This is a genomic window from Streptomyces sp. NPDC044003 (genome assembly GCF_056435185.1).
In genome coordinates this window covers 1-54,551 of record NZ_JBWKFA010000016.1, presented here as the reverse complement: position 1 = coordinate 54,551, position 54,551 = coordinate 1, and the positions used below count along the sequence as shown (strand labels likewise).

At 71.2% G+C, this 54,551-nt stretch carries 53 protein-coding genes; 20 read left to right on the top strand and 33 right to left on the bottom strand.

Annotation, left to right across the window (positions count from 1 at the left end; translation table 11 throughout):
- Together AC07AW_RS37940 and AC07AW_RS37935 are read right to left on the bottom strand one after the other, a co-directional pair.
- On the bottom strand, nucleotides 1-1,201 hold a 1,201-nt coding region (locus AC07AW_RS37940), incomplete at its 3' end, for an NlpC/P60 family protein (protein ID WP_478820005.1).
- A 47-nt stretch (nucleotides 1,202-1,248) separates the two neighbouring features.
- On the bottom strand, nucleotides 1,249-2,127 hold the full coding sequence (locus AC07AW_RS37935) for a hypothetical protein (protein WP_478820004.1): 879 nt from the start codon (nucleotides 2,125-2,127) through the stop codon (nucleotides 1,249-1,251).
- A 351-nt stretch (nucleotides 2,128-2,478) separates the two neighbouring features.
- On the opposite strand from AC07AW_RS37935, the gene AC07AW_RS37930 reads away from it, so the two are divergent.
- Together AC07AW_RS37930 and AC07AW_RS37925 are read left to right on the top strand one after the other, a co-directional pair.
- Nucleotides 2,479-4,542, top strand: coding sequence for a hypothetical protein (locus AC07AW_RS37930; protein WP_478820003.1), 2,064 nt, complete (start codon nucleotides 2,479-2,481; stop codon nucleotides 4,540-4,542).
- A 4-nt stretch (nucleotides 4,543-4,546) separates the two neighbouring features.
- On the top strand, nucleotides 4,547-6,094 hold the full coding sequence (locus AC07AW_RS37925) for an ABC transporter substrate-binding protein (RefSeq protein ID WP_478820002.1): 1,548 nt from the start codon (nucleotides 4,547-4,549) through the stop codon (nucleotides 6,092-6,094).
- Between the two features lie 4 nt (nucleotides 6,095-6,098).
- Here AC07AW_RS37925 and AC07AW_RS37920 read toward each other — a convergent pair whose 3' ends face one another.
- The 8 genes from AC07AW_RS37920 to hemL all read right to left on the bottom strand — a co-directional run bounded on the left by AC07AW_RS37920 (nucleotide 6,099) and on the right by hemL (nucleotide 14,421).
- Nucleotides 6,099-6,632 (bottom strand): SRPBCC domain-containing protein, encoded by a 534-nt coding sequence (locus AC07AW_RS37920; protein WP_478820001.1) that lies wholly within the window; start codon nucleotides 6,630-6,632, stop codon nucleotides 6,099-6,101.
- Nucleotides 6,633-6,680: 48 nt separating this feature from the next.
- On the bottom strand, nucleotides 6,681-7,718 hold the full coding sequence (gene ccsB, locus AC07AW_RS37915; RefSeq protein ID WP_478820069.1) for a c-type cytochrome biogenesis protein CcsB: 1,038 nt from the start codon (nucleotides 7,716-7,718) through the stop codon (nucleotides 6,681-6,683).
- Between the two features lie 38 nt (nucleotides 7,719-7,756).
- On the bottom strand, nucleotides 7,757-9,457 hold the full coding sequence (gene resB, locus AC07AW_RS37910; RefSeq protein WP_478820000.1) for a cytochrome c biogenesis protein ResB: 1,701 nt from the start codon (nucleotides 9,455-9,457) through the stop codon (nucleotides 7,757-7,759).
- Between the two features lie 5 nt (nucleotides 9,458-9,462).
- The gene (locus AC07AW_RS37905; RefSeq protein WP_478819999.1) at nucleotides 9,463-10,200 is read right to left on the bottom strand and encodes a cytochrome c biogenesis CcdA family protein; all 738 of its coding nucleotides are present in this window, start codon (nucleotides 10,198-10,200) and stop codon (nucleotides 9,463-9,465) included.
- A 4-nt stretch (nucleotides 10,201-10,204) separates the two neighbouring features.
- Complete coding sequence (locus AC07AW_RS37900) at nucleotides 10,205-10,822, bottom strand: TlpA family protein disulfide reductase (protein ID WP_478819998.1); 618 nt, start codon at nucleotides 10,820-10,822, stop codon at nucleotides 10,205-10,207.
- 77 nt (nucleotides 10,823-10,899) lie between these two features.
- Nucleotides 10,900-12,171 (bottom strand): polysaccharide deacetylase family protein, encoded by a 1,272-nt coding sequence (locus tag AC07AW_RS37895; protein ID WP_478820068.1) that lies wholly within the window; start codon nucleotides 12,169-12,171, stop codon nucleotides 10,900-10,902.
- A 214-nt stretch (nucleotides 12,172-12,385) separates the two neighbouring features.
- Nucleotides 12,386-13,078, bottom strand: a complete 693-nt coding sequence (locus AC07AW_RS37890) for a histidine phosphatase family protein (RefSeq protein ID WP_478819997.1) — start codon at nucleotides 13,076-13,078, stop codon at nucleotides 12,386-12,388.
- Nucleotides 13,075-14,421, bottom strand: a complete 1,347-nt coding sequence (hemL, locus tag AC07AW_RS37885; protein ID WP_478820067.1) for a glutamate-1-semialdehyde 2,1-aminomutase — start codon at nucleotides 14,419-14,421, stop codon at nucleotides 13,075-13,077. The genes AC07AW_RS37890 and hemL overlap by 4 nt, the downstream gene beginning before the upstream one ends.
- A 231-nt stretch (nucleotides 14,422-14,652) precedes the next feature.
- Here hemL and AC07AW_RS37880 point away from each other — a divergent pair, with 231 nt between their 5' ends.
- Nucleotides 14,653-15,255, top strand: a complete 603-nt coding sequence (locus AC07AW_RS37880) for a hypothetical protein (RefSeq protein WP_351189003.1) — start codon at nucleotides 14,653-14,655, stop codon at nucleotides 15,253-15,255.
- A gap of 16 nt (nucleotides 15,256-15,271) precedes the next feature.
- On the opposite strand, the gene AC07AW_RS37875 is transcribed toward AC07AW_RS37880, so the two are convergent.
- Nucleotides 15,272-17,314 carry an APC family permease gene (locus tag AC07AW_RS37875; protein WP_478819996.1) on the bottom strand — a complete coding sequence of 681 codons (2,043 nt, stop codon included), beginning with the start codon at nucleotides 17,312-17,314 and terminating at the stop codon, nucleotides 15,272-15,274.
- Between the two features lie 82 nt (nucleotides 17,315-17,396).
- On the opposite strand from AC07AW_RS37875, the gene AC07AW_RS37870 reads away from it, so the two are divergent.
- Nucleotides 17,397-17,807, top strand: a complete 411-nt coding sequence (locus tag AC07AW_RS37870; protein ID WP_478820066.1) for a MerR family transcriptional regulator — start codon at nucleotides 17,397-17,399, stop codon at nucleotides 17,805-17,807.
- A gap of 158 nt (nucleotides 17,808-17,965) precedes the next feature.
- On the opposite strand, the gene AC07AW_RS37865 is transcribed toward AC07AW_RS37870, so the two are convergent.
- Nucleotides 17,966-18,802 (bottom strand): substrate-binding domain-containing protein, encoded by an 837-nt coding sequence (locus AC07AW_RS37865; protein WP_478819995.1) that lies wholly within the window; start codon nucleotides 18,800-18,802, stop codon nucleotides 17,966-17,968.
- Nucleotides 18,803-19,057: 255 nt separating this feature from the next.
- On the opposite strand from AC07AW_RS37865, the gene AC07AW_RS37860 reads away from it, so the two are divergent.
- Together AC07AW_RS37860 and AC07AW_RS37855 are read left to right on the top strand one after the other, a co-directional pair.
- Complete coding sequence (locus AC07AW_RS37860; RefSeq protein ID WP_478819994.1) at nucleotides 19,058-19,306, top strand: hypothetical protein; 249 nt, start codon at nucleotides 19,058-19,060, stop codon at nucleotides 19,304-19,306.
- A 52-nt stretch (nucleotides 19,307-19,358) separates the two neighbouring features.
- Entirely contained in the window at nucleotides 19,359-19,874 is a 516-nt protein-coding gene (locus AC07AW_RS37855; protein WP_478819993.1) for a GNAT family N-acetyltransferase, read from the top strand.
- On the opposite strand, the gene AC07AW_RS37850 is transcribed toward AC07AW_RS37855, so the two are convergent.
- Nucleotides 19,871-20,317 carry an N-acetyltransferase family protein gene (locus AC07AW_RS37850; RefSeq protein WP_478819992.1) on the bottom strand — a complete coding sequence of 149 codons (447 nt, stop codon included), beginning with the start codon at nucleotides 20,315-20,317 and terminating at the stop codon, nucleotides 19,871-19,873. The genes AC07AW_RS37855 and AC07AW_RS37850 overlap by 4 nt on opposite strands.
- Nucleotides 20,318-20,427: 110 nt before the next feature.
- On the opposite strand from AC07AW_RS37850, the gene AC07AW_RS37845 reads away from it, so the two are divergent.
- A complete protein-coding gene (locus tag AC07AW_RS37845) occupies nucleotides 20,428-21,279 on the top strand; it encodes an NmrA family NAD(P)-binding protein (RefSeq protein ID WP_478819991.1) in 852 nt (283 codons plus the stop codon).
- A 56-nt stretch (nucleotides 21,280-21,335) separates the two neighbouring features.
- Entirely contained in the window at nucleotides 21,336-22,076 is a 741-nt protein-coding gene (locus tag AC07AW_RS37840) for a Mut7-C RNAse domain-containing protein (protein WP_478819990.1), read from the top strand.
- Between the two features lie 114 nt (nucleotides 22,077-22,190).
- Here the strand turns inward: AC07AW_RS37840 and AC07AW_RS37835 are convergent, their stop codons facing one another.
- Together AC07AW_RS37835 and AC07AW_RS37830 are read right to left on the bottom strand one after the other, a co-directional pair.
- A complete protein-coding gene (locus AC07AW_RS37835) occupies nucleotides 22,191-22,676 on the bottom strand; it encodes a MarR family winged helix-turn-helix transcriptional regulator (RefSeq protein WP_478819989.1) in 486 nt (161 codons plus the stop codon).
- A 53-nt stretch (nucleotides 22,677-22,729) separates the two neighbouring features.
- The gene (locus AC07AW_RS37830; protein WP_478819988.1) at nucleotides 22,730-23,290 is read right to left on the bottom strand and encodes a TetR/AcrR family transcriptional regulator; all 561 of its coding nucleotides are present in this window, start codon (nucleotides 23,288-23,290) and stop codon (nucleotides 22,730-22,732) included.
- Nucleotides 23,291-23,418: 128 nt separating this feature from the next.
- Here AC07AW_RS37830 and AC07AW_RS37825 point away from each other — a divergent pair, with 128 nt between their 5' ends.
- Nucleotides 23,419-24,840: an FAD-dependent oxidoreductase gene (locus AC07AW_RS37825; protein ID WP_478819987.1), complete on the top strand. Its 1,422-nt coding sequence runs from the start codon at nucleotides 23,419-23,421 to the stop codon at nucleotides 24,838-24,840.
- A 5-nt stretch (nucleotides 24,841-24,845) separates the two neighbouring features.
- On the opposite strand, the gene AC07AW_RS37820 is transcribed toward AC07AW_RS37825, so the two are convergent.
- Complete coding sequence (locus tag AC07AW_RS37820; protein ID WP_478819986.1) at nucleotides 24,846-25,262, bottom strand: hypothetical protein; 417 nt, start codon at nucleotides 25,260-25,262, stop codon at nucleotides 24,846-24,848.
- A gap of 141 nt (nucleotides 25,263-25,403) precedes the next feature.
- Between AC07AW_RS37820 and AC07AW_RS37815 the strand changes: the two genes are divergently transcribed.
- The 3 genes from AC07AW_RS37815 (at nucleotide 25,404) to AC07AW_RS37805 (ending at nucleotide 27,402) form a co-directional block, all read left to right on the top strand.
- Complete coding sequence (locus AC07AW_RS37815; protein WP_478819985.1) at nucleotides 25,404-25,739, top strand: YnfA family protein; 336 nt, start codon at nucleotides 25,404-25,406, stop codon at nucleotides 25,737-25,739.
- A gap of 65 nt (nucleotides 25,740-25,804) precedes the next feature.
- Nucleotides 25,805-26,569, top strand: a complete 765-nt coding sequence (locus AC07AW_RS37810) for an SDR family NAD(P)-dependent oxidoreductase (RefSeq protein WP_392157686.1) — start codon at nucleotides 25,805-25,807, stop codon at nucleotides 26,567-26,569.
- Nucleotides 26,570-26,616: 47 nt separating this feature from the next.
- Complete coding sequence (locus AC07AW_RS37805; protein WP_478819984.1) at nucleotides 26,617-27,402, top strand: hypothetical protein; 786 nt, start codon at nucleotides 26,617-26,619, stop codon at nucleotides 27,400-27,402.
- Between the two features lie 64 nt (nucleotides 27,403-27,466).
- On the opposite strand, the gene AC07AW_RS37800 is transcribed toward AC07AW_RS37805, so the two are convergent.
- Nucleotides 27,467-28,660, bottom strand: a complete 1,194-nt coding sequence (locus tag AC07AW_RS37800) for an RtcB family protein (RefSeq protein ID WP_478820065.1) — start codon at nucleotides 28,658-28,660, stop codon at nucleotides 27,467-27,469.
- A 174-nt stretch (nucleotides 28,661-28,834) separates the two neighbouring features.
- Between AC07AW_RS37800 and AC07AW_RS37795 the strand changes: the two genes are divergently transcribed.
- The 3 genes from AC07AW_RS37795 (at nucleotide 28,835) to AC07AW_RS37785 (ending at nucleotide 31,958) form a co-directional block, all read left to right on the top strand.
- On the top strand, nucleotides 28,835-29,704 hold the full coding sequence (locus AC07AW_RS37795) for a DUF3558 domain-containing protein (protein WP_478819983.1): 870 nt from the start codon (nucleotides 28,835-28,837) through the stop codon (nucleotides 29,702-29,704).
- 79 nt (nucleotides 29,705-29,783) lie between these two features.
- Nucleotides 29,784-30,527 (top strand): DUF3558 domain-containing protein, encoded by a 744-nt coding sequence (locus AC07AW_RS37790; protein ID WP_478819982.1) that lies wholly within the window; start codon nucleotides 29,784-29,786, stop codon nucleotides 30,525-30,527.
- Between the two features lie 120 nt (nucleotides 30,528-30,647).
- Nucleotides 30,648-31,958 carry a DUF2637 domain-containing protein gene (locus AC07AW_RS37785; RefSeq protein WP_478819981.1) on the top strand — a complete coding sequence of 437 codons (1,311 nt, stop codon included), beginning with the start codon at nucleotides 30,648-30,650 and terminating at the stop codon, nucleotides 31,956-31,958.
- 260 nt (nucleotides 31,959-32,218) lie between these two features.
- Here the strand turns inward: AC07AW_RS37785 and lysS are convergent, their stop codons facing one another.
- The gene (gene lysS, locus AC07AW_RS37780) at nucleotides 32,219-33,940 is read right to left on the bottom strand and encodes a lysine--tRNA ligase (RefSeq protein WP_478819980.1); all 1,722 of its coding nucleotides are present in this window, start codon (nucleotides 33,938-33,940) and stop codon (nucleotides 32,219-32,221) included.
- Nucleotides 33,941-34,114: 174 nt separating this feature from the next.
- Between lysS and argS the strand changes: the two genes are divergently transcribed.
- A complete protein-coding gene (argS, locus tag AC07AW_RS37775; RefSeq protein ID WP_478819979.1) occupies nucleotides 34,115-35,875 on the top strand; it encodes an arginine--tRNA ligase in 1,761 nt (586 codons plus the stop codon).
- A gap of 51 nt (nucleotides 35,876-35,926) precedes the next feature.
- On the opposite strand, the gene AC07AW_RS37770 is transcribed toward argS, so the two are convergent.
- Nucleotides 35,927-36,196 carry a DUF1876 domain-containing protein gene (locus AC07AW_RS37770; RefSeq protein ID WP_116165466.1) on the bottom strand — a complete coding sequence of 90 codons (270 nt, stop codon included), beginning with the start codon at nucleotides 36,194-36,196 and terminating at the stop codon, nucleotides 35,927-35,929.
- 116 nt (nucleotides 36,197-36,312) lie between these two features.
- Here AC07AW_RS37770 and AC07AW_RS37765 point away from each other — a divergent pair, with 116 nt between their 5' ends.
- The gene (locus tag AC07AW_RS37765) at nucleotides 36,313-37,173 is read left to right on the top strand and encodes a DUF4253 domain-containing protein (RefSeq protein WP_478819978.1); all 861 of its coding nucleotides are present in this window, start codon (nucleotides 36,313-36,315) and stop codon (nucleotides 37,171-37,173) included.
- On the opposite strand, the gene hemB is transcribed toward AC07AW_RS37765, so the two are convergent.
- From hemB to AC07AW_RS37735, 6 genes are all read right to left on the bottom strand, one after another.
- Nucleotides 37,170-38,171 (bottom strand): porphobilinogen synthase, encoded by a 1,002-nt coding sequence (gene hemB, locus AC07AW_RS37760; protein ID WP_478819977.1) that lies wholly within the window; start codon nucleotides 38,169-38,171, stop codon nucleotides 37,170-37,172. The genes AC07AW_RS37765 and hemB overlap by 4 nt on opposite strands.
- Nucleotides 38,172-38,326: 155 nt before the next feature.
- Nucleotides 38,327-39,997, bottom strand: coding sequence for a bifunctional uroporphyrinogen-III C-methyltransferase/uroporphyrinogen-III synthase (locus AC07AW_RS37755; protein WP_478819976.1), 1,671 nt, complete (start codon nucleotides 39,995-39,997; stop codon nucleotides 38,327-38,329).
- Nucleotides 39,994-40,980, bottom strand: coding sequence for a hydroxymethylbilane synthase (hemC, locus tag AC07AW_RS37750; protein WP_478819975.1), 987 nt, complete (start codon nucleotides 40,978-40,980; stop codon nucleotides 39,994-39,996). Before hemC ends, AC07AW_RS37755 begins: the two co-directional genes overlap by 4 nt.
- Nucleotides 40,977-42,332: a glutamyl-tRNA reductase gene (locus AC07AW_RS37745; RefSeq protein WP_478819974.1), complete on the bottom strand. Its 1,356-nt coding sequence runs from the start codon at nucleotides 42,330-42,332 to the stop codon at nucleotides 40,977-40,979. Before AC07AW_RS37745 ends, hemC begins: the two co-directional genes overlap by 4 nt.
- On the bottom strand, nucleotides 42,329-43,135 hold the full coding sequence (locus AC07AW_RS37740) for a redox-sensing transcriptional repressor Rex (protein WP_478819973.1): 807 nt from the start codon (nucleotides 43,133-43,135) through the stop codon (nucleotides 42,329-42,331). The genes AC07AW_RS37745 and AC07AW_RS37740 overlap by 4 nt, the downstream gene beginning before the upstream one ends.
- Nucleotides 43,136-43,407: 272 nt before the next feature.
- A complete protein-coding gene (locus tag AC07AW_RS37735) occupies nucleotides 43,408-43,704 on the bottom strand; it encodes a glutaredoxin family protein (RefSeq protein ID WP_478819972.1) in 297 nt (98 codons plus the stop codon).
- A gap of 94 nt (nucleotides 43,705-43,798) precedes the next feature.
- On the opposite strand from AC07AW_RS37735, the gene AC07AW_RS37730 reads away from it, so the two are divergent.
- The 3 genes from AC07AW_RS37730 to AC07AW_RS37720 all read left to right on the top strand — a co-directional run bounded on the left by AC07AW_RS37730 (nucleotide 43,799) and on the right by AC07AW_RS37720 (nucleotide 47,498).
- A complete protein-coding gene (locus tag AC07AW_RS37730; protein ID WP_478819971.1) occupies nucleotides 43,799-44,746 on the top strand; it encodes an HAD family hydrolase in 948 nt (315 codons plus the stop codon).
- A gap of 420 nt (nucleotides 44,747-45,166) precedes the next feature.
- Entirely contained in the window at nucleotides 45,167-45,958 is a 792-nt protein-coding gene (locus AC07AW_RS37725) for an ECF subfamily RNA polymerase sigma factor, BldN family (protein WP_351188926.1), read from the top strand.
- 298 nt (nucleotides 45,959-46,256) lie between these two features.
- Complete coding sequence (locus tag AC07AW_RS37720) at nucleotides 46,257-47,498, top strand: DUF5667 domain-containing protein (RefSeq protein WP_478819970.1); 1,242 nt, start codon at nucleotides 46,257-46,259, stop codon at nucleotides 47,496-47,498.
- 87 nt (nucleotides 47,499-47,585) lie between these two features.
- On the opposite strand, the gene AC07AW_RS37715 is transcribed toward AC07AW_RS37720, so the two are convergent.
- The 8 genes from AC07AW_RS37715 to AC07AW_RS37680 form a co-directional block, all read right to left on the bottom strand.
- Nucleotides 47,586-48,647, bottom strand: coding sequence for a lysophospholipid acyltransferase family protein (locus AC07AW_RS37715; RefSeq protein WP_478819969.1), 1,062 nt, complete (start codon nucleotides 48,645-48,647; stop codon nucleotides 47,586-47,588).
- A 15-nt stretch (nucleotides 48,648-48,662) separates the two neighbouring features.
- Entirely contained in the window at nucleotides 48,663-49,763 is a 1,101-nt protein-coding gene (locus AC07AW_RS37710) for an NAD-dependent epimerase/dehydratase family protein (protein WP_478819968.1), read from the bottom strand.
- 138 nt (nucleotides 49,764-49,901) lie between these two features.
- Nucleotides 49,902-50,000, bottom strand: coding sequence for a 30S ribosomal protein bS22 (locus tag AC07AW_RS37705; protein WP_003948845.1), 99 nt, complete (start codon nucleotides 49,998-50,000; stop codon nucleotides 49,902-49,904).
- Between the two features lie 163 nt (nucleotides 50,001-50,163).
- Nucleotides 50,164-50,373, bottom strand: a complete 210-nt coding sequence (locus tag AC07AW_RS37700) for a helix-turn-helix domain-containing protein (protein ID WP_015034391.1) — start codon at nucleotides 50,371-50,373, stop codon at nucleotides 50,164-50,166.
- Nucleotides 50,374-50,500: 127 nt separating this feature from the next.
- On the bottom strand, nucleotides 50,501-51,316 hold the full coding sequence (locus tag AC07AW_RS37695) for a phosphatase (RefSeq protein ID WP_478819967.1): 816 nt from the start codon (nucleotides 51,314-51,316) through the stop codon (nucleotides 50,501-50,503).
- A gap of 94 nt (nucleotides 51,317-51,410) precedes the next feature.
- Nucleotides 51,411-52,586 carry an acetoin utilization protein AcuC gene (locus tag AC07AW_RS37690; protein WP_478819966.1) on the bottom strand — a complete coding sequence of 392 codons (1,176 nt, stop codon included), beginning with the start codon at nucleotides 52,584-52,586 and terminating at the stop codon, nucleotides 51,411-51,413.
- Complete coding sequence (locus tag AC07AW_RS37685) at nucleotides 52,555-53,754, bottom strand: MFS transporter (RefSeq protein WP_478819965.1); 1,200 nt, start codon at nucleotides 53,752-53,754, stop codon at nucleotides 52,555-52,557. Before AC07AW_RS37685 ends, AC07AW_RS37690 begins: the two co-directional genes overlap by 32 nt.
- Before the next feature lie 43 nt (nucleotides 53,755-53,797).
- Nucleotides 53,798-54,445, bottom strand: a complete 648-nt coding sequence (locus AC07AW_RS37680; protein ID WP_478819964.1) for an HAD family hydrolase — start codon at nucleotides 54,443-54,445, stop codon at nucleotides 53,798-53,800.
- Nucleotides 54,446-54,551: the final 106 nt, after the last annotated feature.

Here is a 54,551-nt window from a genome sequence, read left to right as displayed (position 1 = left end):
TGTTGATCGAGAAGACGTGGCTGCTCGGCATCCACACCGCGACCGTGTCCTTGCCGTCGCCGTCGAAGTCGCCCACGACCGGCTTGTGGCCGAAGGTCCCGTAGACGAACTCGAAGTCGTTGCCGCCCGCGCTGGTGGCGTTGCGCAGGTAGACCTTGCGGGTGGCGGGGTCGTACATGCCGATGCCGTCCGCCCCGACGCCGTCCCAGTCGCCGGCCAGCGGGATCATGCCGTCGTCGCCGTAGACGAAGGACTTGTCCGCCACACCGCTGGTGTTGGAGTTCTTCAGGTAGAAGGTGTGGTTCGAGGGGCGCCACACGCCGACGGTGACCGTGCCGTTGCCGTCCCAGTCGCCCATGACCGGGATGTCGCCGATGCTGCCGAAGTTGACCTCGTAGCTGTTGCCGCCGGCGTTGGCCGAGTTGCGCAGGTAGAACATGTGGTTCGAGGGGTCGTACATGCCGACGCCGTCGGTGCCGATGCCGTCCCAGTCGCCGGAGAGCGGGACCATGCCCGTGGCGCCGAAGACGAAGTCACCCGCGTCGTTGCCGCCCGCGTTCGCGGCGTTGCGCAGGTGGAAGTAGTGGTTGGACGGGTCCCACATGCCGATGCCGTCGGTGCCGCCGTCGATGGCCTTCTTGTAACGGAGCGCCTTGTAGTCGCCGTTGGGGTGGCCGTCGATGGTGGAGGCGTTGATGGACATGCCGGTGATGTGCTTCACCGGGGTCGAGCCGAAGCTGTAGTACGAGAACGTGGTGTGCGCGGCGTCGTCCCACTTGTCGAAGAGGATGACGTGGTCGTAGTAGCTGTTGAGGACGTCACCGGCCTTCAGCTGACTGCGGGAGATCTCGTACGTGTCGGCGCTGTCGCCGATGCCGACGGTGTTGAGGCTGGTGGTCAGGTGCCAGGCCATCGACACGTAGCCGGAGCAGTCCGTGCGGTAGTACTTGCCGTCGGAGTCGGGGTACGAGCCGCCCTGGTTGTACGTGAGGTTCTTGCCGAGCCAGTACTTGGCGCGCTCGATGATCTCGCTTCTGGTGATGTAGCCACCGGCCGTCGAGGACGAGACCGTGGCGGCCGCGAGGGTCGTGGTCATGGCGGGCGCGGCGGCCTGGGCGGGGGTCGCGACGGCGGCGGTGCCGGCGAGACCGGCGACGGCGAGGGTGGCGGCGGCGCGGACGACGGAACGCTGGATGGACATGGCTGTCTCCTGTGAGGTGGGTGAAGAGGGGGCTGATCCGCTCGGGATCACTTGTCGAGCTGTGCGCCGAGGGTCCGCAGGACGGCGGTGTCGCCTCGGAAGTCGTAGGACGGGGCGGCGGACGCGGAGGCCACCTCGTCGTAGTGGAGGAGCGCGAGGACGTTGCCCCGCTGGACGGCGTAGACGTGGTTCGCCTGGTCGCCGGGGGAGGACAGGCCCTGGACGCCGGTCCAGCGGCGCTGCCAGGAGGTGCCGTTCTCGGTGGTGGCGGTCTGCCGGACGGTGGCGTCCTGGGGCAGGTCGTACTTCTTCTGGAGCTCCCGGCTGGTCGCCTGGCAGTCCTTCATGGCCCCGACGGTCGTGCGGTACGCGGCGGCGGCCGTGGCCTCGTCGGGGAAGGTGAGGGTGTCCTGGACGGCGATGATGTCGCGGGTCGAGCCGAGGAAGCCCTGCTGGTGCCAGGCGGTGGCCTGCGTGAGGCTGACGCACTCGTTGAGCTGGAAGGTGCCGCCGAGGGGGAGGGCCTTGACCTCGCCCATGGGCTTCCACTGCTGGCGGTCGCTGTCCGGGAGTTCGGCGGGCTTGATCGGGGCGGGGGCGGCGGGTGCGGTGGCGGGCTTCCCGGTCGTCCCGCCGGTGGGCCCGGTGGCCGGGGCGGTGGCGCGGGCCGGGGCGCCGGCCGTACGGGACGGGGCCGGGGCCTTCGTCGGGGCCTGGGCCTTCGTCGGGGCCGCGGTCGGGGCCGCTGTCGGCGACGTGGCCGTGGGGGCGGCCGGGGCGGCGGCGGTCGGTACCGGAGCCTGGGCGTCGGTGTCGGTCGCGGAGGCGCTGGCCTGCTGGCTCACGCCGTAGACGGCGAGGGCCGCGAGGAGGCCCGTGCCGGCGAGGACGGCGTTGCGGGAGCGGCGCTTCCTTGACATAGACATGACAGAACTCCGGTCAGGTGGGTGCGCGGATCAGGTGGATCTGACGAAACGGGTGGATCAGATGGATCGGGCGGACCAGGTGGCCCGACCGACGTCCGGCGGCCTCCCGGCCCCCGTCCGTTCCGCCCGGTCCCCCCGGCGGTGATCACTATCTTGCCGAGCCCCGACCCCCCTCGGAAGAGCTTTCCGCTGGACCCAACGGGCCATGACCCCTTCCGTCCCCACGCCCCGCCGGAAGGCCCGCCCGCAAACCCCCTCCCGAATGATTGAGCGACACCAACACCCGGTAGATATCCTGAACTTGACGATGTGAAGGGGCACATCTCGTGGGGGAGCAGGGGGCGACGGGACGTGGAAAGGGAGTTGTACGGCCGCGAGGCGGTGCTGGACGACGGCGGGCTCGTCGCCCGGCTCGTCGGGCTCACCGCCAAGGGGGCCGCGCGCGTCGCGTACGAGCACGGGGACGACCCGCCGGTCACGGTCTTCACCGGCGGGCGCGGCATGGGGAAGACCGCCCTGCTCAAGGAGGTCCGCAACCGCTACAAGGGCTACACCCCGCTCGCGCTCCTCGACTGCGGCCACATCGAACCGCCCGCCGACCACGGCCCCGGCTGGACCCCGGTCACCGGCGCCCTCTCCGAGCTGGCCGTGCAGCTGTCGCCGAAGGTGATCGGCGCCCGGCCCGTACGGTTCCCCCGGCTCTCACTCGGCCTGGTCGCGGTCGCCGCGCTCGGCTGGTCCCAGGAGGACGACGAGCGGGCCCGGCGCGACCTCCAGCGGCTCGGGCCGCTCCTCGCCACCGTCGACGCGGCCCGCGGCGCCGCCGCCAACTGGGTCGGCAAGGTCCTCGCCAAGCTCGCCGCCACCTTCGCCGACGCCGCCGCCCCGCTCGCCGGGCTGCTCGCCGAGGCGACCGTGGAGACCGTTCTGGAGGAGGTGTTCGGCAAGTTCCAGCACAAGGCCGAGAACTGGTACGGCAGCTACCGCAACGCCGGCGGGCGCGCCAAGGCCGGACTCCAGCAGCTCGCCGTCGACTTCGAGCAGGGCGGCAGACGGCGCGGCGAGGCCGAGGCCTTCCTCGTCGGCGCCCTCACCGAGGACCTGCTGACCGCCTACACCGGGCTCCGCCGCGGCAGCCGCGTCGGCCGGCCCCTGCTCCTCCTCGACAACGCCCACGAGCCGCTCGGCCGGCAGCTCGTCGAGCCGATCCTGCGCGCCCGCGCCGCCGAGGGCCGCCGCGACAAGGTCGTCGTCCTCGCCGGCTCCCGGGTCCGCGACCACGAGGGCCTGCGCCAGGCCACCCGCACCAAGGTGCCGGAGACCGCGCACCGGGCGCCCTGCCCGCGCGGGACGAGCGTCGGCTCCGGCATCCTCGCCGTCGAGCTGACCCCGCTCTCCCCCGCCCAGACCCGGTCCGCCTTCGACCAGCACGACCCGGCGGGCCGCACCCCCGCCGAACTCGCCCGCTCCGTCCACCGGCTGACCGGCGGGCGTCCCCTCGGTGTGGCCCTCCTCGGCCGGGCCGTCCGCCAGACCCCCGCCGCGCAGCGGGCCGGCCTCACCCCGGGCGGGCTCCTCGACCTCACCGTGGAGCTGCGCGAGGACGCCCCGCCGGTGCCCGTCGCCCCCACGCTCCTCGCCGAACTCCTGCCGGTGCGCCGACCGGGACCGTACGCCGTCCTCGCCGCGACCCACGACGAGGAGTCCGCCCGGATGCTCGCCCACGCCCGGCTCCAGGCCGAGTCCCTGGACGGGGACGTGGCCCTGCGGGTCCGCGACCAGCTGCGCGCCGAGGACTGGGGCGAGGGCCCCGCCCACTTCGTCGCCGACCCGCTGCTGCGCGCCCTGCTCCTGTACCGGCTCCGCTTCGAGGACGGCGACCATCCGCGGTACGCCGCCTGGCACGCCGTCCACGAGACGCTCTACCGGCACTACGGACCGGCCCCCGGCCCGTACCGCCTCCACCACGCGCTCGCCCTCGGCCGCGCCGAGGAGGCCGTCACACACCTGCGGGAGACCTTCCCCGGGCAGGACGTCCTCGGCTGGCTCGGCCGGCTCCGGTTCATCGCCGCCGCCCCCTACCCCCGCGAGCGGAACCGGCCGGGCCCCGACCCGCGCCGCGCGGTCGCCCTCGGCGAGGAGCCGGCCGGCGCCCTCCCCGACGGCCTCGACCCCGACACCACCGCGCTCCACCTCTCCGTACGGCGCCTGCTGCACGCCGTATGGCTGCTCACCGACCCGCTCGCACTGCCCGACGACGAGGTCGCCGACCTGCTCGCGCACGAACTGCGCAGGCTCTCCGGCCGCCATCTGACGGGCAGCGGTTCACTCTGGGACGCGGCGGGCCAGTGGCCGCGCGACATCCGTGCCTGGCGGGAGCTGTCGCTGCCGCCGGCCCGTGAGAACGGAGTCTGACGCCATGCCCGACCCCTTCACCATCCGGCTGCGCCGGCGGGTCCGCACCCCCCGCCAGAAGCTCGTCGCCTCCCTCGTCACCGCCGCCGTCGTCCTCGGCCTCGGCGGTTACGGCTTCGCCCGGCTCACCCAGCCGGAAAACCGTTCCTGCGCCCCCGGGGTGGCCCGCCCCGCCGACAGCGCGGAATGCGTCGGAGTCAACGGCACCGGCCACGACTTCGGCTTCGCCGACCTCAAGGACATCGCCGAGACCATCCGCGCCGAGAACGCCACGCTGAAGGACGGCGAGTACGTCACCGTCGCCGTCCTCCTCCCCCTGACCTCCACCGACGCCGGCATGCGGATCAAGGTCCTGCACGAGGTCCAGGGCGCGTACGCCTACCAGCGCCGGGCCAACCAGGAATCCAACGGCCGGCGGCCCACCATCCGCCTCGTCCTCGCCAACACCGGCCAGGGCAACGCCCACTGGCGCACCACCGTCGACCAGCTCGTCGCCATGGCCGACGGCCCCGAACGGCTGCGGGCCGTCTCCGGCATCGCCACCTCCTCCACCGAGATGCGCGAGGCCGTCACCGCCCTCACCGCCGCCGAGGTCGCCGTCGTCGGCACCACCATCACCGCCGACGACATCGCCAACGGCCCCGGCCGCAAGCCCTACCCCGGCCTCGCCCGCGTCTCCCCCACCAACGGCGACGAGGCCAAGGCGCTCGCCCACTTCGGCCGGGTCGACGCGGCGAAGGCGCTCCTCGTCCAGGACACCCGCAGCGGCGACCACTACGTCGACACCCTGAAGGCCGCCTTCGCCGCGTCCCTCAAGAACGCACCCCTGGAGCCGCAGGAGTTCACCTCCGCCCCCGACTCCACCCAGGAGGGCACGACCGCCAACACCTTCACCAACATCACCCACCTGATCTGCGACACCCGCGCCGAGACCGTCTTCTTCGCGGGCCGCCACACCCAGCTGCGCCAGTTCATCAACGCGCTCGGCGACCGCGGCTGCGTCGACCGCGCCTTCACCGTCCTCACCGGCGACGAGGGCTCGTACCTGGGCGCGGACGCGAAACTCGACCGGAAGGCCCTCAAGGGCAGGCTGACCGTGCGGTACGCGGCGCTCGCCCACCCCGACGCCTGGAAGCCGGCGCCCGGTCGGACGGTCCCCCGGACGGGCGGCTCCGAGCAGGCGTACGCGGACTTCGTGCGGGACATCGCGAAGGCCGCCCCGAAGGACCGGCCGGTGGCGCTCGCGGACGGCCAGGCGATCATCGCGTACGACGCGATGGCGACGGCGGTCCACGCGATCCGCCAGGCCACCCCGGAGGGCGCGCCCTACCCGTCGAAGGAGGACGTCGGCACGCAGTGGCCGCAGGTCAAGGGCTCACTGCGGGTGCAGGGCGCGAGCGGCTGGATCTGCCTGGACAACTACGGAAACCCGTACAACAAGGCGGTCCCGATCGTGGAACTGACCCAGGACGGCACCCAGCGCTTCGTCCAGATGGCCTGGCCGGAGGGCAGACCCCCGACGGACACGTGCCTGCCGCCGAAGCGGGGGTGAGTGCCTACGGCTCCCACTTGGGCCAGGGCTCCTCGTCGCGCTCGTACAGCTCCCGCAGGTGCCGCCAGCGCTCAGGAGTCCAGTCCCGCCAGTCCGTGGGGTGACCGGAAAGCGCCGCGGCGAGCCGCTCGAAGTGGTCGTGCCACCCGGCGAGACAGTCCAGCCGGTACTCCGACGACCCACGGAACTCGTTCGTGAAACGCAGCACGGTCGACCCGCCGCCGCCGGACCCCGGTTCCAGATGGAACCGCATCCGTCCGTGCGTCGCCGGATCGACCGTGTACTCGGCCACCACGTCGGGGTCCCAGGCGGTCACCCGCCCCGAGACCTCGGTGTCACTGTTCAGCCAGCGGAGGGTGACCTTCCCGCCGAGCCGCGGCTCCAGCGGATCCGCCTCGCAGAGCCAGCCCGGCATGCCCTCGGGCGAGGCGACGGCCGCCCAGACCATCGGTACCGGATGCGGAAGGTCCACCACGAACCGCAGCAGGTGCGCGTCGCCGTCGTGGGTCTCGCTCCTGCCCCGGGGGATCTCGCTCATACCTCCAGCGTCACCCCGGGACAGGCCCGGTGCCAGCGCAGGACCGGCTCAGACGCCCGCGTACGAGTGCTTGCTGCTGACGAAGATGTTGACGCCGTAGTAGTTGAAGAGGAAGCAGGCGAAGGCGATGAGCGCGATGTACGCGGCCTTCCGCCCCTTCCACCCGGCCGTCGCGCGCGCGTGCAGGTACGCCGCGTAACCGACCCAGGTGATGAAGGACCAGACCTCCTTGGCGTCCCAGCCCCAGTAGCGGCCCCACGCGTCGCCGGCCCAGATCGCGCCGGCGATGATCGTGAAGGTCCAGAGCGGGAAGACGGCCGCGTTGACCCGGTAGGCGAACTTGTCGAGCGAGGCCGCGGCGGGCAGCCGCTCCAGGACGGAGCGGGCGAAGGAGCCGGGGTTCCCGCCGGTCGCGAGCTTGTTCTCGTACGAGTCGCGGAACAGGTACAGCAGGGTCGCGACCGCGCCGATGTAGAACACCGCGCCGCAGAAGATCGCGGTGGAGACGTGGATCCACAGCCAGTACGAGTCGAGCGCCGGGACCAGCTGGTCGCTGGGGGTCTTCAGCCAGGTGACGGCCATGCCCAGGTCGAGCAGGACGGTGGTGACCAGCGGGAGGCCGATCCAGCGGACGTTCTTCTTCGCGAGGAGGAAGCCGAGGTACGCGCCGACCGCCACCGTCGAGAAGGTGGTGGAGAACTCGTACATGTTGCCCCAGGGGGCCCGCTGCACGGAGAGCGCCCGGCTGACCACGCCCGCCGCCTCGATCGCGAAGGCGAGGACGGTGAGCGAGACGGCGATACGGCCGTACAGATCGCCCTTGACCGTGCCGCCGGCCGCGCCGGGACCGTCCGGCACGTCACGGGTGCCGGCCGAGGAGCGGGTGACGACCTTCGGCTTGTCGAGGACGGCGGTGCCGCCGGCCTGCTTGACCTGCACGGTCACGGCGGCGGCCGGGGCCTGCTGGGTGAGCGCGGCGGCCGTGCGGCCGACCTTGCTGCGGCTGCCGAGCACCCACTCGGCGATGTGGGCGAAGAAGGCCAGGGTGTAGACGGCCATCGAGGAGTAGACGAGCAGGTCGCTCATCTGCGCCAGGCTCTCGTTGGTCGTCGTGGCGGCGAGGATCACTTGTCGGCCTCTCCAGAAGGGGCAGGGTCTTCTGCGGGTTCTTCCGCGGGTTCCGGTACTGAGGCCGTCGGCGGGGCCTGTGCCGTGAGGGCGAGGGCGAGGTCACCCAGCTCCTCCGGCAGCTTGGCGGACTCGCTCCGGCCGAGCCCGGCCATCTCGACGACGGTCACGCCGTCCTCACCGCGCACGGCCCGGACCCAGACCCGGCGGCGCTGGATGAAGAGCGAACCGGTCAGGCCGGCGATCGCGGCGATCGCGCCCGTGAGGGCGAGCCCGTTGCCGGGCTGCTGCGAGATCTGGAAGCTCGCCCACTCCTTGATGTCCTTCTCGAAGGTGATCGAGCCGGCACCGTCGGGGAGCGGCATGGTCTCGCCGGGCAGGAGGCGGTTGGCCTTGCCGGTACCGCCCGTGACGGCGAACTGCTTCATCTTGGTGGTGTCGAGCTGGTACACGTTCTGCGGCAGACCGGAGTTCACCCGCAGGTCGCCGTGGTAGCCGGTGAGTGCCATGACCGGGAAGTCGAGTGCCGGGAACTGCGAGAACATCGTGCCCCTGCCCTCGCCCGCGAACGTCGGCACGAAGAAGGCCTGGAAGCCCAGCTGCTCCTTCTTGCCGTTCTTGTCGCGGTAGCCGTCCATGACCTTGATCGCGCCGGTCGACGTGATGTTGTTGTCGATCGGCAGCAGCGGCACCGCGCCGTGGAAGACGGTCTTGCCGCGGCCGTCCTTGACGGTGACGACGGGCGCGTACCCGTGGGCGATCAGATAGACCTTGGAATCGCCCACCTTCAGCGGCTCGTTGACCCGGATGACCGCCTTCTTGTCGGCGCCGCCCTGCGAGTAGTTGACGGCCGCCTCGAAGGTGCGCGGGGTGCCGCGCTGGGGGCCGTTCTTCTCGTACGTGCCGTTGAAGGACTCCAGCTTGAAGCTGAACGGCTCCAGTTCGTCGGTGCCGAACTGGGAGCCGGACTTGAAGTCGTCGTACTGGGTGAGCGTGTTGGAGAAGCCGTCGCCCTCGACGATCAGCTTGCCGCCCTCGGACTTGAAGAGCTGGCCCCAGGCGAAGGCGACGAGCATCACGATCAGGGCGACGTGGAAGGCCAGGTTCCCGGCCTCACGGAGGTAGCCCTTCTCGGCGGCGACGGCGTTCCCGGCGGGGTTCGCGCGGAAGCGGCGCCCCTTGAGGAGGGCGAGCGCGGCCTCGTGGACCTGCTCGGGCTCGGCCTCGGTGCGCCAGGTGGTGTACGCGGGGAGCCGGTCGAGGCGCCGGGGGGCGCCCGGCGGGCGGCTGCGGAGCTGGCCGACGAACTGCCAGGTGCGCGGCAGGATGCAGCCGATGAGGGAGACGAACAGCAGGATGTAGATCGCGGAGAACCACACCGAGCTGTAGACGTCGAAGAACTGGAGCTTCTCGTACAGCGGGGTGAGCGTCTCGTGGGCGTCCTTGAAGGCCCGCACCTTCAGCTCGTCCGCGCTGGTCTGCGGGATGAGAGAGCCCGGGACGGCACCCAGGGAGAGCATGAACAGCAGGATCAGCGCGACCCGCATCGAGGTCAGCTGCCGCCAGAACCAGCGGATCCAGCCGACGACCCCGAGGGTGGGGCCGCCGACGGCGGTGTCCTCCTGGGGGGCGGTGGACAGCTGGGCCCCGGCGCTGCCGAGGTTCTCCTGCTGCTCCGTCGTATCGGTCTTGCTCATGGAACTCAGATCCCCACCGTGAAACCGCTGGACCAGCCCTGCATCGTGGCCACCATGCTGTCCCACGCGCCCGTCAGGAGCAGCACACCGGTGACGAGCATCATGCCGCCGCCGATCCGCATGACCCACACATAGTGCTTCTTCACCCAGCCGAACGCGCCGAGCGCCTTGCGGAAGGCGATGGCGGCGAGCACGAACGGTACGCCGAGGCCGAGGCAGTACGCGAAGGCGAGGATCGCCCCGCGTCCGGCGCTGGCCTGCTCCAGGGCGAGGGCGTTGACGGAGGCGAGGGTCGGGCCGATGCACGGGGTCCAGCCGATGCCGAAGAGCGCGCCGAGGAGCGGGGCGCCGACGAGTCCGGCGACGGGCTTCTTGTGGAAGCGGAACTCCCGCTGGGTGAACCAGGGCATCAGGCCCATGAAGAACACGCCCATGAGGATCATGAGCACGCCGAGGACCGTGGTGAGCGTCTCGCGGTACTCCTGGAGCGTCGACCCGAAGTAGCCGAAGAGCGCGCCGCCGGAGACGAACACGGCGGTGAAGCCGAGGACGAACAGGACGGCACCGGCGGTCATCCGGCCGCGGCGGCTCTCGGCGAGGTCGGTGCCGGTGACCCCCGTCACGTACGACAGGTAGCCGGGCACGAGCGGGAGCACGCACGGCGAGAAGAAGGAGACGAGGCCGCCGAGCACCGCGAGGGGCAGGGCGAGCAGCAGGGCTCCGCTGGTGACCGTCTCGTTCACGGGCTCACTTCTCCTTGAGGAGAGGCTCGATCATCGACCGGAGCTTCTCCTCGTCGAGCGCCATGAGGGAACGGGCGGCGATCTTCCCCTCCTTGTCGAGGACGACGGTGGAGGGGATGCCCTGGAGGCTGAGGGTGCCCTTGGGGAAGCCGAAGAGGATCAGCTTGCCCTGCGGGTCGTAGAGGCTCGGGTAGGGAATCCCGTAGTCCTCTTCGAAGGCGATCGCCGGCTGCTTGTTGGGGTCGCGCGTGTTGAGGCCGACGAACTCGACGCCCTTGCCCTTGAGGTCCTTGGCGACCTTCGCGAAGTGGGGGGCCTCGGCGCGGCAGGGGCTGCACCAGGAGCCCCAGGCGTTGAGGACGACGACCTTGCCCTTGAGGTCGGCGACGTCGAGCTGCTTGCCGTCGAGGGTCTCGCCCGCGAGCTTTCCGGTGGCCGCCCGCTTGCCCTGGGCGGCGGTGGAGATGCCACCCGTGTTGGTCACGAAGTTGGTCTGGCCACCGCCGCCGGACTTGCCGTTGTCGTCGCCGCCGCAGGCCGACAGCGTGAGGGCGGCGGCGGACAGCATTCCGACGGCGACCAGGGTGCGCCGGGTGCGTCGAGGGGCACGGCTAAGGCTCATGTGAAAAGTTTCGCATGGGCGTTTGGGGGATCTTGGGCACCCCCCTACGTGCCCGTAAAGCCCCTTGTCAAGATCGCCTAAGCGGTGGGGGTCGGCGAGGCGCCGACCTTGAGGAACTCATTCCATCCGCCGGCCGGCCGCTGACCGACTTCCAGACTGCGCAGCTTGTCGAGAATCCGCGGGTCCTGGACGTCGAGCCAGTCGACGAACTGCTTGAAGGAGACGAGCCGTACGTCCTTCTTTCCGGCCATTCCCTTGAGCGCCTCTTCGACGGCGTCCATGTAGATGCCGCCGTTCCACTGCTCGAAGTGGTTGCCGACGAAGAAAGGCGCGCGATTCGACTCGTACGCGCGCGTGAAGCCGGAAAGGTACGCCTCGGCCGCCTGCTTGCGCCAGCCCGGATAGCGCGAGGGCATGCCCTTGGTCGTGTTCTTCGACTGGTTGGCGAGCATGTTGTAGTCCATGGAGAGGACCTCGAAGGAGTGCCCGGGGAACGGCACGGCCTGCAGCGGCAGGTCCCAGATGCCCTGGCGCTTGGTGGGCCACATCTGGCGGCCGCCGGGCGAGCTGGCGTCGTAGCGCCAGCCGAGGCGCTTGGCGGTGGGGAGCAGGTTGTCCTGGCCGAGGAGGCAGGGGGTGCGGCCGCCGACGAGCTCCTTGGAGTAGTCGAAGGGCAGCGGGTCGAGGTCGGTCCAGCCGCTGTTGGTCTTCCACTCGGTGACGAACTTCGTCGCCTGGTCGATCTCGCTCTGCCACTGGGCCGGGGTCCAGTTGCCGACGGAGCCGGAGCCGCCGCAGAAGTGCCCGTTGAAGTGGGTGCCGATCTCGTGGCCTTCGAGCCAGGCCTGCCGGACGTACTTCAGGGTCTCCTTGATGTGCCCGTCGGTGAGGTAGCCGATGTCGGAGGCGCCGACGCGGTTGTTCGGCGGGCGGTAGAGGTCCTTCTTGGACTCGGGGAGGAGGTAGATCCCGGAGAGGAAGAAGGTCATCGCCGCGTCGTTGTTCTTGGCGAGTTCGAGGAAGCGCGGGAAGAGGCCGTTGCCGACCTCGCCGGCGCCGTCCCAGGAGAAGATCACGAACTGGGGCGGGGTCTGGCCGGGTTCGAGCGGGACGGGGGTGTCGGGCTGGTGCGGCTGCTTGCCGGTGTCGGCTGTGGAACCGTCACCGATGAGCCGGGCGTCGTCCTTGGTCGGGGTGGGCGTGCCCGGGTCCGCCGAGACGTCACCCCCCTTGCCGGGTCCAGAACGTCCCGGCTTGTCCCGATCAGGGGTACTGCATGCGGCGAGCCCCATCGCCGCGGCGGCCCCAACGCCCGCCCCGAGCAGCCCCCTTCGACTGATCCCGCTGATCCCGCGCATGCCATCCCCATTCGCGCTGACGTATAACCCGAAACGTCATCCAAACCGACAATGAGTGAGATGTCGGGAGGAACACGGAGGTTCCGGAAAATCGCACAAAAATTTAAGGGCGATCGGATGACATGAACATCAACATCCGATCGCCCTGAACTGTGGCCCTCCGGTGCGGCGCTGTCCAGTGCGGCGCAGGGGCTCTCCTCGCGCGCTACGCGCCGAAGGCCTTCGACTTCCCCTTCACCGGCTTCGCGCCCGCGAGGAGATGCGCCGGGACCAGGTCCCGGGCCGGCTCGCTGTACCCGACCGAGACGATCTTGTCGCCGCGGTACGTGAACGAGGTCAGCGAGGCCAGCGTGCACTGCCGGCGCCGCGGGTCGTGCCAGAGCCGCCGCTTCTCCACGAAGCTCCGGACGATCCAGATCGGCAGCTGATGGCTGACGCAGACCGCCTCGTGCCCGCGGGCCGCGTCCTTCGCCGCGTCCAGCGCGCCCATCATCCGCACGACCTGCTCGACGTACGGCTCGCCCCAGGACGGCTGGAACGGGTTGGTGAGGTGCTTCCAGTTCGCCGGCTTGCGCAGCGCCCCGTCACCGACACCGAAGGTCTTGCCCTCGAAGACGTTCTCCGCCTCGATCAGCCGCTCGTCACTGGCCAGATCGAGACCGTGCGTCTTCGCGACCGGCGTCGCCGTCTCCTGCGCCCGCTCCAGCGGGGACGCCACGACGTACGTGATGTCGCGGCCGGCCAGGTGCTCGGCGACCCGGTCCGCCATCTGCCGGCCCAGCTCGGAGAGGTGGTAGCCGGCGCGGCGCCCGTACAGCACACCGTCGGGGTTGTGGACCTCGCCGTGGCGCATCAGGTGGACGACGGTGATGTCCTGATCGCGGGTGTTCTCGCTCATGCCGTGGCCTCCGCGGCGGCGCGGGCCGCGCCCGGCAGGGCGGCCGCGATGCGCTCGATCGCCCGCTCGTCGTGCGCGGTCGACACGAACCAGGACTCGAACGCGGACGGCGGCAGGTACACGCCGTCGGCCAGCATCGAGTGGAAGAAGGCGTTGAAGCGGAACGCCTCCTGCTTCTTCGCGTCGTCGTAGTTCCGCACCTCGTCCTCGGTGAAGAACACCGAGAACATGTTGGAGGCGGTCTGCAGCCGGTGCGCCACGCCCTCCTTGGCCAGCGCGCCCGTGACCAGGCCCTGGATCTCCTTCGAGACCGCGTTCACCTTGTCGTACGCGGCCTCGTCGAGCAGCCGCAGCTGCGCGAGGCCGGCGGCGGTGGCGACCGGGTTACCGGAGAGGGTGCCCGCCTGGTAGACCGGACCGGCCGGCGCCAGGTGCCCCATGACGTCCGCGCGGCCACCGAACGCGGCCGCCGGGAAGCCGCCGCCCATGACCTTGCCGAAGGTCATCAGGTCGGGCTTCACGCCGTCGACGCCGTACCAGCCGGCCCGGCTCGTACGGAAACCGGTCATCACCTCGTCGGAGATGTACAGCGCGCCGTTCTCCCGGCACAGGTCCGCGAGCCCCTGGTTGAAGCCGGCCACCGGCGGGACGACGCCCATGTTGCCCGGCGAGGCCTCGGTGATCACACAGGCGATCTCGCCCGGGTGCGCGGCGAACGCCGCCCGCACCGCGTCCAGGTCGTTGTACGGCAGCACGATCGTGTCACCGGCCTGCGCGCCGGTCACACCGGGCGTGTCCGGGAGGCCGAAGGTCGCCAGACCGGAACCGGCCGCGGCGAGCAGCGCGTCCACGTGGCCGTGGTAGCAGCCCGCGAACTTCACGACCTTCGCCCGCCCGGTGAACCCGCGGGCGAGCCGGATCGCGGACATGGTCGCCTCGGTGCCCGAGGAGACCAGACGCACCTGCTCGACCGGCTCGATCCGGGCCACGATCTCCTCGCCGAGCGCGACCTCGCCCTCACCGGGCGTGCCGAAGGAGGTGCCGCGCGCCACGGCCGCCTGCACCGCGGCGGTGACCTCGGGGTGCGCATGGCCGAGAATCATCGGCCCCCACGAGCAGACCAGGTCGACGTACTCACGACCGTCCGCGTCGGTGAGGTACGGACCGGAACCGGACACCATGAACCGGGGCGTTCCGCCCACGGCCCGGAAGGCACGCACCGGTGAGTTCACGCCGCCGGGCGTCACGAGGGAAGCGCGGTCGAAAAGCGTCTGTGAGACTGGGGCTTCGTATGAATACGGCACTGTGATCCTGACCTGCGAGAACGACTTCGGGCACGACATCGGGAACGGAAAGACGGCGGTGAGCATCCTGTCTGTTACGCCGAGGCGCTCCCCGTCCGCGTCTGCGAAACTGGGGCGTCATAGGGATGGCTCACGGAATCCATGGTGTCAGAGGCCACGGCGTTCTTGCGGACAGGTGTTTCACCGTACGAACGCGGGGGAGGTCACTGACACGATGATCGGGTTGCGCGGCGGGGTCGTGTTGCCGAGAAAAAGCAGTCGGGTGGAGATATGCATCGCGGTGGCGGACCGGGCGAGGGGACGGGCGACCTGGGTCCGGAGTCTGCCCGGCGGGGGAGGCACCGGCGCCGGCGTGCGGAGGAACCCACCGCCGCGGAGGGCCGGCCCAAGCCGGAGCCCGCTGCGGAACCACCCCCTGCGACCGGGGGCCGGAGCTTGGGGGTGACGTACAAGTACTTCGGCGCGCCCAACAGCGCCACGGCGGCCCAGGTCCCGATCTCGATGCGCCCCGAGGAGCTCGGCGGGGACGAGCTCGGCATGGGCGGCATGTTCACCAAGATCAAGCCCGAGACGATAGCGGCCATGGTCCTGACCGGCATCCAGGGCATGCCCCTGCACAAGGTGCCGCCCCTTGAGCTGGTGGTGCTCCACCCCGACTACGCGGTGGTGAAGCTGCCGATGACCGTGGTCGACCCGCTGCGCGGGATCGGCGAGGAGTCGGTCGGCGCGGCCGCCTTCATCTGGTCGACGGTCCCGGACCGCGGCGGCCCGCGCGACGCCTTCGACGTCTACCAGCTCCTCCACGAGTGGCAGGACTTCTCGGTCCGCCTCCACGAGGCGGGACACCAGCCGTACTGTCTGGTCTGGCCCTGAGCCCTGACATGGGGTTCTACCGGCGCGCGGTCGATCCCGCGCGCTCGGCGGCCAGCTCGCGGGCGGAGGCGAGCCGGTAGGGGACGTCGATGATCACGACGTTCTTCATGAACAGCAGCCGGGTCTTCAGACGCAGCGCGCTCTGGTTGTGCAGCGGCTGCTCCCACCAGCGCCCCACCACGTATTCGGGGATGACCACCGAGATCGCCGATTCCCCCGTGCGCTCGGGCGCGTCCCGGATGTGCCGCATGACGGGCTGGACGATCGAGCGGTACGGGGAGCTGAGCACCCGCAGCGGTACGTCGATGCCGTGCGCCTCCCAGGTCGCGCGGAGCACCTCCGCCTCCGCCGGGTCCTCGGCGACGGTGACGGCGGTGAGCGAGTCGGGGCGCAGGGTCTTCGCGTACGACAGCGCCCGCAGGCTCGGCGCGTTGACGGAGGCCACGAGGACGAGGACGTGGTTCGCGGCGAGGGTGTGGGGCCGGTCGCCCGGGGCCACGGCGACCTCGGCGGCGACGGTGTCGTAGTGCCGCCGCACCCCCTTCATGCCGGCGTAGAGCACGGGCATCGCGATGACGACCAGCCAGGCGCCGTGGGTGAACTTGGTGATGAGGACGATGACGAGGACGACCGCCGTCAGGCAGGCGCCGAAGGCGTTGATCGCGAGGCGGCGCCGGATGGTGTGACGGTCGGCGGCCCCGGCGGGCGTGGCTCGGGCCGGCGTGGCTCGGGCCGGCGTGGCTCGGGCCGGCGTGGCTCGGGTCGGCGTGACTCGGGCCACCGTGGCTCCGGCGGGCGTGGCGAGTTCTCGCCGCCAGTGCTTGACCATGCCGGCCTGGGAAAGGGTGAAGGAGACGAAGACGCCGATGATGTACAGCTGGATGAGGCGGGTCAGCTGCGCGTCGAAGGCCACGATCAGGGCGATCGCGGCGAGCGCGAGGAGGACGATGCCGTTGGAGTAGACGAGCCGGTCGCCGCGGTGGACGAGCTGCCGGGGTGCGTAGCGGTCCCGGCCGAGGACCGAGGCGAGCATCGGGAAGCCGTTGAAGGCGGTGTTGGCCGCCAGGACCAGGACGCCCGCGGTGACGGCCTGGAGCGCGTAGAAGAGGACGTGCCAGTCGCCGAAGGTGGCCCGGCCGATCTGCGCGAGCGCGGTGGACATCGGGGTGCCGGGAGGCAGTCCGAGCTCCGTGGGGTCCTCCGCGACGTGGACCTCGTAGACCATGGCGAGCACCGTGATCCCGAAGAACATGGTCGCGGAGAGCACGCCCATGATCGCGAGCGTCATGGCCGCGTTGCGGCTCTTGGGCTTCGCGAAGGCGGGGACGCCGTTGCTGACGGCCTCGACGCCGGTCAGCGCGGTGCAGCCGGAGGCGAAGGCCCGCAGGGCGAGCAGCACGAGCGCGATCCCCGAGTAGGTGGAGACCTTCTCCACGGGCAGGTCCGCGGACTCGGCGCGGATCGTCGCGCCGGTCGCCATGCGCACGGCCGCCACGGCGAACATCAGGTAGATGACGGCGATGAAGGCGTAGGTGGGGACGGCGAACCAGCGCCCCGACTCACGGACCCCGCGCAGGTTCATCCAGGCGAGCAGGGCGACGAAGAACACCGACAGGGCCACGGCGTGCCCGTCGAGCGAGGGGACGGCGGAGGTGATGGCGGCGACTCCGGAGACGACGGAGACGGCGACGGTCATCACGTAGTCGATGAGCAGCGCGGAGGCGGCGGTGAGTGCCGCCCGCTGCCCGAGGTTCTCGGCGGAGACGACATAGGCCCCGCCGCCGCCCGGGTAGGCGTAGCAGGTCTGCCGGTAGGAGGCGACGACGACCAGGAGCAGGACGACGATGCCGACCGCCGCGTACCAGGCCAGATGGAGCACGGCGAGGCCGCCGAGAGCCAGGACGAGGAGGATCTCCTCGGTGGCGTAGGCGACCGAGGAGAGCGGGTCGCTGCAGAAGATCGGGAGGGCGACCCGCTTGGGCAGCAGGGTCTCGCCCAGCCGTCCGCTGTCCAACGGACGACCTACCAGCAGGCGTTTCGCCGCACTTCCAGCTCTCATAAGTGCTGAAGTTAGGACGAATGGTATGTAATGCGCGGAAGCCGCGCCCTGCGGAAGGACCTGACGCGTGAGCGGAGTACGTATGACCGGCCGGCCGATGCAGATCGGCGAGGTCGCCGCACGGACCGAACTGCCGCTGCGGACCATCCGGCAGTACGAGGACAGCGGTCTGGTCGTACCGTCCGCGGCCTCGCCGGGCGGCTTCCCCCTCTACACGGACGCGGACGTGTCCCGGCTGATGGTGGTCCGCCGGATGAAGCCGCTCGGTTTCAGCCTCGACGAGACCCGCGAACTCCTCACGGCCGTGGACCGGCTGTCCGCCGACCGCCCGGGCACGGCCACCGAACTCGAACCGGGCGAGCGGGCGGCCCTGGTGGCCCGCGTCGGCCGCTACGAGGCGGCCGCGGCGGAGCGGGTCGCCGAACTGCGCGCCCAGCTGGCCCGCGCCGAGGAGTTCGCCGCCTCCCTCCGCACGCGGCTCGGCGCCGCTTAGGGCAGCGCCTCGCGGCTCGGGCCAGCGCCTCCGCGGCTCAGGCCAGCGCTTCGCGGCGCAGGTCAACGCCCTGCGGCTCAGGCCAGTACCCCGCGGCTCGGGCCAGCGCCTCGCCGCCCAGGCCAGCGCCTCATGGCTCAGGTCAGCGTCTCCGCGGCTCAGGTCAGTGCCTCCGTGAGGACGCGGAAGAAGCGGGCGTACGCGGCGGGGCTGGGCGGGGTCTCGGGGCTCCAGGGCGTCAGCCGGACCCCCGCGGGGAGCTCGTACGGCGGGGTCGCGTGCTCCCGCTCGTCGAAGAGGACCAGGCCGGGGCGGAGCTCGACCGCCCGGTCCCAGTCGCCGGTGAGCCAGTTGGCGCCGGGCCCGGGGCCGGGGTCGAGCAGCCGGACGCCGAGACCGGCGAGGTGCGCGAGCTCGGGCCAGGCCTGCGGACGGGCCAGGTGCACCTGCTCGGGCCCGGCCCCGGAGAGCGCGAGCACGCCGAGCCCGGACCGGGCGGCGACACCCCGGAGCGCGGCCTCGGCGGAGGCCAGTTCGCGGGCGGCTTCCCGGTCCGCCACAGGGTCCGCCCCGAGCGTGGCGGCCAGCGCGGCGAATCGGCCGAGGATGGCCGGCAGGGCGAGCTCGTTGCCGACGGACAGCGCGACGAGCGGAACCCCGAGCCGCTCGGCAAGTGCCTCGTCGAGCGCGTACGGGCTCTTGCCGTCGTACGTCACGTCGACGACCACGTCCGGGCGCAGTTCCCGCAGCAGCCCCTCGTCCAGCGCGCGCCCCGGCCCGACGTACGGCACACCGGCCGCCGCGAGCCCGCCCGACTTGGCCGGATCGAGCCCCTCACCGTCGTGCCCGGAGCCGTACACCGCGACCGGCACCACCCCCAGGTCGAGCAGTGCCGCACCCGCCCGCACATACGCGACCACCCGCAGCGGCACGCGGGCCGCCCCCAGCTCCGTACCTCTGTCGTCCGTGAATCCCCATGCCTGCGCTCCGGACATGCGGCTGCTCCCTCCCCGGCCGGAATCTCCCTCGCCCGTCACCTTGGAGGCGTTCCCGGGTCCGCACAAGAGGGCCTTCGAGGCGGTGCGGTCCGGGACTTCGGTCCCCGGCCCCCCTGCCGAAAGACCCCCAGGGTGGTGTTAACTGAACGGGTCGGGAGGAAGTAGTAGGAATCGCCGGTGCCGTCGTGCACGCGTGCGCCACCCGCCGGGGCGCGCCGGACACGGGCGGCCCTCAGGCCCCTGGAGTGAGCCATGTCCTTGCCCGGCCAGTTCTCGGACCCCCGTGTGATCACGCTCTTCGGCCTGCTCGCCGTCTCGACGGTGGTGTGGCTGACGCTGAACCTGCGCGCCCGGGCCGCCGCTCGCCGCGAGCCGGAGGGCACCCCGCTGGAGCGCGTCTGGCATCCGCAGGAGTCGGTGGAACTGACGCCCGCGGAGGAGCACGCCTTCGGCCAGGTCGTCTCCCGACTCACCCTGGGCCAGCCGGGCCGCCTGCGCTGACGGGCTGCGACCGCGGCCGGGCGGTGTCAGTGCGCTGCCCTACCGTACGGACATGACTGACGACACCTCGCGGGTACGCCTCGAAGCTTGGTCCGAGGAGGACGCGGGCCTGCTGCGCGCGCTGAACGCACCGGAGCTGATGGACCACCTCGGCGGCCCGGAGACCGAGGAGCAGCTCGTCCGGCGGCACCGGCGGTACGTGGACCTGAGCGCCGACGACACGGGCGCGGGGCGCATGTTCCGGATCGTGCTGCTGCCGGAGGAGGCCGTGGTGGGCAGCATCGGTTTCTGGGCGCGGACCTGGGAGGGCGAGCCGGTGTACGAGACGGGGTGGGCGGTGCTGCCGGGCTTCCAGGGCCGGGGGGTGGCCACGTCCGCCACGCGCGCGGTGATCGCCGAGGCCCGGGCCGCGGGGCTGCACCGCCGGCTGCACGCGTTCCCGTCGGCGGACAACGCCGCGTCGAACGCGGTGTGCCGCAAGGCCGGGTTCGAGCTGCTCGGCGAGCGGGACTTCGAGTACCCGCCGGGGCGCCCGATGAGCTGCAACGACTGGCGCTTCGACCTCTAGCCGGCGTCCGGGGCGGTGAGCGGCCGGGTGAAGTGGAAGGCCACGATGTCGAAGCGCTCGCGCAGATAGAAGCGGTGGGCGCCGGTGCGGTGGGTGCCGGAGTCCAGGTTGAGCTCATGGCAGCCGGCCGCGCGGGCGTGGCCCTCCAGGTGGGCGATGAGCGCGTGCCCGACGCCGGTGGAGCGGTCGGCGGCGCCGGTCACCAGGTCGTCCACGTAGAGCTTGCGCAGCGAACTGGTGTTGTTGATGATCCGCCACCCGGCCGCACCGACACAGCGGCCTTCGTCCGTGTAGGCGGCACTGAACCGCAGCCCCTCGGGGTGCCCGGCCTCGTAGACCTCGCGGAAGAGGTCCGGGGTGAGGTGGGGGCGGAGCTCGGAGAGGACGGGCAGGAGATCGCTCTCCAGCCGGGGGTCGCCGGGCGCGAGGTCGATGATCTTCATGCGGGGACCGTACCCCAGGTTTTTTCAGGGTTGACGAGCAAGGCGGAGTCACGGATATTTATCTGCACAGCGCAGATGATGCGCAACGCAGTTATCCGAAGGGAATTTCGATGACCGTTCTCGTCACCGGCAGCCGTGGCCGCGTCGCTTCGACCCTGCTCGGCCTTCTCGACGCCGCGGGCGTCAAGGCCAGGGCCGGCTCCAAGAACCCCACGGACCTGTCCCCACCGCCGCACGTGGACACCGTGCGCTGCGACCTCTCGGACCCGGCGACCTTCGAAGCCGCCCTGAAGGGCGTCGACTCGGTCTTCCTGTACGCCGAGGCCGCGCACGTCGGCGCGTTCGCCGACCGGGCCCGCGCGGCCGGCGTCGAGCACATCGCCCTGCTCTCCTCCAGCTCCGTCCTCGACCCGGACGCCGCCGAGAACCCGATCGCGGCCTCCCACCTCGCGGCCGAGCGCGCCCTGTCTGCCGCCGCGGAATCCGGCGCCTTCGAGGCCACGCACCTCCGGCCGGGCGCCTTCGCCACCAACGCCCTGCAGTGGGCGGGGGCGCTCAAGGCCGGTCAGGGACCGGCCCTGCCGTACCCGCACGCCTACGGCGACCCGATCCACGAGCGCGATGTCGCCGAGGCCGCCTTCGCGGTACTCACCGAGCCCCGACTGCGCGGCTCCTCGTACGTGCTGACGGGCCCGGAGTCGCTGGACTTCACGGAGCAGCTGGCGATCCTGGCCGAGGTGACGGGCCGCCCCGCGCCGTACACGACGGTCACCCCGGAGGAGTGGAAGAAGTCGGTCGCCCCCTTCATCCCGGAGCCGTTCGCGGACGCCCTCCTCTCCTACTGGTCCTCCCACGACGGCCGCCCGACCCCCCTGACCAGAACGGTCGAGACCCTGTGCGGCCACCCGGCCCGCACCTTCACCACCTGGGCACAGGACCACGCGCGGACCTTCCGTCCCTGACCGTCGCGGGCCGAATTCCCTGGCCCCCCACCGGCGCCCGATGCCATCCTGTCCCCGTGAACGGACCGGAGATCCAGATCAGCTTCGCCCCCGGCCTGCGCCTCTTCGTCTCGGCGGAGCGGCGCGCGGGCCACACCCCCCTGACCACCGACGGCACCTCCTCACTCGGGCACGTCGTGGAGTCGCTGGGCGTGCCGCTCACGGAGGCCGGGCGGCTCCTGGTCGACGGCCGGCCCGTGGACGCCTCGCACATCCCCTCCGCGGGCGAGACCGTGGACGTGGAGGACGTCGTCCGCCCGCAGCCGGCACCGGCCGGCGCACCCCTCCGGTTCCTGCTCGACGTGCACCTCGGCACGCTGGCCCGGCGGCTGCGACTGCTCGGCGTGGACGCGGCGTACGAGAGCGAGGACATCGGCGACCCGGCCCTCGCCGCGCTCTCCGCGCGCGAGCGGCGCGTGATGCTCTCGAGGGACCGCGGCCTGCTGCGCCGCCGGGAACTGTGGGCGGGAGCCTATGTCTACAGCGACCGGCCGGAGGATCAGCTCCGGGACGTACTGGAGCGGTTCGCGCCGCCACTCGCGCCGTGGACCCGCTGCACGGCGTGCAACGGGGAGCTGAGCGACGCCGACAAGGACACGGTGCGCGAGCAGCTGGAGCAGGGCACGGAGAAGACCTACGACGTGTTCGCGCAGTGCGTGGAGTGCGGCAGGGTCTACTGGCGCGGCGCCCACCACGCGCGCCTGGAGGCGATCGTCTCGGACGCGGTACGAGAGTTCGGCGAGCCGGCGACCCGTTAGGCCGTGTCAGGCGTCGCGGGCCAGGCGGGACTTTCCGGACACGGCCCAGGGCCCGCCCGCCCCTTCGCGTCGGATCAGGCCCTGGGGGCCACCGGTCCCACCCCCGCACGAAGGTCAGTCCAGGTCACCGCCCCGGAGCCGCTCGATCTGCGCGGCGCTGACCTCGACGGTGCGCCGCATATGGGCGATGAGCAGTGCGAGCTCGGCGTCGCTGTAGACGTCGAACATCGTGCCCCAGGTGCTGTTGAGCTTCCGCCAGAGGCCGCCGAGCTCCGCCATCCGCTCGGGGACGAGCGCCACGAGGACCCGGCGGCGGTCCTCGGTGGAGCGCTCGCGGGTCACGTAACCGGAGCGTTCGAGCCGGTCGACGAGCCGGGTCGCGGAGCCGGTGGTGAGCCCGGTCAGCTCGGCGACGCGCCCGGTGGTCACCGGCCCTTCCTCCAGGCTGAGGAGGTTCAGGCACTGCACATCGGTCGGGTGGAGCCCCAGGTGGTCGGCGACGGCCTGGTTGAACAGGGCGTAGGCGGCCATGTAGCGGCGGGCCTCCCCGTACAGCTCGGTCATGAGCGCCTCGCGCCGCACGGAACTCTTCTGCGTCATGCAGAGATTGTACGGTTCAGGCACCGCGCGGTCACGCCCCGGGCCGGGACGGTTCAGGGCGCCTCGGCGGTCAGATAGCGCTGCACGGTGGGCCCCAGCCAGGCGACGACGTCCTCGGTGGACATCTCGACGACCGGCGGCAGGCGCAGCACATAGCGTGCGAACGCCATGCCCAGGATCTGGGAGGCGACGAGCGCCGCCCGTCGGGGGGCGTCCGCCGGATCGGGGCAGACGCTCCGGGCGATCGGCCCGACCTGCCGGGCGAAGATCTCCTGCATGCGCGCGGCCCCGGCCTCGTTGGTGACGCCCACCCGCAGCATCGCGGTGAGCACGTCGTCGCGCTCCCAGCGCTCCAGGAAGTGCGCGACCAGGACGGCCCCGATGTGCCGCGCGGGCAGCGCCCCCAGATCGGGCAGGCCGATCTCGACCTCGGAGGCGGCGGCGAAGAGCCCCTCCTTGTTGCCGTAGTAGCGCATCACCATCGACGGGTCGATCCCGGCGTCGCGGGCGATGGCCCGGATGGTGGCGCGCTCGTACCCGTCGGAGGCGAAGCGCTCGCGCGCGGCCTCCAGGATGGCGGCCCGGGTGGCGTCGGAGCGGCGGACGGTCGTCATATCAACAACTGTAGGCCAACGGGCGTTGACACACCATCCGGGCCGCCCTACCGTTACCAACAAGCGTTGACCAACAACCGTTGGCCAACACTTGTGGGCAAACGATCGCGGGCACCCCGGAGGCAGCCATGAGCACCAGCACCACGGACACCGACGTACTCGTCATCGGCGCGGGGCCCACCGGCCTCCTGCTCGCCGGCGACCTCGCCACCGCAGGCATCGACGTCACCCTCGTCGAGCGCCGCCCCCACGGCCTCGGCAACATGACCCGCGCCTTCGGCGTCCACGCCCGCACCCTGGAGCAGCTCGACGCCCGCGGTCTCGCGGACGAACTCCTCACCACCGGCACCACGCTCACCACGGCCCGGCTCTTCGGCCGCCTCGACCTGGACCTGACCCGCCTGCCCAGCCGCTTCAACCACCTCCTCGTCACCCCGCAGTACGAGGTCGAGCGCCTCCTCGAGCGCCGGGCGGTCGCGGCGGGCGTCACCTTCCGGTACGGCACGGAGCTGCGCGGACTGCGCCAGGACGCCGCCGGCGTCACCGCGGAGCTCGCCGACCCCGACGGCACCCCGCTCACCCTCCGCGCCCAGTACCTCGTCGGCACGGACGGCCACCGCAGCTCCGTCCGCACCGCCCTCGGCCTGCCCTTCCCCGGCCACTCCGTGATCCGCTCCATCGTCCTCGCCGACGTCCGCCTCGCCGAGCAGCCCGACGACTCGTTCAGCGTCCGCGGCTCCGGAGACAGCTTCGCCTTCCTCGCCCCCTTCGGCGACGGCTGGTACCGCGTCATGGGCTGGACCCGCACCCGCCAGGTCGCCGACAGCGAGCCCGTCGACCTCGACGAGGTCCGCGAGATCGCCCGCAAAGCCCTCGGCACCGACTACGGCATGCACGACCCCCGCTGGATCTCCCGCTTCCACAGCGACGAGCGCCAGGCCCCCGCCTACCGCGTCGGCCGCGCCTTCCTCGCCGGAGACGCCGCCCATGTCCACTCCCCCGCCGGCGGCCAGGGCATGAACACCGGCCTCCAGGACGCCGCCAACCTCTCCTGGAAGCTCACCGCCGCACTCCGCGGCGAGGCACCCGACCCCGAGGCCCTCCTCGACAGCTACCAGTCCGAGCGCCACCCCGTGGGCGCCATGGTGCTCCGCAGCAGCGGCGCGATCGTCCGCCTCGCGATGGCCCACACCCCGCTCACCCGCGCCACCCGCTCCCTCGCCGCCCGCTTCCTGAACGCGGTCCGACCCGCCTCGGCCCGCGCCATGGGCATGCTCAGCGGCATCGGCATCTCCTACGCCCCCGCACCGGGCGCCGGCCGCCCCTCGGGCCGCCGCGCCCCCGACGTGCAGCTGCGCGAAGGACGGCTCTACGAACTGCTCCGCCGGGGCGAGTTCGTCCTGGTCACCCCGGAGGGAGCGACCCCGGCGCTGCCGACGACGGCCCCCGTCACCCCGAAGCACCTGGTACGAGCCACCTGGACGGACCCGGCGAAGACCGCGGTGGCACTGATCCGCCCCGACGGCTACGTCCACTGGGCAACCCGCTGAACGACTCAGAAGACGTAGGGATCCCCGGTGGCCAGCACCAGCACACGATGCCGGTCGTTCCGCGGATTGCGGTCGGCGATCCCGTCGCGCCAGGCCGTGGAGATCTCGACCGTCATCTCGTCCGGGAGGGCCGCGGTCCGCAGGTCGAGCGCCAGCTCACCGGTACCCCCCGCGGCCCGGAGCGCACCCGTCCGGCAGGACACCACCCGGTCACTGCTCCACAGACAGGCCGGCGGCAGCTCCTGGCCGCCCGCCATCGGCGCGGAGAAGGCGAGCCGGACCGTCGCCTGGGAGACATCGGAGGGCCCGTGGTTCTCACTGACCAGCCAGACACCGACCCGCCCGTCCCAGAGGGAGATCTGACCGTGATGGGACAGATCCGCCTCGACCCCGGCCACCGGCCCGACAGCACCGGCGCTCACACCGGCACCCAGCACCGTCACGGCCGCGAGAACGACCCCGAAGACACCCTTCCGCAATCCACACATAACCCCAAAATACCGACAGTCGATAACATCTTCTGACAACTCATCAGCCCGCGTGTCCCATGGCACCCTGCCCCCATGTCGATCGCCCGCTCCATCGCCCTGTTCGTCCTCGCCGCCCTCTTCGAGATCGGCGGCGCCTGGCTCGTCTGGCAAGGCGTCCGGGAACACCGCGGCTGGATCTGGATCGGCACGGGAGTCCTCGCCCTCGGCATCTACGGCTTCGTCGCCACCCTCCAGCCCGACGCCGAGTTCGGCCGCGTCCTCGCCGCCTACGGCGGAGTCTTCGTCGCCGGCTCCCTCGCCTGGGGCATGGCCGCCGACGGCTACCGCCCCGACCGCTGGGACGTCATCGGCGCCCTGATCTGCATCGCCGGCATGGCCGTGATCATGTACGCCCCGCGAGGCCGCTGACCACGGCCCGCCTATCCTGACCGGGCGATCCACCCGCAATCGACCACACGCGCGAGGAGCACGTCATGACTGCCGCCGGCACCCCCATCGCCGTCATCACCGGAGCGAGCAGCGGAATCGGCGCCGCCACCGCCCGGCAGCTGGCCGCCGCCGGCTACCGAGTGGTCCTCACCGCCCGCCGCAAGGACCGCATCGAGGCCCTCGCCGCCGAGATCAACGAAGCCGGCCACCAGGCCACCGCCTACGCCCTCGACGTCACCGACCGCGCCGCCGTCGACGACTTCGCCACCGCCTTCCGCACCCTCGCCGTCCTGGTCAACAACGCCGGCGGCGCCCTCGGCGCCGACCCCGTCGCCACCGGCGACCCCGAGGACTGGCGCCGGATGTACGAGGTCAACGTCCTCGGCACCCTCCACATGACCCAGGCCCTGCTGCCCGCCCTCACGGCGAGCGGCGACGGCACGGTGGTCGTCCTCTCCTCCACCGCCGGCCACTCCACCTACGAGGGCGGCGCCGGCTACGTCGCCGCCAAGAACGGCGCCCGCGTCCTCGCCGAAACCCTCCGCCTGGAGATCGTCGGCACCCCGGTCCGCGTCATCGAGATCGCCCCCGGCATGGTCAAGACCGACGAGTTCGCCACGACCCGCTTCGGCGGCGACACGGAGAAGGCGGCCAAGGTCTACGCGGGCGTCGCCGAGCCCCTCACCGCGGACGACGTGGCCGACACCATCACCTGGGCCTGCACCCGCCCCCCACACGTCAACATCGACCTCCTGGTCGTCCGCCCCCGCGCCCAGGCCTCCAACACCAAGGTCCACCGCGAGCTGTAACACGACCGGGTGAACCACCCAGAACACCCCACGCCGCGCCGCCCTTCATGGACCTGGAGAACGCCGAGTACGCCTACATGTTCGGCTTTCTTCAAGCCGACGGGCACCTCAGCGAGCAGACGCGTCAGAGGGGTCGGCTGAGCGTCGAACTCAACGCGCGGGACATCCACATCCTCCGCGAATTCCAGCGCCTGACCCCCTACAACAGCAGCATCAGGGAACGCACCCGGTCCACCAACTTCTCGACGAGCCACCACTCGGCCACCTGGGCCCTGTCCGCGCTGGAAGCACGCACCATCCTCAACCAGCTCGGTCTGCCTTACGGCAGGAAGTCAAAGAAGATCACGCCACCCCGCGTGCCCTTCTCCCGCCGTGACTACCTCCGCGGCGTGATCGATGCGGACGGCTCGGTCGGCTTCACCGGCCAAGGCCTCCCGTTCGTCTCTCTCACCACAGCAAGCACCGCTATCGGCGCGTACCTGTGCCACTACGCAAAGAACGTCACCGGCGCCGAACGTCAAATCAAGCGGAACGCACGTGACGGGATCTACAACATCCTGTACACCACGGAGGCGGCCGTTCAGCTGGCCGCGCACCTCTACTACCCCGGCTGCATCGCCCTGGAGCGCAAGAACAGTTCCGCCCGTTCCCTCGCCGACTGGGTACGTCCGCCCGAGATGAAGGTTCGACCCCCGCGGAAGCCTTGGACCGCCGAAGCAGACCGCATCCTGCTCGCGGCACCCACTCTGGCTCACGCGGCCGCGGAACTGGGCCGCTCCCAGAGCAGCTGCCAGGTGCGACGTTGGCGCCTGGTCAACGGCATCGAGAGCTAGACCATTGACGAAAGGCCCCCGGCACGATGTGTCGGGGGCCTTGCCGTTCTCCGTTTCTCGGGCGTCAGCCCTTCACACAGATGACCTGCTTCAGCTTGGCGACGACCTCCACCAGATCCCGCTGCTGCTCCATCACCTTCTCGATCGACTTGTAGGCACCCGGGATCTCGTCCACGACGCCGGAGTCCTTCCGGCACTCCACGCCCCGCGTCTGCTCCTCCAGGTCCCTCGTCGAGAAGCGCCGCTTCGCCGCGCTCCGGCTCATCTTCCGGCCGGCTCCGTGCGAGGCGGAGTTGAACGACGCCGCGTTCCCCAGGCCCTTCACGATGTACGAGCCCGTGCCCATCGAGCCGGGGATGATCCCGAACTCTCCGGAGCCCGCCCGGATCGCACCCTTCCGCGTGACCAGCATGTCCATGCCCTCGTACCGCTCCTCCGCCACGTAGTTGTGGTGGCAGGAGATCACCGGCTCGAAGGCCACCTTCGCCTTGCGGAACTCCCGACGGATGACCTCCTGGAAGAGCGCCATCATGATCGCGCGGTTGTACTTCGCATACTCTTGCGCCCAGAACAGGTCGTTCCGATACGCCGCCATCTGCGGAGTGTCCGCGACGAACACCGCCAGGTCGCGGTCCACAAGACCCTGATTATGCGGCAGCTTCTGGGCTTCACCGATGTGAAACTCGGCGAGCTCCTTGCCGATGTTGCGCGAACCAGAGTGCAACATGAGCCACACACAGCCCTGCATATCTATGCAGACTTCCGTAAAGTGATTCCCCGATCCGAGGGTCCCCATCTGCTTCTCGGCCCGCTCCCGGCGGAACTTCACCGGATCAGCGACCGTGTCGAACCGCGACCACAGGTCGCCGAACCCCGCCGTGGGGAACTGGTAGAGCCGCCCCGGGTCCACCATCTCCCTGTGCATCCCCCGGCCCACCGGGATCGCCTGCTCGATCTTCGACCGCAGCCGCGAAAGGTCACCCGGCAGGTCGTTCGCCGTCAGGGACGTCTTGACCGCCGACATCCCGCAGCCGATGTCCACACCGACCGCCGCCGGACAGACCGCACCCTGCATCGCGATCACCGAACCGACGGTCGCGCCCTTGCCGTAGTGCACGTCCGGCATCACGGCGAGGCCCTTGATCCACGGCAGCGTCGCCACGTTCTGCAGCTGCTGCATGGCGCCGCCCTCCACCGAGGCGGGGTCGGCCCACATCCTGATCGGTACTTTCGCGCCCGGCACCTCAACGTACGACATACTTCCTCGATTCCCCCGAAAAGTCTGATAACGCAAAAACCGGAGCCAAAGCCCGTACAGGTGACAGCGGACCGGCATCAACAGCTGCGTGTGCGATAGACATTGTGTCCACCGGCCGGGTTCGCGCGGCAAACAGTTTTCGGGAAAGACTTCGGGTGAAGGGAGCCTGGGACCGTGCAGCGAAAGAGGTACGCACCCGGTCGCACCGGGTCCGCGGCTCGCACCGCCGTCGTCCTCGCACTCGGCCTGGGCCTGGGGGCCGGTCTCACCGCGTGCTCCGCCGGCGCCCCTGCGGACGACGTCGCCGTCGACGCCAAGGCCGGCCAGGCCGCCGCCCCCGTCGCGCCGCCCGGCCGCTACCGCACCCTCTTCGAGCCCTGTGGCGCCGTATCGCAGGCCACCCTCAAGGACCTGCTCCCGGGCGCCGCCGCGCTGCCCGACCCCGAGCGCGAGCAGGCGTACCGGGGCGTCGCGGCGGTCACGTACGACACCGACCGGCGTGTCGGCTGCACCTGGAAGGCCGACACCCCGGACGCCTCGCACCGGCTCTCCCTGGACATCGAGCGGGTGGTGTCGTACGACGCGGCCGTCAGCGACGACGACCGGGCGCAGGAGGTGTACGTCCGCAAGCAGCTGGCGGCGGGCATCCCGGTGCCGGCCACGGCCATGCCCACGGCCTCGCCGACCCCCACGGGAACGCCCTCCGCGACGGGTAAGCCCACCGCGGCCACCAGCGCGGCCACCTCGGCCACCACCGCGCCGAGCAAGCCGCCCACGGGCTCCCCCGACCCCGCCACCACCGGCCTGGAACCCCGCGTCCTCGACGGCCTCGGGGAGGTCGCGTACGTCGACGACGTGCTCAGCACGGTCGGCGCGAGCAGTCATCAGCGTGCCGTCAGCGTGGTGTTCCGCACATCGAATGTGATCGTGACGGTCTCCTACCGGGAGCAGACCACGGGTTCCACCGAGGCTCCGGACAGCGCGGAACTGCAGGAAAAGGCCCGGAATCTGGCCCGGCAGCTCGCGGAGCGGCTGGAGGAGTAGCCGTTCGCATCCGCTCCGTGAGCGGAGGGCGACCACGTAACGTGTCGGCCGGACCGTACGACAAGCGACTGAAGGAACCATGCAGCGATCAGCTCAGCGAACGCGACTCTCCCGCATACTCGCCTGCGCCGCCGTCCCGGTGATGCTCGTCGCCGCGGGGTGCTCCTCGGACTCCGGTGAATCGGGCAAGAAGGAGGGCGGGGGGCAGGACAAGACGTCGGCGTCGGCGTCCGCGACGCCTTCGCCGTCGCAGTCGACGAAGGCGGTCGAGCCGGCGAAGTTCGCGAAGCTGCCCGAGGTCTGCAAGGCGATCTCCGCGAAGACGACGGCGTCGCTCGTGCCGAAGGCGAAGACGAAGAACGGCACGCCGGCCCAGTCCAGTGACCTGACCAGCCGTGGTGGCTGCTCGTGGAACGGTCTGGACGACAAGGGCGTGAAGGGTTCGCAGTACCGCTGGCTGGACGTGTCGTTCTACCGGTACGACTCCGATGCGGCGCTGGGCAGCGGCCAGGAGCGTGCGCAGGAGAACCTCGCGAAGGAGCTCGCGAAGGTCCAGGGGACCGAGGGCGCGAAGAAGCTCCGCACGTTCACGGCTTCGGGCATCGGCGACGAGGCGAAGACGGTCACGTACCAGCTGAAGAAGACGAACGAGGACTTCGTGTACGCGTCGATCGTGGCGCGTACGGGCAATGTGCTGGTTCTGCTGTCGTACAACGGTGCCGGTTACGCGGGCGCCGACGCTCCTTCGGAGCGGACCATTGTGGACGGCGCGGCCAAGGCGGCCAAGGAGGCGGTCGCGGCGGTCGCGGCAGCCAACAAGTAGTCACAAAACAGCACAGACTGATCGGTTCGTGTGGAGCCCGTCCCTCCCCCGAGGGCCGGGCTTCGCGCACATGTGCCAGTCTGTGCGCGCCGGATGTCGATTGACGGGAGGGGATCGCGGGTGGCCGCGATGCAGCTGACACGCACACACCGAATACTCATCGGCCTCGTCATCGGCGGCGCGCTGATCATCGCGGGGATCGGTTTCGCGGGTTCGTACGCCGCCGTGCGCGAGCTCGCTCTGCAGAAGGGCTTCGGTACCTTCTCGTACTTCTTCCCGATCGGCATCGACGCGGGCATCTGTGTGCTGCTCGCTCTGGATCTGCTGCTGACCTGGCTGCGGATCCCGTTCCCGCTGTTGCGCCAGACGGCCTGGGTGCTGACGGCGGCGACGATCGCGTTCAACGGTGCGGCGGCCTGGCCGGACCCGCTGGGTGTGGGCATGCACGCGGTGATCCCGGTGCTGTTCGTGGTGGCCGTGGAGGCTGCGCGGCACGCCGTGGGGCGGATCGCGGACATCACGGCCGACAAGCACATGGAGGGCGTGCGGATCACTCGCTGGCTGCTGTCGCCGGTGCCGACGTTCCGGTTGTGGCGGCGGATGAAGCTGTGGGAGCTGCGTTCGTACGAGCAGGTCATCAAGCTGGAGCAGGAGCGGCTGATCTATCAGGCTCGGCTGCAGGCGCGTTTCGGGCGGGGGTGGCGGCGCAAGGCTCCGGTGGAGGCGTTGATGCCGCTGCGTCTGGCCCGGTACGGGGTGCCGCTGGCGGAGACGTCTCCGGCGGGTCTGGCCGCGGCGGGTATCGAGCCGGCGGTCCTTCCTGCGGAGCCCCTGTCCCCGTCCCAGCTTCAGCAGGTCGCGCCTGCGCTGCCCCAGCCGGCGGCGCTGCCGGCGCAGGCGCGGGTTCCGGTCGAGGGCCAGGCGCAGGTGCCGCACCAGGCGCAGGCCCCGGTCCCGGTGGGGCCGCACGGGCCGGTGGGGCCGCAGGGGCCCGTTGGGCCGATGGGGCCGCAGCAGGGGCCGGTGAATCACGAGAGCCACTGGTTCGACGCCTCGCAGGTCACCGCGGAGTCGTACGAGGGCAGCTACAACCCGCAGATCGTGGAGGGCCTGGAGCCCATGCCGGTCCCGGTCCCGCAGGGGCCGGAGGACGTGCCTCCGGCGGGTCCGGAGGAGTTCGTGGAGTACCCGGAGTACGTGGAGCAGCCGGAGCCGCGGAACGACGAGTTCGAGGACGTCGTCTACAAGGTCATGAGTTCGTACGTGCTGGAGCACGAGCGGTTCCCGGCCGAGGCCGAGCTGGCGCGGCTGGTGGCCGAGCAGTACGGCCTGCCGGAGTTCCCGGCGTCCGACATCGATCTGCTGCGGCAGGCGGTGCCGGCCGCGCAGGAGCGGGTCCAGCAGGCGAGGGCCGACGTGGACACCCCGTAGGGCGTGTGTGACATGTGAGAGGGGCCGCCACCCGGATCCGGGTGGCGGCCCCTCTCACATGCCCAGGTCGGCGGCTCAGGCGCCGAGCAGCTTGCGCACCCGCTCGGCCCCCACCGCGAGCAGCAGCGTCGGCAGACGCGGGCCGGACCCCTCCCCCCACGCCGCCCTCGCACCGCTCGGCCCCAGGGGGCCTCTCGGGCTTCGACCAGCTGCGCCGGACTCCGTCCGCCGACCTGTGGCCTGGCCCCGAACCTCCGGTGCTACGCGCCGAGCAGCTTGCGCACCCGCTCGGCCCCCACCGCGAGCAGCAGCGTCGGCAGACGCGGGCCGGTCTCGCGGCTGACGAGGAGCTTGTAGAGCAGGGCGAAGAAGGCTCGCTGGGCGAGCTTCAGCTCGGGCGTGGGCTTGGCCTCGGGGTCGAGGCCGGCCATGATCTTCGGGACGCCGTAGACGAGGGTGGTGAGCCCGTCGAGCGACCAGTGGGTGTCGAGGCCGTCCAGGAGGAGGCGGAGCGACTCGCGGCCTTCGTCGTCGAGGGAGCCGAGGAGTTCGGTGTCGGGCTCGTCGCGGACGATGGTGCGCTGGTCGGCCGGGACCTGGTTGGTGATCCAGTTCTCGGCGCGGTCGAGGCGCGGCCGGACCTCGTCGAGGGTGGTGACGGGGTTCTCGGGGTCGAGTTCGGTCAGGATCCGCAGGGTCTGCTCGTCGTGTCCGGCCGTGATGTCCATGACCGAGGCGAGCGTGCGGTACGGGAGCGGGCGCGGGGTGCGCGGCAGCTCACCGGCGGCCGTGCGGGCGGCACGGGCGTGCGCCGCCGCGTCCGCCGGCAGGACGGAGCCGTCGGCGACCTTGGCCTCCAGCTTGTCCCACTCGTCGTAGAGCCGCTGGATCTCCTGGTCGAAGGCGATCTTGAAGGACTGGTTGGGCCTGCGGCGGGCGTAGAGCCAGCGCAGGAGCTGGGGCTCCATGATCTTCAGCGCGTCGGCCGCGGTGGGCACGCCGCCCTTCGAGGAGGACATCTTGGCCATGCCGCTGATGCCGACGAAGGCGTACATGGGGCCGATGGGCTGGACGCCGTCGAAGATGCGGACGATCTGGCCGCCGACCTGGAAGGACGAGCCGGGCGAGGAGTGGTCGACGCCGGAGGGCTCGAAGATGACGCCCTCGTAGGCCCAGCGCATGGGCCAGTCGACCTTCCACACCAGCTTGCCGCGGTTGAACTCGCTGAGCTTGACGGTCTCGGCGAAGCCGCAGCTGGTGCAGGTGTAGGCCAGCTCGGTGGTCTCGTCGTCGTACGAGGTGACCGTCGTCAGGTCCTTCTCGCACCGGCCGCAGTACGGCTTGTACGGGAAGTAGCCCGAGGCGCCGCCGGAGCCGTCGTCCTCGGCGGCGGCGCCGGAGCCTTCCTCGGCCTCCAGCTCGGCCTCGTCGAGGGGCTTCTGGGACTGCTTCTTCGGGGCCTTCTTCGTCCGGTACTGGTCGAGGATGGCGTCGATGTCGCCGCGGTGCTTCATGGCGTGCAGGATCTGCTCGCGGTAGGTGCCCGCCGTGTACTGCTCGGTCTGGCTGATCGGGTCGTACTCGACGCCCAGCTCGGCGAGGGACTCGACCATGGCGGCCTTGAAGTGCTCGGCCCAGTTCGGGTGGGGCGAGCCGGCGGGGGCCGGGACGGAGGTCAGCGGCTTGCCGATGTGCTCGGCCCAGGACGCGTCGATGCCCTCGATGCCGTTGGGCACCTTGCGGTAGCGGTCGTAGTCGTCCCAGGAGATGAGGTGCCGGACCTCGTACCCGCGGCGGCGGATCTCGTCGGCGACCAGGTGCGGGGTCATGACCTCGCGGAGGTTGCCGAGGTGGATCGGGCCGGAGGGGGAGAGGCCGGAGGCGACGACGACCGGTTTGCCAGGCGCACGTCGCTCCGACTCGGCGATGACCTCGTCCGCGAAACGGGAGACCCAGTCGGTCTCGGTGCTGCTCTGAGCCACGGTCGGTACGTCCTTCTTCCTGAGGGGTGCTGCCTGACAAGCTCTACGTGAGCCATTCTCCCAGACGGAACGACACTCTCCGAGGTTGTCCACAGGCGGGGAAATCACGTTGCGCCGCCATGGGACACTTGACAAGCGATTTAGACCCATCGATCTCGACAGGAACGGAAGCTCATGGCCTCGGTCCCTTCCCTCGCTTCGACCGTGCAGCAGCGCCTCGCGGACGGCCTCTCGGCGGCTCTGCCGGATGCCGCGTCCGCCGACCCGCTGCTCCGACGAAGCGACCGGGCCGACTTCCAGGCCAACGGCATCCTGGCGCTGGCCAAGCAGCTCAAGGGCAATCCGCGTGAGCTGGCGGCGAAGGTCGTCGAGGCGATCCCGGCGAACGACGTGCTGAAGGAGATCGAGGTCTCGGGCCCCGGCTTCCTGAACATCACGGTGACGGACGCGGCGATCATCGACACCCTCGCGGCCCGTGCGGCGGACGCGCGTCTCGGCGTGCCGTTCAGCGAGTCGGCGGGCACGACGGTCATCGACTACGCCCAGCCGAACGTGGCGAAGGAGATGCACGTCGGCCATCTGCGGTCGGCGGTGATCGGCGCGGCGATGGTGGAGATCCTGGAGTTCACCGGTGAGACGGTGGTCCGGCGCCACCACATCGGCGACTGGGGCACCCAGTTCGGCATGCTGATCCAGTACCTGATCGAGCACCCGCACGAGCTGGACCACTCCTCGGAGGCGGAGGTCTCCGGCGAGGAGGCCATGTCCAACCTGAACCGGCTGTACAAGGCCTCGCGGGCGCTGTTCGACTCCGACGAGGAGTTCAAGACGCGGGCGCGTGCCCGGGTCGTGGACCTCCAGGCGGGCGACGAGGAGACCCTGGCGCTCTGGCAGCGGTTCGTCGACGAGTCGAAGATCTACTTCTACTCGGTCTTCGACAAGCTGGACATGGACATCCGGGACGGCGACGTCGTCGGCGAGTCCGGTTACAACGACATGCTGGTGGAGACCTGCCGCATCCTGGAGGAGTCGGGCGTCGCGGTCCGCTCCGAGGGCGCGCTGTGCGTGTTCTTCGACGACGTGAAGGGCCCGGACGGCAACCCGGTGCCGCTGATCGTGCAGAAGTCCGACGGCGGCTTCGGGTACGCGGCGACGGACCTGTCGGCGATCCGGGACCGCGTGCAGAACCTGAAGGCGACGTCGCTGCTGTACGTGGTGGACGCCCGCCAGTCGCTGCACTTCAAGATGGTCTTCGAGACGGCCCGCCGCGCCGGCTGGCTGAACGACGAGGTGAAGGCCGTCCAGCTGGCCTTCGGCACGGTCCTGGGCAAGGACGGCAAGCCGTTCAAGACCCGTGAGGGCGAGACGGTGCGGCTGGTGGATCTGCTGGACGAGGCGATCGACCGTGCCTCGGCCGTGGTCCGGGAGAAGGCCCAGGACCTCACGGAGACGGAGATCGCCGAGCGTGGTGCGCAGGTGGGCATCGGCGCGGTGAAGTACGCGGACCTGTCGACGTCGGCGGCCCGTGACTACAAGTTCGACCTGGACCAGATGGTCTCGCTGAACGGCGACACCTCGGTGTACCTGCAGTACGCGTACGCCCGTATCCAGTCGATCCTGCGGAAGGCGGGCGACGCGAAGCCGGCCGCGCACCGGGAGCTGGACCTCGCGCCCTCGGAGCGGGCGCTCGGTCTGCACCTGGACGGCTTCGGCGAGCTGATCGCCGAGACGGCCGCGGAGTACGCGCCGCACAAGCTGGCGGCGTACCTGTACCAGCTGGCCTCGCACTACACGACGTTCTACTCGGAGTGCCCGGTCCTGAAGGCGGACACCCCGGAGCAGGTCGAGAACCGTCTCTTCCTGTGCGACCTCACCGCGCGCACGCTGCACCAGGGCATGGCGCTGCTGGGCATCCGGACGCCCGAGCGTCTCTGACGCTCCGGAGTGAAGCCCCCGGTACGGATCGCCGTGCCGGGGGCTTCGTCGTCAGCGGATGGCGTGCGAGGTCCGGCCGGACACCTCGTCGATCTCCTTGTGGGCCTTCTGGAGCAGCTGCGAGGCGAGGTCCATCAGGGCCCGTGCACCGGCGATCTCCTCGCCCACGCGCAGCTGGTCCGGATCGGACGGGTGCCGGTTCGCGGTGCCGTGGGCCCGGAACTCGGTGCCGTCGGTGAGCCGGACCATGGCCGCGGCCCGCGTCCGGTCACCCTCCTCCTTGAACTCCATCTCCACATGCCATCCGACAAGCGTGTGCATCATGAGGACCACCTCCACCGAGGTACCTGTCGGCTACTTCTCCAGAGTGCGCCGTACGGTGCGCCCCCACCACTCGCCCCGGGCCCGTTGTCAGTGGTGCCCCGTACGTTCTGATCATGGCGATGATCCCGAACCAGCTGCCGAAGCTCGCGTCCGATCCGTCGGGCCGTTCCCTCGGCCTCGACCTGCCGCCGGGTACGGTCACGGGCCCGGCGGACGCCCCGTACCTCTGGTCGGGAAACGACCCGGCGGGCCCGGCCACATGGGCGGCGCTGCGCCCGGCGGCGCGTACGGCGGGGCTGCTGCCGGTGCTGCTGGGCGGGTCTTGCGACATGGACGGGTGGCAGTTGATGCCGGAGATGATGAGCGACCCGGCGGACCACGACGCCGAGGAGGTGCTCGCCGAGTTCTGGGACGGCTACGCGGCCGAGGAGATACCCGAGGAGGACCGGGACCCGCGGGTGACCGCGGCCGTGGAGGAGCTGTTCGGCGAGCAACCGGGGTACGAGGAGGTCGTGGCCCCGTTCGCCGCGGGTTGGCCGGGCCTGGCTCCGGCTCTGCCCTTGCGCACCGACCCGGACCGGGCGGCGGCCGAGATCGCCGAGGCGCTGACGGAGCCGGGCACCTGGCCGGCGGAGGCACACCCGGCCCTGGTCCGGGCGCGGCGCAGTGCCGACATACCGGCGGTCATCGGCTGGACGGGGCCGTTGAACCACGAGAACGACGTGGCGCGCCTGTGCGCGGTGCTGCGCTCCTGGGAGGACCGTTTCGGTGCCCGGGTCGTGGCGCTCACCCACGGGGAACTGCTGCTCTCGGTCGCGGCACCGCCCCGGACTCCGGAGGAGGCCGAGGCGGTGGCGGCGGAGCACTTCGCGTTCTGCCCGGACAACATCACGCAGGGGAACTACGACACCCTGCGCGAGTACGCCCGGGAGAACCTCGTCGACATCCCGGTGTGGCGCTTCTGGTGGGACTAGCGTCCGGCGGACAGCTTCTGCGCGACCTCGGTCGCCCAGTACGTCAGGATCAGCTGCGCGCCGGCGCGCCGGATGCCGGTGAGGGTCTCGAAGATCGCCTTGTCGCGGTCGATCCAGCCCTTCTCGGCGGCGGCCTCGACCATCGAGTACTCACCGCTGATCTGGTAGGCGGCGACGGGCACGTCCACGGCTTCGGCGACCTTGGCGACCACGTCGAGGTACGGCCCGGCGGGCTTGACCATGACCATGTCGGCGCCCTCCTCCAGGTCGAGCGCGAGCTCGCGCATCGACTCGCGGAGGTTGGCGGGGTCCTGCTGGTAGGTCTTGCGGTCGCCCTGGAGGGAGGAGCCGACGGCCTCGCGGAAGGGCCCGTAGAAGGCGGACGAGTACTTGGCCGTATAGGCCAGGATCGACACCTCCTCCTTGCCGATGGTGTCGAGGGCGTCGCGGACGACTCCGACCTGTCCGTCCATCATCCCGGAGGGGCCCACGACGTGGACGCCGGCGTCGGCCTGGACCTGGGCCATCTCGGCGTACCGCTCCAGGGTGGCGTCGTTGTCGACGCGGCCTTCGGAGTCGAGGACGCCGCAGTGTCCGTGGTCGGTGAACTCGTCGAGGCAGAGGTCGGACATGATGACGAGCTCGTCGCCGACCTCGGCCTTCACGTCGCGGATGGCGACCTGGAGGATCCCGTCCGGGTCGGTCCCGGCGGTGCCGGCGGCGTCCTTCTTCGCGTCCTCGGGCACGCCGAAGAGCATGATCCCGGAGACCCCGGCCTCCAGCGCCTCGACGGCGGCCTTCCGCAGGGTGTCCCGCGTGTGCTGGACGACTCCGGGCATGGCCTGGATCGGCACGGGCTCGGTGATCCCCTCGCGCACGAACGCGGGCAGGATCAGGTCGGCGGGATGGAGCCGCGTCTCGGCGACCATCCGGCGCATGGCGGGAGTCGTCCGCAGCCGCCGCGGCCGCGCCCCGGGAAAGGATCCGTACGAGTTCATAAACCGAGGCTACGCCCGCGGCTCCCATGCCCTTACAGACACGTTGTGGGCATACCCGCACCCACCCGCCCGTGTGGGCACCGCCCCGACGGAACGCATGCCCACAACGAGGTGGGGTGCGGGCCCGTGAACCGGACCCGCACCCCATGGAACCGCTACGTCGTCCGACGCCTCCGCGCCCCCGGCCTCCGCTCCGACGGCCGCGTCACCGGATCCCCCGCCTCGAGCGCGGACTCCCGCCGCCGGAGGCCGAAGTCCGCGAGGGCCTCGGCGAGCTTGTGGACGGACGGCTCGGGCGAGAGCACGTCGACCCGCAGCCCGTGCTCCTCGGCCGTCTTGGCCGTGGCGGGCCCGATGCAGGCGATGACGGTCACGTTGTGCGGCTTGCCGGCGATGCCGACGAGGTTCCGCACGGTGGAGGACGACGTGAAGAGCACCGCGTCGAACCCGCCGCCCTTGATCGCCTCCCGCGTGTCCGCCGGCGGCGGCGAGGCTCGTACGGTCCGGTAGGCGGTGACGTCGTCGACCTCCCAGCCGAGCTCGATGAGCCCCGCGACCAGCGTCTCGGTCGCGATGTCGGCGCGCGGCAGGAAGACGCGGTCGATCGGGTCGAAGACCGGGTCGTACGGCGGCCAGTCCTCGAGGAGACCTGCCGCGGACTGCTCGCCCGACGGCACGAGGTCCGGCTTCACACCGAAGTCGACGAGCGCCGCGGCGGTCTGCTCGCCCACCGCCGCGACCTTGATCCCGGCGAAGGCGCGGGCGTCGAGCCCGTACTCCTCGAACTTCTCCCGTACGGCCTTGACCGCGTTCACCGAGGTGAAGGCGATCCACTCGTACCGTCCGGTGACGAGCCCCTTGACCGCCCGCTCCATCTGCTGCGGGGTGCGCGGCGGCTCGACGGCGATGGTCGGCACCTCGTGCGGCACGGCGCCGTACGAACGGAGCTGGTCGGAGAGCGACGCGGCCTGTTCCTTGGTGCGCGGCACGAGGACCCGCCACCCGAAGAGCGGCTTGGACTCGAACCACGACAGCTGGTCCCGCTGCGCCGGGGCGCTGCGCTCGCCGACCACGGCTATGACCGGCCGGTGGCCCTCGGGCGAGGGGAGGACCTTGCCCTGCTTGAAGACCTGGGCGATGGTGCCGAGCGTCGCGTTCCAGGTGCGCTGGCGGGTCGTCGTACCGGCGATGGTCACGGTGAGCGGGGTGTCCGGCTTACGGCCAGCCGCCACCAGCTCACCGGCCGCCGCGGCGACCGAGTCCAAGGACGTGGAGACGACGACGGTCCCGTCCGAGGCACCGACCTCGGCCCAGCACCGCTCGTCGGCGGTGCGGGCGTCGACGAAGCGCACGTCGGTGCCCTGGGCGTCGCGCAGCGGCACACCGGCGTACGCGGGCACGCCGACGGCGGTGGCGACGCCGGGGACGACCTCGAAGGGGATGCCCTCGGCGGCGCAGGCGAGCATCTCGGCTCCGGCGTTCCCGTCGAGGCCGGGGTCGCCGGTCACCGCACGGACGACCCGCCTGCCGCCCCGCGCGGCCTCCATGACAAGATTGGCCGCATCCCTCAACACGGGGACACCGGCGGTTGTTGACGCCTCGTCAACAACCGTCAGCTCAGGCGTGCTCACCCCCGCGCGCGCATGGCCGCGAACGACCTCGAGCACCTCCGGCTCGGCGATCAGGACGTCCGCCCCCGCGAGGGCCTCGACGGCCCTGAGGGTCAGGAGTCCGGGGTCGCCCGGGCCTGCGCCGAGGAACGTGACGTGCCCATGGCCCGCGAAGGCCGGGGACAGGGGGCTGATGGTCGGGCTGGTGGGGCTCAAAGTGCTCGCTCCCCCATAAGACCGGCCGCACCCTTGGCGAGCATCTCGTCCGCGAGTTCGCGTCCGAGCGCCAGGGCCTCGTCGTGCGAGGTGGGTACGGGTCCGGTGGTGGACAGCTGCACCAGCGTCGAGCCGTCGGTGGTGCCGACGACGCCGCGCAGGCGCATTTCGGTGACAACCTGCCCGTGACCGGGGTCGTCGGCCAGCAGGTCGGCCAGCGCACCCACAGGTGCGGAGCAGCCGGCCTCCAGGGCGGCGAGCAGGGATCGCTCGGCGGTCACGGCGGCCCGCGTGTGCGGGTCGTCGAGCGGCGCGAGCGCGGCGACGAGTTCGGTGTTCGACGCCAGGCATTCGACGGCCAGGGCCCCCTGGCCGGGGGCGGGCAGGACGGTGTCGACGGCCAGCGGCTCGGCGGTCAGGCCGCCGAGGAGCTCGTCGGTCCCGCCGATGCGGTTGAGTCCGGCCGCGGCCAGGACGACCGCGTCCAGCTCGCCCTTGCGGACGTAGCCGACACGGGTGTCGACGTTGCCGCGGATGGGGACGCAGGTGATGTCCAGGCCGTGGTTGCGTGCGTACGCGTGGAGCTGGGCCATCCGCCGCGGGGAGCCGGTGCCGACCCGGGCGCCCTGGGGCAGCCGGTCCAGCGTCAGGCCCTCGCGGGCGATCAGTACGTCGCGCGGGTCCTCGCGCAGCGGGATCGCGGCCAGCACCAGGTCGGGGTGCTGTGCGGTCGGCAGGTCCTTCAGGGAGTGCACGGCGAAGTCCACCTCGCCGGCGAGCAGCGCGTCGCGCAGGGCGGCGACGAAGACGCCGGTGCCGCCGATCTGCGCCAGGTGCTCCCGGGAGGTGTCCCCGTACGTCGTGATCTCCACGAGCTCGACGGGCCGGCCGGTCAGCTGCCGGACGGCGTCGGCCACGTGCCCGGACTGGGCCATGGCGAGCTTGCTGCGCCTGGTCCCGAGCCTCAGTGCCCTCTCGGTCATACTCGCCCTCGGTTCTTGACGTCGGCGTCATTCAGGTCGGCCCGGCTGACAGAAGCCACCGTCTCCGGGTCGAGGTCGAAGAGTGTCCGCAGCGCGTCCGCGTACCCGGCGCCGCCGGGCTCGCTGGCCAGCTGCTTGACCCGCACGGTCGGCGCGTGCAGGAGCTTGTCGACGACGCGCCGCACGGTCTGGGTGATCTCGGCGCGCTGCTTGTCGTCGAGGCCGGGGAGGCGGCCTTCGAGGCGGGCGACCTCGCCCGCGACCACCTCGGCGGCCATCGTGCGCAGGGCGACGACGGTCGGGGTGATGTGGGCGGCGCGCTGGGCGGCGCCGAAGGCGGCGACCTCGTCGGAGACGATGCCCCGGACCTGGTCGACGTCGGCGGCCATGGGCGCGTCGGCGGAGGCCTCGGCGAGCGACTCGATGTCGACGAGCCGGACACCGGGGATGCGGTGGGCGGCGGCGTCGATGTCGCGGGGCATCGCGAGGTCGAGGAGGTGGAGCGGGGTCTCGCGGCCCTGTACGGCGTCCTCGACGGCCTCGCCGGTGAGGACGAGTCCGGTGGCGCCGGTGCAGGAGACGACGACGTCGGCACGTGTCAGTTCGTCGCCGACGGCAACCATCTCGACCGCGCGTGCGGCCACTCCCGTGCCCCCGGCCTCGCCCAGGATCTGCGCGAGCCGCTCGGCGCGGGCCAGGGTGCGGTTGGCGATGACGATCTCGGAGACGCCGGAGCGCGCGAGGGTGGCGGCGGCGAGCGAGGACATCGAGCCGGCGCCGATGACGAGGGCCTTCTTGCCCTTGGCCCAGGTGTCGACGTCCGTGCCCTGGGCGAGCTGCTCGAGACCGAAGGTGACGAGCGACTGCCCGGCCCGGTCGATCCCGGTCTCGCTGTGGGCGCGCTTGCCGACCCTCAGGGCCTGCTGGAACAGGTCGTTGAGGAGCCGGCCGGCGGTGTGGAGGTCTTGGCCGAGGGCGAGGGTGTCCTTGATCTGGCCGAGGATCTGGCCCTCGCCGACGACCATGGAGTCGAGGCCGCAGGCCACCGAGAAGAGGTGGTGGACGGCCCGGTCCTCGTAGTGCACATAGAGATAAGGAGTGAGCTCGTCCAGGCCGACGCCGCTGTGCTGCGCGAGCAGCGTGGACAGCTCGGCGACCCCGGCGTGGAACTTGTCCACGTCGGCGTAGAGCTCGATGCGGTTGCAGGTGGCCAGGACGGTGGCCTCGGCGGCCGGTTCGGCGGCGAGGGTGTCCTGGAGGAGCTTGGCCTGGGTGTCCGCCGACAGCGAGGCCCGCTCCAGGATGGAGACCGGGGCGCTGCGGTGGCTCAGTCCGACGACGAGAAGGCTCATGCCGGCATCACCGCGGGAACGTCCCCGTCGGGTCCCTTGCGGCCGGTGCCGCCCGTGGCGCCGCGGGGGGCCGGCGGCACGGCGGCCGCGGCGGCCTCGGGCTCGGCGCCCGCGTCGGGGCCCTCCTCGACGCCCGTCTCCTCGCCGGCCTTGCGCTGCTCGTGGAAGGCGAGGATCTGCAGCTCGATGGAGAGGTCGACCTTGCGCACGTCCACGCCGTCGGGCACGGAGAGCACGGTCGGGGCGAAGTTCAGGATGGAGGTGACTCCGGCGGCGACGAGCCGGTCGCAGACCTGCTGGGCGACGCCGGCCGGGGTCGCGATGACGCCGATGGAGACGCCGTCCTCGCTGATGATCTTCTCCAGGTCGTCGCTGTGCTGGACGGGGATCCCGGCGACCGGCTTGCCGGTCATGGCGGGGTCGGCGTCGATCAGCGCGGCGACGCGGAAGCCTCGGGAGGCGAAGCCGCCGTAGCCGGCGAGGGCCGCGCCGAGGTTACCGATGCCGACGATGACCACGGGCCAGTCCTGGGTGAGCCCCAGCTCGCGGGAGATCTGGTAGACGAGGTACTCGACGTCGTAGCCGACACCGCGGGTGCCGTACGAGCCGAGGTAGCTGAAGTCCTTGCGCAGCTTCGCGGAGTTGACCCCCGCCGCGGCCGCGAGCTCCTCGGAGGAGACCGTGGGTACGGAGCGCTCCGAGAGCGCGGTGAGTGCGCGCAGATACAGCGGAAGCCGGGCGACGGTGGCCTCGGGAATTCCTCGGCTACGGGTCGCCGGTCGGTGAGTTCGGCCAGTTGCCACGGTGCTCCTGCGGGATGAGCGGGGCTGCAGGCGGCCATATGTCCCAAGACCGCCCCGTCGAATGCAGGCTATGTCTTTGTGAACGCGTGCACAAAGATGGTGTCCGTTTTGTCTGCCCAAAGTGACCGGGGTCACGCGGCCGGTTCGTATCGTCCCGGAACCGCGGCGTGCGTCAGAGCGTTGAGATCCCGAAGGGGGCAAAGCCGCACACTCTCCTCACGATGCCGCCCCCGAAACCCAACAAAACGTCCACGATGGTAACCGCCTTTCGGTCAGGCACCCAGTTCGCGCCGAAGCCGTCCTGCGTCCACGCGCCAGAAGGTGTGCTGCTCGCCGTCGACGAGGACCACGGGAATCTGCTCCCAGTACGCCCGGTGAAGCTCCTCGTCCAGGGTGATGTCCTTCTCCTCCCAGGATGCTCCGGTCTCCGCGCACACGGCCTCGATCACCGCGCGGGCGTCGTCGCAGAGATGACATCCCGGCTTGCCGATCAACGTCACGGTGCGCGACGCGGGATCGCTCTTCGCTCCGGCGTCCTTCTTCTTCGTACGTCCGAACATGGCGTCCATTCTGGCGCCGGGTAACAGTGGAGTCCCCCACTGTTCACACGGCGGCATCCTCACAAGTCGGGAAGTACCGAACAGACTGGCTATGCTCAACGACATGGCCGCTCTGGGATGGCTCACCCCCCGTAGGCGCTCCGCCACCGCGCGCAGCGTCCTGGCAGGCGAGGCCGCCGCCGAGGCGGCGCGCAAGTCCTCGCTCCAGCTGGAACTGGAGCGCGAGGAGTCCGCCGCCGCCGAACCCGAGGCCGCGGAGCCCGAGTTCCCGGTCGTCGGGGACGTGCGGGCCGCCGCCTTCTTCGACCTCGACAACACCGTGATGCAGGGCGCCGCGATCTTCCACTTCGGCCGCGGCCTGTACAAGCGGAAGTTCTTCCAGCGCCGCGAACTCGCGCGCTTCGCCTGGCAGCAGGCCTGGTTCCGGCTCGCCGGCGTCGAGGACCCCGAGCACATGCAGGACGCCCGCGACAGCGCCCTGTCCATCGTCAAGGGCCACCGCGTCTCCGAACTGATGTCGATCGGCGAGGAGATCTACGACGAGTACATGGCCGACCGCATCTGGCCCGGCACCCGCGGCCTCGCCCAGGCGCACCTGGACGCGGGCCAGAAGGTCTGGCTGGTCACGGCCGCCCCGGTCGAGACGGCCACGATCATCGCCCGCCGGCTCGGCCTGACCGGCGCGCTCGGCACCGTCGCCGAGTCGGTCGACGGCGTCTACACGGGCAAGCTGGTCGGCGAGCCCCTGCACGGACCGGCGAAGGCCGAGGCGGTACGGGCTCTCGCCGCCGCCGAGGGCCTCGACCTGGGCCGCTGCGCCGCGTACAGCGACTCGCACAACGACATCCCGATGCTGTCGCTGGTGGGACACCCGTACGCGATCAACCCGGACACCAAGCTCCGCAAGCACGCGAAGGCCCGGGACTGGCGGCTGCGCGACTACCGGACGGGCCGCAAGGCCGCCAAGGTCGGCATCCCCGCGGCCGCGGGCCTGGGTGCGCTGGCCGGCGGCACGGCCGCCGCGGTCGCCCTGCACCGCCGCCGCCACTGACGCCGCCCCTCCCTGAAGGGTCCTGCCGATACGTTTCGGCTGCGATCATCTGCGACAACCCCGGACCAGGCGCGCTCACCCGTCCGTGGTCGAACAGCACCGCACAGGTCGACTCCCGGGCATTCCGCCCTCCTTACCCCGCAGCGGCCCCGTTCACTCACCCACCCCGCACTTGAGCACAACGCAACGCGCGCGCAGTCACACTCGGAAGCAAACCGATCAACAACTGGTCATGAACTGCGCCTTGATGCGACTACAAGCAGTAACAGAAACAACGGAACCGGTGATTTGAGCAACTGGGTGTAGCGCTGCCTGTACGAAGCGTTATTCTCCTCAGACGCACAAAGGACCCCTCACGTCGCCACGACGGGTGAACGGTCCCGCACTGCACGTGATGGAAGCTCTGCCTCTGGGAGTCCCGTGTACCCACACGTCGGGGTTGACACCTCGGGCCTGGCTACGCTGCGCGCAACGGTCCTCGACCACTTGCGCGGCTTCGTCCCCACCGCGTACGCCGGCCCTGTCCCCGCCTTCGCCTTCGCCGCACCGGCACCCGCCGGCCCTTGCTACGCCCTGGCCGACGGCGGCGCCGCCGTGAGCAGACGGGGCGCACGCTCCGGCTCCGGAACCTCGACCACCGCCCGCCGCCCCACCGCCGACAGCGACAGCGCCCGCATGATGGACCTGGTCGAGCGCGCCCAGGCGGGCGAGGCCGAGGCCTTCGGCCGCCTGTACGACCAGTACAGCGACACGGTCTACCGCTACATCTACTACCGCGTCGGCGGGAAGGCGACGGCGGAGGACCTCACCAGCGAGACCTTCCTGCGCGCCCTGCGCCGGATCTCCACCTTCACCTGGCAGGGCCGCGACTTCGGCGCCTGGCTGGTCACGATCGCGCGGAACCTGGTCGCCGACCACTTCAAGTCCAGCCGCTTCCGGCTCGAAGTCACCACCGGCGAGATGCTCGACGCCAACGAGGTCGAGCGCAGCCCCGAGGACTCCGTCCTGGAGTCCCTCTCCAACGCCGCGCTCCTCGACGCCGTCCGCCGCCTCAACCCCCAGCAGCAGGAGTGCGTGACCCTTCGCTTCCTGCAGGGCCTCTCGGTCGCCGAGACCGCCCGGGTCATGGGCAAGAACGAGGGCGCGATCAAGACCCTCCAGTACCGGGCCGTCCGCACCCTGGCCCGCCTCCTTCCGGACGACGCCCGCTGACCGGTCCGCGCCCCCCACACGCGCCCCTCTGTCCCGGTCCGCGCCCCCATGCCCACATCTCCCCCCATGTCCCCACTACCCCCGCCCAACTCACAGTCGGTGACGACTCGATGACGCACTGGTCCGATCATCTTTCGCGCGTAACCCAAGTGCCGCGCCGCTCGTTGTGCGGGATGCAGGCTCCCTGTGGTCACACCATGTCCACAGCCACTCACTCTTTCGTGTGGATGTGCTCAAGGTGTGCAACCTTCCGGACACCCCGGGGAGTCGACCGTCATGACGAGAGGAGGTGCCGCCAGTGATCGCGAACGTGCACCGGCGGGCGAACGCCTTCGCCCAGGCCCTGGAGGACCGGGCGTCCGAGGACGCGGCGGCCGAGCAGCCGGAGTCCCCGGCGGAACCGGTCGAACCCGCTGAGCAGGGGCGACTGTTGGCCTTGGCGAACGGCCTCGGCGAGCTGCCGAAGCCACAGCTCGACCCCGAGGTCAAGGTGGTGCAGCGAGCACAGCTCGTCGCCGCCATGGAAGCAATGCTCATGGAGGGGAGTGCCGCCGCGGGCCCTATGGTGCCGGAGCAGCGGACATCCAGCGGCAAGGGAGCCCACCGGGCGTCCCCGCTCCGGAAACTGCGCCCACGGTCCCGCTGGACCAAGGGCCTCGCCGCCGGCGGCCTCACGGTCGGTGTGGCCGCGGGCGCCTTCGGCGGAGTGGCCGCTGCCAGTTCCGACGCACTGCCCGGTGACTCGCTCTACGGACTCAAGCGAGGCATGGAGGACATCAAGCTGAGCATGGCGGATGACGTCGCGGACCGCGGCGGCATCTACCTCGACCAGGCCTCCACCCGTCTCAGCGAGGCCCGTCGGCTCATGGAGCGCGGCCGCGCCGGCGATCTCGACCACGAGTCCCTGGCCGAGATCCGCCGCGTCCTGGGCGGAATGAAGCACGACGCGTCCGAGGGCCACCGGCTCCTGCGCGAGGCGTACGAGCGGGACGGAGAGATCGGCCCGATGGCCCGGCTCAACTCCTTCGCCCAGGCCCACCGGGACACCTGGAACGGCCTCCGCGACCGGCTCCCCGTCCAGCTGGCGGACGTCGGCAGCGAGGTGACGGACGTCTTCGACGCCATAGACGAAGACGTAGAGCCGCTCCAGTCGGTGCTGCCCCGCACCCCGGAGAGGGGCGCGATCGGCTCCGAGGGCCCGAGCAGCAGGCCCGGCGCGCCGAAGGGCACCCAGGGCACGGGCAGCCAGCGGCCGCCGTCCGGCCAGGGGACGTCTCCCTCGGGCAGCCACTCCGCCCCGTCCCAGTCGTCCGGCCCCAGCACGGGTACCAGCCCGAGCACGGGCAGCGGCACCGGCTCGTCCGAGGACGACGGGCTCCTCGGCGGCAGCGCCGGCGGACTGCTCAAGCCCTCCCCGACCGGCACACCGACGGCCCCGACGGAGGGCCAGTCGACCCCGGACGTGCCGGACGTGACGCTTCCGCCACTCCTGCCGGGCCTGCTTCCGGGCCTCGGCATCGACAGCGAGGACGCTCGCTGACAAGAAGAAAGGGGCGCCCCCACGGACGGGGGGCGCCCCTTTCTTCTGTGCGACGGGTCAGAAGAACACCGACCGCCGCTCCGCCGCTCAGAAGAACACCGACCGCCTCTGCACCAGCAACTTGTACAGCGTGTGCTGGATCTGCTCCCGCACCTGGTCCGTCAGGTTGAACATCAGCATCGGGTCCTCCGCCGCCTCCGGCGCGAACGAGTCCGTCGGGATCGGCTCGCCGAACTGGATCGTCCACTTCGTCGGCAGCGGCAGCGCCCCGAGCGGCCCCAGCCACGGGAAGGTCGGGGTGAGCGGGAAGTACGGGAACCCCAGCACCCGCGCCAGGGTCTTCGCGTTCCCGAGCATCGGGTATATCTCCTCCGCGCCCACGATCGAGCACGGCACGATCGGCACCCCGGCCCGCAGCGCCGTCGAGACGAAACCGCCCCGCCCGAACCGCTGGAGCTTGTACCGCTCCCCGAAGGGCTTCCCGATCCCCTTGAAGCCCTCCGGCATCACCCCGACGATCTCGCCGGACCGCAGCAGCCGCTCCGCGTCCTCCGCGCAGGCCAGGGTGTGCCCCGCCTTGCGGGCCAGCTCGTTCACGACGGGCAGCACGAAGACCAGGTCCGCCGCGAGCAGCCGCAGGTGCCGCCCGGCCGGATGCTGGTCGTGAACGGCGACCTGCATCATCAGGCCGTCCAGCGGCAGGGTCCCGGAGTGGTTGGCGACGATCAGCGCCCCGCCCTCGGCCGGGATGTTCTCGACGCCCTTCACCTCCACCCGGAAGTACTTCTCGTACAGCGGGCGAAGGAGTGACATCAGGACCTGGTCGGTGAGCTCCTCGTCGTAGCCGAACTCGTCGACCTCGTACTCGCCGGTGACCCGCCGCCGCAGGAACGCGAGCCCACCCGCGAGCCGCCGCTCCCAGCCGCTCCCGCCACCCGCCGCGGGCTCCGGGTCCGGCTCCGGCTCCGGGGACGCCCCACCGGAAGCCCCGGGGCCCCCGGACACCCCTTCCGGCTCCCCCGGCTCCCCCGGCGCCTCCTTGGGCCCCGGCAGGGCCCGTACGGCCGCCGCCTCGCCCTCGGCCCTGGCGGGCCGCCGGCGGGCCCGTGAGCGGTCGTCGTCGAACGGAATGACCTTGGCGTCCGCCATCGCAGTCGGGTCTCCTCAGGCGCCGTGGTGAACGGTGGAAGCTTCGGGGGAGGAAGCGGCCGGCGGAGCGGGGCTCCCGGCGGCCGCCGACGGGGCCAGGCGCCCGGCGAGCCGGTCCACCGCCCCGGCGAGCAGCTCGGGCGGCAGCAGCCCCGGTCCCCGCCCCCGCGCGAAGTCCGCGAGCGCCTCCGCCGTCGAGTAGCGCGGCGAGAAGCCGAGGACCTCCCGCGTCTGGACGGTCGAGACGACCCGGCCGTGGGTGAGCAGCCGGATCTGCTCGGGCGCGAAGTCGGTGATGCCGACCGTACGAAGGGCGGTGCCCACCCAGGTGACCGCGGGCAGCAGCACCGGCACCGTCGGCCGCCCGAGCCGCCGCGCGCACTGGGAGAGCAGCAGCACCCCGTCCCCGGCCACGTTGAACGTGCCGCTGTTCTGGGTCGCCCTGCGGGGCTCGTGCGCCGCCAGGCGCAGGACGTCGATCACGTCGTCCTCGTGGACGAACTGCAGCCGCGGGTCGTAGCCGAGGACGGTCGGCAGCACCGGCAGCGCCAGGTACTCGGCGAGCGGGGAGTCGATCCGGGGCCCGAGGATGTTCGCGAACCGCAGCACGCACACCGCCACGTCCGGCCGCCGCCGGGCGAAGCCCCGGACGTACCCCTCGACCTCGACGGCGTCCTTCGCGAAGCCGCCGCTCGGCAGGGACTTCGCGGGCGTCGTCTCGGTGAAGACGGCCGGGTCCCGGGGCGCGGAGCCGTAGACGCTCGTACTGGACTTGATCACCAGGCGCCGGATCCGCGGCGACTTCTGGCAGGCGCCGAGCAGCTGCATGGTGCCGATGACGTTGGTCTCCTTGACCGACGTCCGGCCGCCGCCGCCGAGCGCCGTACCGGTGACGTCCAGATGGACCACCGTGTCGACGTCGTGCTCGGCGAGGACCTTGGCGATCTCGGGCCGGCGGATGTCCGCCCGTACGAATTCGGCGGCGCCGAGCTGGTGCGCGGGGTCGACCGCGTCCACGGCGATCACCCGCTCCACTTCCGGGTCCCGCTGGATCCGCCGCACGAAGCGGCCGGCCAGATGCCGGGCGGCACCGGTGACGAGCACGACCTTGCCCAAAGCAGCGCCTTCCGTCCGTCACTCCCGTTGGTCGACACCGTAGCGCCTCGACATTTCCACGGGATAAAAGCGTGGCCCTTCACCGCGAACGGTGAAGGGCCACGCCTGACGCACAAACGCTGCGAAGCAGCTGTCGCCTTACTTCTTGTTGCGACGCTGAACGCGCGTGCGCTTGAGCAGCTTGCGGTGCTTCTTCTTCGCCATCCGCTTGCGCCGCTTCTTGATAACAGAGCCCACGACTACCCTCGCTCACTTCTCGGAACATCCCCGCCTCGGCGGGGATCGGTGCGGGGCGTCTGGGCCCACACGACCTACGTCGGCCTAGCCTACCGTCCCGAGGACCGCGCTTGTAATCCGAGGGCCATACGGAGCTTTCCCGACTTTTGAGGCCGCGCGCTCGCTACGCGGTCCCCACCCCCACGAAGGACTCCCGCAGGTACTCGTGAACCGCCTGTTCCGGCACCCGGAAGGACCTGCCCACCCGGATCGCCGGCAGATGACCGCTGTGCACCAAGCGGTACACGGTCATCTTCGAGACGCGCATCACCGAGGCGACTTCCGCCACGGTCAGAAACTTGACCTCGTTGAGAGGTCGTTCGCCAGCAGCCATGACCCACCTGTACCTTCCGCCGCGACGCCCACCGGCTTCCCCTCCGGTGACTCTTCGTCGCCGAGCGCTCACTCTCCAGACTAGGGGCGGGTGGTACGAGTGGGGAAGAGGAGCTGCCATCGGCCGTTTACCGTGACAGACACGCTCGATTGAGTACATAGCGCGTCAGCGGGAGGTACGAGGCGGAGCGCACGCCGTCATCAAGCGGAACGGCCACCGACACCTGTCCCTCCGCCTCACCGACGAACAGCGCCGGATCATCCGTATCGGCGAGACCGATGGCCTCGATACCCAGCTGACCTGCCCCGCAGACCCATCCGTGGTCCCCCACCACGAGCTCCGGCAGCGGCCCGCCGCACTCCGCCGCGCTCTCCAGAGCGGCCCTAACCGGCAGCGGCGAGTGGGAGTGCGCCCCCGGCGCGCGCCCGTCCCCGGACGGTCCGGGTTCCCGTACCAGGGCGACCCCGCGTACGTAGTCGAGGAGGTACGTGCGTACGCCGAACCGGGTCGTTATGTCGACACATCGCCCCTGCGCCGGTGTGAGGACAAGACATCCCGCCGCCGACAAGGCGTCTGCGAGAGCGACGTAGAAACCGAGCAGACGGTGCGGATGACCCGTCCCGAGGAGCACCGGAACCCGCCGCGCGGCCGCCGCGCCCAGGCGCGCCGCGAAGGCGTCGAGCCCCCGCACCGTACGCTCCGGATCGATGACGTCCGACCCCGACCGGTGCGCCGGATCCCCCGACACCCCGCACTTGTCGGCCATCAGCCGCAGCAGACCGGCCTCGTCCCACCCCCAGGCGGGGTCGAGCCCGAGCAGCACCCGAGGATCACGCGCGGCGAAGAGCCGATAGCTCCGCAGGTTCTCCTCCCGCGAGGTCGCCACCGTGCCCGCCAACCCCGCGTCCAACAGATGCGCCCGCAGCGCCCCGGTACTCAACACCCGTCCGATGCTGCCGGAACACCACCGGCCGGGGATCCAAACCTCCCGGACACCCCACAGTCGGCGTAACGCCCAGGAGAACGTTCTAGACCGCCTAGGCCAGCAGCCCCCGCAGCGGAAAAGCCGCCTTCCGCGTCGCCAGCACCGCCTGGTCGAGCCGGTCCGCCGGGTCGTACCCCTCGGCCCAGTCCCGGAAGCCCACCGGCCACCGCCCGTCCGTCATCCGCGCCGGCCCCAGCTGCCGGGTCCGCGCGTACACCTCGTCCCGCCAGGACGCCGGGATCACCGACTCCGGATCCACCGGAGCGTGCGCCGCGATCCCCACCAGATGCGTCCACGACCGCGGTACGACATCCACCACCGCGTACCCGCCACCGCCGAGCGCCAGCCAGCGCCCCTCGGCGTACTCGTGCGCCAGCTCGTGACACGCCTCCTGCACGGCCCGCTGCGCGTCCAGCGACACCGCCAGATGCGCCAGCGGATCCTCGAAGTGCGTGTCCGCCCCGTGCTGTGTCACGAGCACCTGCGGCCGGAAGTCCGCGATCAGCTCCGGTACGACCGCGTGGAAGGCCCGCAGCCACCCCGCGTCGCCCGTCCCCGCCGGCAGCGCCACGTTCACGGCCCCGCCCTCACCGGCCCCCGGCGCGCCCGTCTCCTCCGGCCATCCCGTCTGCGGGAACAGCGTCCGCGGATGCTCGTGCAGCGAGACCGTCAGAACCCGCGGGTCCTCCCAGAACGCCGCCTGCACCCCGTCCCCGTGGTGCACGTCCACGTCCACGTACGCGACCCGCTCCGCACCCAGTTCGAGCAGCCGGGCGATCGCCAGCGAGGCGTCGTTGTAGATACAGAACCCGGACGCGCTCCCCGGCATGGCGTGGTGCAGCCCGCCCGCGAAGTTCACCGCGTGCGCGGCCTCCCCGCGCCAGATGGCCTCCGCCGCCCCCACCGACTGCCCGGCGATCAGCGCGGACACCTCGTGCATCCCGGCGAACGCCGGATCGTCGACCGTGCCGAGCCCGTACGACTGGTCGGCGTGGCGCGGATCCGCCGAGGCCGCCCGCACCGCCGCCACATAGTCCTCGCGGTGCACGAGCCGCAGCGTCGAGTCGCCGGCCGGCTTCGCCGCCACCACGTCCGCCGCCCGGTCGAGCCCGTAGGCCCGCACCAGCGACATCGTCAGCGCGAGCCGTACCGGATCCATCGGATGCTCGGACCCGAAGTCGTACTGCGTGACAGCTTCATCCCACATCAACAGTGCGCGGCTGCTCATAGCCGCCACCGTATCGGGCCTCCCGCGAGCCGAACGACGTGGCATACACCACCGTCACCAGGACCAGCAGCATCGGCACCACCATGGCGCCGCGATAGCTCCACGCGTCCCCGAGCGCCCCCACCAAGGGGGACCCGACGAGGAAACCCACGTAGTTGAAGACATTGAGCCGGGCGACCGCCGCGTCACTGGCTCCCGGGAACAGCCGCCCCGCCGCGGCGAAGGTCTGCGGCACGATCACGCTCAGCCCGAGACCCAGCACCGTGAACCCGGCGATCCCCACCCAGGCGCCCGGAGCCATGGCGACCACCGCGAACCCGAGCCCCGCGAGCACCGCCCCCGCCCGCACGACCACGACGGCCCCGAGCCGCCGCACCCCCAAGTCACCGACGGCCCGCCCGAGCAGCGTCGTCACCATGTACGCGTTGTACGGCACGGTCGCCAGCTCCTCCGAGCTGTGCAGCACGTCCTGGAGGTACTTGGCACTCCAGTTGGAGACGGTCGAGTCCCCGATGTACGCGAAGGTCATCACGAGGCAGAGCGGCAGCAGCACCTTGAAGACGACACCGCTCCCCTTGGCGTCCCCCGCCTCGGCCGCCGCGGGCTCCCCGCCGGCCACGTACCACCGGCTGCCGACGAGCGCGACGGGCAGCAGCACGGCCACCACCGGCAGGTACGACACGAACAGCGACAGATGCCAGTGCGCCCCCACCCAGGCCAGCGAGGCCCCCGCGATCCCGCCGAGGCTGTACGAGGCGTGGAAGCCGAGCATGATGCTCCGCCCGTACGCCCGCTGGAGGCTCACCCCGAGCATGTTCATGGAGGCGTCCAGGGCGCCCACGGCAAGACCGAACAGCCCGAGGGCGATCGCGGCGTGCCAGAGCTCGGACCCCAGCCCCACGGCGAGGAGGGCCAGCAGCACGAAGGGCTGCGCCCACCGCAGGACCACCGCGGGACCGACCTTGGCGACGACCTTCTCGGTCACCACACTCGCCACACCCGCGAGGATCGGCACTGCCGCCAGGAAGGCCGGCAGCAGCCCGTCCGAGATGCCGTACTGGTCCTGGATCGCCGGTATTCGAGTCACGAGCAGGGCGAAGGTGACCCCCTGCACGAAGAAACTGACCGCCAGGGATCCCCGCCCACGCCTCAACCGCGCATCCGTCATGGCGGCACAGCGTACGGCCGGAACCTACCGCTGGGTAGATGGATCAGGACCCCAAAATCGCCAGAAGCTCGTCCATCTCCCGGAAGAACCCCTTGGCCCCGCTGAGCTTGGCCTCCGGCGTCATCGCGGTGAACCCGTACACGTCCATCCCGGCGGCCAGGGCGGCCTGCACACCGGGCCCGCTGTCCTCGACGACCACGCACCGCTCGGGAGCGACCCCCATCCGCTCGGCGGCGTGAAGGAACAGGTCGGGCCACGGCTTGCCCCGGCCGACGTCCTCGGCACTGAAGACGACCTCGTCCCTGAAGTGGACATCGAGCCCGGTCTTCCGGTGCCCCACCCTGATCCGCTCATGGCTCCCCGAGGAGGCCACACAGTACGGAACCCCGGCCGCGGCCAGCCCCTTGAGCACCTCCGCGGCCCCGGCCACGGCCTCCAACTCCGCCTGGAACGCGGCGAACACGCGCGCGTGAAAGACGTCGTCGAAGTCCTCGGGCAGCCTCCGCCCACTCCGCTCCTCGACCAGCTCATGGATCCGGTGCATGGCGGACCCCATGTAGTCCCGTACCGACTCCTCGTACGTGGTGGGATGCCCGAGCTCGGTGAGATAGCCGGCCAGCAGGGTGTTGGAGATCGGCTCGCTGTCCACGAGCACGCCGTCGTTGTCGAAGATGACCAAGTCGTATCGCATGACCACAGCGTAGAACGCAAAAAAGCCTCAACCCCCGGACAATGTCCGGGGGTTGAGGCTAATAATTGTTCGGCGGCGTCCTACTCTCCCACAGGGTCCCCCCTGC

Excerpts from the sequence above, each read along its gene's own strand:
- AC07AW_RS37730 (WP_478819971.1), top strand. The coding sequence starts at position 43,799 with ATGGCCGCTCTGGGATGGCTCACCCCCCGTAGGCGCTCCGCCACCGCG.
- AC07AW_RS37925 (WP_478820002.1), top strand. The coding sequence starts at position 4,547 with ATGCCCGACCCCTTCACCATCCGGCTGCGCCGGCGGGTCCGCACCCCC.
- AC07AW_RS37875 (WP_478819996.1), bottom strand. The coding sequence starts at position 17,314 with ATGAGAGCTGGAAGTGCGGCGAAACGCCTGCTGGTAGGTCGTCCGTTG.
- AC07AW_RS37865 (WP_478819995.1), bottom strand. The coding sequence starts at position 18,802 with ATGTCCGGAGCGCAGGCATGGGGATTCACGGACGACAGAGGTACGGAG.
- AC07AW_RS37890 (WP_478819997.1), bottom strand. The coding sequence starts at position 13,078 with ATGAGCGAGAACACCCGCGATCAGGACATCACCGTCGTCCACCTGATG.
- AC07AW_RS37825 (WP_478819987.1), top strand. The coding sequence starts at position 23,419 with ATGAGCACCAGCACCACGGACACCGACGTACTCGTCATCGGCGCGGGG.
- hemB (WP_478819977.1), bottom strand. The coding sequence starts at position 38,171 with ATGAACTCGTACGGATCCTTTCCCGGGGCGCGGCCGCGGCGGCTGCGG.
- AC07AW_RS37920 (WP_478820001.1), bottom strand. The coding sequence starts at position 6,632 with ATGAGCGAGATCCCCCGGGGCAGGAGCGAGACCCACGACGGCGACGCG.
- AC07AW_RS37800 (WP_478820065.1), bottom strand. The coding sequence starts at position 28,660 with ATGTCGTACGTTGAGGTGCCGGGCGCGAAAGTACCGATCAGGATGTGG.
- AC07AW_RS37860 (WP_478819994.1), top strand. The coding sequence starts at position 19,058 with ATGTCCTTGCCCGGCCAGTTCTCGGACCCCCGTGTGATCACGCTCTTC.
- AC07AW_RS37805 (WP_478819984.1), top strand. The coding sequence starts at position 26,617 with ATGGACCTGGAGAACGCCGAGTACGCCTACATGTTCGGCTTTCTTCAA.
- AC07AW_RS37880 (WP_351189003.1), top strand. The coding sequence starts at position 14,653 with ATGCATCGCGGTGGCGGACCGGGCGAGGGGACGGGCGACCTGGGTCCG.
- AC07AW_RS37680 (WP_478819964.1), bottom strand. The coding sequence starts at position 54,445 with ATGCGATACGACTTGGTCATCTTCGACAACGACGGCGTGCTCGTGGAC.
- AC07AW_RS37810 (WP_392157686.1), top strand. The coding sequence starts at position 25,805 with ATGACTGCCGCCGGCACCCCCATCGCCGTCATCACCGGAGCGAGCAGC.
- AC07AW_RS37815 (WP_478819985.1), top strand. The coding sequence starts at position 25,404 with ATGTCGATCGCCCGCTCCATCGCCCTGTTCGTCCTCGCCGCCCTCTTC.
- argS (WP_478819979.1), top strand. The coding sequence starts at position 34,115 with ATGGCCTCGGTCCCTTCCCTCGCTTCGACCGTGCAGCAGCGCCTCGCG.
- AC07AW_RS37790 (WP_478819982.1), top strand. The coding sequence starts at position 29,784 with ATGCAGCGATCAGCTCAGCGAACGCGACTCTCCCGCATACTCGCCTGC.
- AC07AW_RS37685 (WP_478819965.1), bottom strand. The coding sequence starts at position 53,754 with ATGACGGATGCGCGGTTGAGGCGTGGGCGGGGATCCCTGGCGGTCAGT.
- AC07AW_RS37845 (WP_478819991.1), top strand. The coding sequence starts at position 20,428 with ATGACCGTTCTCGTCACCGGCAGCCGTGGCCGCGTCGCTTCGACCCTG.
- AC07AW_RS37700 (WP_015034391.1), bottom strand. The coding sequence starts at position 50,373 with ATGGCTGCTGGCGAACGACCTCTCAACGAGGTCAAGTTTCTGACCGTG.
- AC07AW_RS37765 (WP_478819978.1), top strand. The coding sequence starts at position 36,313 with ATGGCGATGATCCCGAACCAGCTGCCGAAGCTCGCGTCCGATCCGTCG.
- AC07AW_RS37830 (WP_478819988.1), bottom strand. The coding sequence starts at position 23,290 with ATGACGACCGTCCGCCGCTCCGACGCCACCCGGGCCGCCATCCTGGAG.
- AC07AW_RS37935 (WP_478820004.1), bottom strand. The coding sequence starts at position 2,127 with ATGTCTATGTCAAGGAAGCGCCGCTCCCGCAACGCCGTCCTCGCCGGC.
- AC07AW_RS37735 (WP_478819972.1), bottom strand. The coding sequence starts at position 43,704 with ATGGACGCCATGTTCGGACGTACGAAGAAGAAGGACGCCGGAGCGAAG.
- AC07AW_RS37835 (WP_478819989.1), bottom strand. The coding sequence starts at position 22,676 with ATGACGCAGAAGAGTTCCGTGCGGCGCGAGGCGCTCATGACCGAGCTG.
- hemL (WP_478820067.1), bottom strand. The coding sequence starts at position 14,421 with ATGTCGTGCCCGAAGTCGTTCTCGCAGGTCAGGATCACAGTGCCGTAT.
- AC07AW_RS37715 (WP_478819969.1), bottom strand. The coding sequence starts at position 48,647 with ATGGCGGACGCCAAGGTCATTCCGTTCGACGACGACCGCTCACGGGCC.
- ccsB (WP_478820069.1), bottom strand. The coding sequence starts at position 7,718 with ATGAGCGACCTGCTCGTCTACTCCTCGATGGCCGTCTACACCCTGGCC.
- AC07AW_RS37900 (WP_478819998.1), bottom strand. The coding sequence starts at position 10,822 with ATGAGCCTTAGCCGTGCCCCTCGACGCACCCGGCGCACCCTGGTCGCC.
- resB (WP_478820000.1), bottom strand. The coding sequence starts at position 9,457 with ATGAGCAAGACCGATACGACGGAGCAGCAGGAGAACCTCGGCAGCGCC.
- AC07AW_RS37745 (WP_478819974.1), bottom strand. The coding sequence starts at position 42,332 with ATGAGCCTTCTCGTCGTCGGACTGAGCCACCGCAGCGCCCCGGTCTCC.
- AC07AW_RS37855 (WP_478819993.1), top strand. The coding sequence starts at position 19,359 with ATGACTGACGACACCTCGCGGGTACGCCTCGAAGCTTGGTCCGAGGAG.
- AC07AW_RS37770 (WP_116165466.1), bottom strand. The coding sequence starts at position 36,196 with ATGCACACGCTTGTCGGATGGCATGTGGAGATGGAGTTCAAGGAGGAG.
- AC07AW_RS37870 (WP_478820066.1), top strand. The coding sequence starts at position 17,397 with ATGACCGGCCGGCCGATGCAGATCGGCGAGGTCGCCGCACGGACCGAA.
- hemC (WP_478819975.1), bottom strand. The coding sequence starts at position 40,980 with ATGACCGAGAGGGCACTGAGGCTCGGGACCAGGCGCAGCAAGCTCGCC.
- AC07AW_RS37690 (WP_478819966.1), bottom strand. The coding sequence starts at position 52,586 with ATGAGCAGCCGCGCACTGTTGATGTGGGATGAAGCTGTCACGCAGTAC.
- AC07AW_RS37850 (WP_478819992.1), bottom strand. The coding sequence starts at position 20,317 with ATGAAGATCATCGACCTCGCGCCCGGCGACCCCCGGCTGGAGAGCGAT.